We start from the raw sequence: 57,671 nt of genomic DNA on the forward strand, positions 1-57,671 counted from the left end.
CTTTATGAGAGCAGTGAAAAGACAGGCACTCTGAAAGCTGATGTGGCATGTGAGCTCGGCTTTCCTAAAGACTGCATAGTTGCAGCCGGGGCAGGAGATAATGCGGCTGCAGCTATAGGAACAGGTACGGTCGGAGCCGGAAAGTGTAACCTTTCTCTTGGAACAAGCGGCACACTTTTCATTACAAGTGATGAGTTCAGGGTGGATTCGCACAATGCGCTTCATTCGTTTGATCATGCTGACGGCGGCTATCATCTGATGGGCTGCATGCTCTCGGCTGCAAGCTGCAACAACTGGTGGATGAAGGATATCCTTCATTCCGATGACTTTGTGAATGAGCAGAAGCCTCTTGAGGAGGATGGCAGACTTGGTGAGAATCATGTGTATTTTCTGCCTTATCTGATGGGAGAGCGCTCTCCACACAATGATCCGTCTGCAAGGGCAGCGTTTATCGGGATGAGCATGGATACTGACAGAGCCGACATGCTGCAGGCTGTGTTTGAGGGTGTGGCATATGGTCTTCGCGATTCACTTGAGGTGGCAAAGAGCCTGGGTGTGGCACCAAAAAGCACAACAATCTGTGGTGGCGGTGCAAAGAGTATGCTTTGGAGAAAGATAGTTGCAAACGTCATGAATATGCAGGTTGACACGGTAGAGGTCGAGGAAGGACCGGCATACGGCGGTGCAATACTGGCTGCAGTTGCAAACGGCTGCTTTGAAAATGTGGAGGCTGCGGCAGCGGCTATTGTGAGAAAGAAGGATACGACCATGCCAAGTCCACAGCTTGTAGAAAAATACGAGAAGGGCTATGCAAAATTTAAGCAGTTTTATCCAGCATTAAAGGGTAAATATTAGTCAGGTTAATAGTTTAAAACTATAAAAAAGGCGTAGGATTAAATTCCTGCGCCTTTTTAATTGGGAATCAACAGCAGAAATTTTTGAAATGAAAGTAATGTTGCCTAATACTTGAACAATATCATGGGTTTGTCTATAATGTAAGAAAAAGAAAATGGAGCTTTATTAAATGAAAAGATTTACAGCAATATTACTTACAGGTATTATGATATTTTCTCTCGCGTCATGTGGTAAAAAAACACAGGAAGCAAAGGACACAGCAGCAGAAAAGGTTGAGGCGCATACACAAGCCACAGAGCAGATTGAGGAATCAGAAACAAAGCCACAGGAAACTGAGACCCAGGCAACTGAAGCAAAACAGCCCGAAACCCAGACTGCTGAGACTCAGACAGCAGAGCCACAACAGCCGGAAAATCAGGCTGATAACAGTGCACAGCAGTCAGACTATCAGTACACGGACAAGGCGTCATACGAAAATGGAGAATCAGTATCACTAAATCCTTCATGGCAGTATGCAGACCATTCAGCGATAAATTCAGGCTGTGCGGTCATGTACAAGGCTACAGCAAACCGCAAAAACATAGTAGTGGGTGTCAATGCTGGACACGGTACAAGCGGAGGAACTTCGGTGAAGACACTTTGTCATCCGGACGGCTCGGCAAAGACCACAGGTGGTACAACAGGCGCAGGTGCAACAAAAGCAGTAGCAGTTTCAGGTGGTATGTCCTTTAATGACGGTACACCGGAGAGCTCTGTCACACTCCGTATGGCGCAGATATTAAAGGACAAGCTGCTTGCGGCAGGCTATGATGTGCTTATGGTAAGAGACGGAAGCGATGTGCAGCTTGACAATGTGGCACGTACTGTCATCTGCAATAATGCGGCAGACTGTCATATTGCTCTGCACTGGGATGGCGACGGACTAAGCTACGATAAGGGCTGCTTTTACATATCAGTGCCGGGAGGCATAAAGGGAATGGAGCCGGTTGCATCACACTGGCAGCAGCATGATGCACTTGGGGCAAGCCTGATAGAAGGACTGCGCGCTCATGGAGCAAAGATAAACGGTAATGGCTCTATGGCAATAGACCTGACACAGACCTCATACAGCACGGTACCATCGGTGGATGTAGAGCTTGGCAACGCATGCTCTGACCACAGCGATGCAACACTTGAAAATCTGGCAGATGGACTGGTGCAGGGAGTCGAGGGATATTTCTAAAAGAGTGCTTTGAGGAGGTGCTGGAATTTAAGGTACATGATCCGGATGAGGAAAAGTCACTAAAGGAGACGGCGGCTTCAGCACTCGCACAGATAGAAGAAAAAATTATGATGCAGAACTGATGGCTAAAGGAATAACAAAGGATAGGATAAAGCATTATGGCTTTGCTTTTGAGGGCAAAAAGGTGCTTATAATGTAAGGATTATTACACTTATTAGTAGAGTGATGTTTATTTGAAAATTTTATTAAGAACACATATCATAATGAGTCGGAAAACTAAAGTTTGCAAAAACAACCGAATAATAGTAAAATGTCATACATGCGAGTATATTATTACGAAAACGAGCTTGAGGACGAGTTTTCCTCTGCTTCAATCAAGGCAAAAAAGATAGACGCAGACTATGACTACAGTATGGATAGTGCAGGAAGGCGATTTCTGCACTTCTTTTGGTATAAAATTATAGCAAAGCCTATAGCACGATTGTTTTTGCAGCTTAAATTCCGGCACAGGATAGTGGGGCTTGAGAAAATGGAGGCTGTAAGGAGAAAGGGCTTTTTCCTGTACGGCAATCATACCAACGCAGGTGCAGACGCACTTATTCCTACCATGGTGTCTCATCCGCAGGATACGTATGTGATAGTCCATCCTAACAATGTGTCGATGCCTGTTTTCGGGCATGTTACACCGTATCTTGGAGCGCTTCCGCTGCCGGATGACCGCGAGGCGATGAAGCATTTTCTTGACGAGATAGCAAAAAAGATAGAGCAGGACAAATGTGTGATGATATATCCGGAGGCGCATATATGGCCGTATTACACGAAGATACGTCCATTTACGGATGCATCGTTCCGCTATCCGGTGCAGCTTAAGTGTCCTGTAATGTGTTTTACGAATACCTACCAGAAGAGAAAACACGGACAAAAGCCACGCATCGTCACATATATTGACGGGCCTTTTTACCCGGATGAGAGTCTTAAGGGAAAGGCGCGCAAGGAGGCACTCAGAAATCAGGTATATGAAGCCATGGTGGAGCGGAGTAAGTTAAATACGATAGAGCTTGCGAAGTATATTAAGAAATAGGGGATTTTATGAGAAACATTTTATTTTCGGGAAATATAAAGGTATTTGATGGCATACTGACGTGTATGCTTTCGATATTCATGCGCACAAGGTCAGATGAGCCGTACCGCTTTTATATATTTACGATGGATGTGTCGCATCTGAGGGCTGATTTTGTTTCGGTTTCAGATGAGCAGATTACATTTTTGGATGATGTGGCAAAGAGCTATAATAAAGCCAATGAGGTCATAAAAATAGATGTGACTGATTTGTATATGAGTGAGTTTTCGGGGTGTCCGAACGAGGGAGCGTACTGCTCGCCGTATACGCTGCTTCGGCTTTTTGCAGACAAAATACCGCAGATACCGGACAAGCTGCTTTATCTGGACGCAGATATCCTGTTTAACAGGGAGCCGGAGCTTTTATATGACATAGATGTGACAGGCTTTGAATATGCGGCTGCGAGAGACCACTACGGCAAATATCTGCTGAATCCAAACTATATCAATGCGGGTGTATTGCTCCTAAATATGAAGCAGATAAAACAGACCGGGCTTTTTGAAAAGGCGAGGACACTCATAAGGACGAAAAAGCTTTTGTTTGCAGACCAGGATGCAATATATAAGAGCACCACACGCAAGAAAATGCTGCCACAGCGCTTCAACGATCAAAAATTTCTGCACGATCACACGATAGTCAGACATTTTTCAAAGAGGCTTTTCTGGCTGCCGTATCCGCATACTGCCAATATCAAGCAGTGGAATGTCAGCGCGGTTCACAGGATTTTTAAGTATGACCGGTTTGATGATATATTGTTTGAGTATATTTATCTGAAAAAGAAATACGCCGAATGCGGTAGTTTGGAATAGTTTTACAAAAAAGTACAATACTAACAGGGAGAATCGGACGAAATGGAAATAAAAGAATTTAATCTTAAAAGCTTAAGGGAAATACCAATATTTTTTGCATGCGATGAGGGCTTTGTGAAGTACACGATGGTGTCCATAAAGTCTATCATGGAAAATGCATCGAGAGACCGCAGATATCATATATATATACTACACATGGGAATTTTGGCGGCAACGCAGAGCCGCGTGACGGCAATGGCGGATGCTGATTTTGATATTGATTTTGTTGATGTGACAGAGAAGATGAATTCCATTGCAGGCAAGCTGCCAATCAGGGATTATTATTCGAATACGACATATTTCAGGCTTTTTATCCCTGATATGTTTCCACAGTACAGAAAGGCACTTTATATCGACAGTGACACTATAGTGGTCGGTGACATTTCACAGATGTATGACCACAGGCTTGGAAGGCTCTATGCGGGTGTGTGTCCTGACAGGGTAGTGGCGCAGAATGAAATACTCGGTGAATATGTGGAGAAGGTACTGGGTGTAAAGCGTGAGAAATACTTTAATGCCGGAGTAATGCTCATAAACTGCAGCCAGTTCAGGGAAAATCATCTGCTTGACGAATTTCTTGAGCTGCTGCATGTGTATCTGTTTGTTGTGGCACAGGATCAGGATTATCTGAATATTCTGTGCAAGGACCAGGTGCTTTACATGGAGCCGAAGTGGAATGCGCAGGTGTTTGGTGAGCTGGCATGTCCTGTCGAGGAGGTTGGGCTGTTCCATTTCAATATGGCGGCCAAGCCATGGCACTATAAGGATTGCCGGCTGGCAGAGTATTTCTGGAAATATGCAAAGTACACATCAAGCTATGGTGAGATAAAAGAGGGACTTGAAAGCTATACAGACGAGCAGCGATATGTGGACAGTGTTTCGGGAGAAAAGCTCGTTGAGCTTGCAGTATCGGAAATCAACAGGGAGGACAATTATCTGCGTCAGGTGACAAATACACACCGTTCAGAGGAAAAGCTTGAGCTTTTAAAGCACATTGAAGAGCTGGAAAAGGAAGGACGCTTTGCAGAGGATGCGCAGGCTAATCCACCGGCGCCGCCGCTTTTGCCGGAGGATATCAACTATCTGTCAAGGAGCTTAAAGAGCAAGACACAGACCAAGTATGCGTTTAAGCTTGCCAGATGGTTTGTAAATCTGCTGATCAAGAAAAAGCAGCTTATAATCAAGGAGTACAAGGGCGTTGAAAATCTTGAGAAAGTGGCTGACGGAGCTGTGATTACATGCAATCATTTCAATGCATTTGACAGCTTTGCTATCACACTTGCGTTTGAGCAGGGAAAGCTTAAAAAGAAAAAGCTGTATCGTGTCATAAGAGAGGGCAATTACACGGGCTTTCCGGGCTTTTACGGATTTTTGATGAGGCACTGTAACACGCTGCCTCTAAGCTCGAATTTCAAGACCATGGAGAAGTTTATTACGGCGGTGGACCGTGTGCTTCAGAAGAAACAGTTTGTGCTTGTCTATCCGGAGCAGGGCATGTGGTGGAATTACAGAAAGCCAAGACCGCTTCAGAAGGGAGCCTTTACATTTGCTGCAAGGAATAATAAGCCGGTGCTTCCGGTGTTTATCACTATGAGTGACAGCGATGTAATCGATGCAGATGGTTTTTACGTGCAGGAATACACAGTGCATTTCTGTGAGCCAATCTATCCGGATCCGTCAAAGAAGCAGGCGGTAAATGCAAGGGAGATGCTTGATAAGAACTACGAGGCATGGAAAGCGGTTTATGAAGAGACCTATAAGAAGAAGCTTACCTATACATGCGATGAGCAGGCGGATTCAAATGAATAGGACGCATAGTGAGATAAATGCGTCCGGCATGATTTTTTCAGTATAGAAGTGTTATTATAGAAGTGGTACAACAGATAGAGAAAGGGAATATTATGACAGACAACAAATCCGGGGAGATACTCATAATAGAGGATGACAAGGACATTAATGATCTGCTTGCGACAGCGCTCTCAAAAGCCGGATATAGAACAAGACAGCTTTATGTAGCTGATAATGCTGTTGACGGTATCACAAAGCAGGAGTTTGCCATACTCGAGCTTCTCATGGCGCATCCCAGACAGGTGTTTGCCAAGGAGGACATATTTGAATATGCCTGGGATGAGCCGTACATGGGTGAGACAAAGACTCTTGATGTGCACATCAGCAATATCAGAAAGAAGATAAAAAAGCTGACCGATGACGAGTACATAGAGACAGTGTGGGGCATCGGTTACAAAATGAAAGAGTAAAGGTAAACAAGCTTTACTCTTTTTTTACTTTTTGTTAGCGATGTATTAGGATTTTACATTTATATTATGATTAAAGGGTTGCTAAGGAATAAAAGAAAAGGAGATTTGATTGTGAGTGAAATATTATTGCAGACAAAGGCACTGACCAAGCAGTATGGGCACCAGAAGGCAGTTGACAATGTGGACATCCACATCAAAAAGGGTGCAATCTATGGATTTATCGGCAGAAACGGTGCCGGCAAGACTACCTGTATGAGAATGATCGGTGGTCTGGCAAAGCCGACAAGCGGAGAGATATCCATGTTTGGATACGCTGGAAAGGATTTGTCAAAGGTACGCTCAAGAGTGGGCTGCCTGATTGAGGCACCGGGTGTATATCCAAACATGACGGCGAAGGAAAATATCGAGATGAAGTGCCGTCTCTTCGGCATCAGTAAAAAGGGCTATGCAGAGTGCATACTGGATAAGGTAGGTCTGTTAAATGTGGGAAAGAAAAAGACAAAGAATTTTTCACTTGGTATGAAGCAGAGGCTTGGAATCGGCATGGCGCTGGTTGGAGAGCCTGACCTTTTAGTGCTTGATGAGCCTATCAACGGACTTGATCCACAGGGAATTGCAGAGGTGCGTGATACGATTCAGAATCTGTGTGCACAGCAGGATATGACTGTGTTTATCTCAAGCCATATATTGGAGGAGCTTTCAAAGCTTGCCACAGATTACGGCATTATAAATAATGGAGCCCTGCTTCAGGAAATTACCAGAGAGGAGCTGCTTTCCAAGTGCAGTGAGAAGATTACACTGACAGTGGACAATCCAAATAAAGCAGTGCCTGTGCTCGATAAGATGGGCTTTGTGCACTACATGATAGTGGACAAAAATCATATAGATGTCTATGAGCGCCTGAATGATAGCGCCGCCTTAAATACAGCGCTGGTCACATCAGGAGTTTCTGTGGCACAGCTAGCGGTCACAGGAATGGAGCTTGAGACATATTTCCTTAGTATCACAGGAGGTGCGACAAATGTTTAATGCGGTAAGAATGGATATTTACAGACTGATACATACGAAGTCAGCTTATGTTATACTGGTAATAGCTATGGCACTCGCAATAGCTATGAGCGGTATGACAGCTCTTGTCAGAAGCATGGCGGCAGAGAGCATCGTGGAAACAACTGATGAGGTCACTATGGTAAGTGAGTCAGACAGTGAGATAGCAGATGAATACGATACAGCATCAGTGGAATCGTCAAATGGACCAACGGCAACAGTCGGGCTTGAAGTGGACAACTCCGACATGTCAGATGAGGTACCGACCATAGCAGATATGGTTGAAAGCGATATAGCGGGTCTTGACCTGGCACTTTTACTTGCGATATTTACGGTGCTTTTCTCAACAGCTGACTTAAACAGCGGCTATATAAAGAGCGTAGGCGGACAGGTGAAGTGCCGTGGAGTGCTGCTGTTTTCAAAGATGATAGCGCTTTCGGTATTTACCTTTGTGGCCATGGCACTTGATGTGATCGTCCAGTGTATTGCGACACCGCTGTTTTTACATGGAGCAGAATTCGGAGATGCAGCAGACTTATTTAAGATGCTTGGCAGCCAGTATGTGGTCACACTTTTATTTGTATATTTTGTCATGGCAATGGCAATCATTATAAAAAACAATGTAATCAGCATGATTATCGCTGTGTGCATGTGTACAGGTATCTTTACACTCATTTTCAGTGGAATCAATATACTTATTGAAAAAATCGGAGTAAAGAACTTTGATATAAATGATTACCTTATTGTTAATCAGATTTCTGCGCTTGATCTGAGTGCGTCTGCAAAGACCGTAGGCGGTGCATTTGCGGTAGCCGCTGTGTGGGCAGTGGTGTCACTGATTGCAGTTTACGGTGTATTTAAACGCAGGGATATATAATGTGTTTTGAATGAGGAATAAAACATGATTTGGAAAATACTGACTGTAATACTTGCAGTTTCGGTAGCTGTCTTAATAGCTGTGCTCGTAAAAATAAGGGCACAGCTTCGTGACATTAATGAACAGCTTGATTTTTTATGCGAAAAGGATACAAATATGCTCCTTTTAACCGATACCAACATGGCTGATATCGGAAGGCTTAAGGAGCGCATAAACAGATTTTTAGAGCAATGGCACAGGCAGCGTGAGGCGGCGGCAAAAAAGGAGCAGATGATATCTGACACGTACACAAACCTGTCGCACGATATCCGCACTCCGCTTACCTCGCTGGACGGCTATTTTCAGCTACTTAGGGATGAGACTGACAAGAGCGCGCAGGAGCATTATATAGATATCATCCAGGAGCGTATCACAAGACTTAAGGATATGCTCGAGGAGCTTTTTATGTTCACAAAGCTTAAAAATGACAGCTTCAAGTTGGAGCTTTCTAATTGCTGTGTCAGCAGACTTTTAAAGCAGACAGTGTTTTCGTATTATGAGGAGTGGAAAAAGCAGGGCATTGAGCCGTCACTTGATATATGTGAGGACACGATATTTATCACTGCAAATGTGCAGGCGCTCAGGCGGGTGTTTCAGAATGTAATAAAAAATGCGCTGGTGCATGGGCAGAAGAGCATCTGCATACAGATGAGGCAGCAGGATTCGTGCAATTGCAGGGCTTCAGATGACGAGCGTACTTCAAAAAATAGGATTGTCCATATTTTGGTTTCAAATGATGTAAAAAATCCTGATGATATAGACGTGGACAAGGTGTTTGAGCGCTTTTACAAAGCCGATGAGGCGAGGAGCATATCATCGAGCGGGCTTGGGCTTTCGATTGCAAAGGAGCTTGTGGAGAGAATGGGCGGGAGTATTGAAGCAAGACTTGAGGGGAAACGGTTTGTTGTGGAAATACAGTTTGAAAGTGAATAAGGTACTGAACAAGTTACTTCAAGATTGATTATTGACAGAAATAAATGTATATCATATAATTAAAGTACAGAAAACTGTACGTATCGAGTGGGGGTGTTATTATGTTGGCTGTCAATTATACAAATTTGCGCGAGAATATGAAAACATATATGGATAAGGTGACGGATGACTATGAGACAATGATAGTTACGCGAAAGGATAATCGTAACGTAGTTATGATTTCGGAGGAGTCATACAATAATCTTATGGAAAATGTTTATGTGATGGGGAACAAGGCTAATTATGACTGGCTGCTGGAATCAAAAAAACAGCTCGAAAATGGTAATTTTAAGCAGCATAAACTGATTGAGGTATCAGGTGATGAATAATGTTTTTACGGAAAATGGCTGGAAGGATTATGTATATTGGCAGACCGAGGACAGAAAGACTTTACGGAAAATAAATAATCTGCTTGAAGATATTAAAAGGAATGGAAATGAGGGAATCGGAAAGCCGGAGGCATTAAGTGGAGATTTAGCCGGCTTTTGGAGCAGGAGAATAAATGACAAGGACAGATTAATCTATAAGATAGATGATGAAAATGTATATATACTTGCCTGCAGGTTTCATTATGGGGATAAATAGAAGCTTTTGGAAGCTGACTTGTAATGTGATAAATAATGTTGACACACCTGAAACAAAATGATATACTGTCAAAGTGTTTGCGGGCATGGCGGAATTGGCAGACGCGCTAGATTTAGGTTCTAGTGGGAGACCGTGCAGGTTCAAGTCCTGTTGCCCGTACTATTTACAAGGGTTTCAGAGGTTTTTATTACTTCTGAAATTCTTATTTTTTTATCATTTTTCCTATACGAAAGGATACCACAATGCAGGCTTACAAGGATTTAGCAAAAGCTCTTCCTGGCTTAAAAGAAGATATGCCACGCGCATTTTACATGCTCGCAGAGCTCTTTGATTACGGTTCATTTGATATATGCAGAAGTGATGACAAATATATAATCCCATATATCATGAATGATGCGGTGGAATGCTATCTGACTTTGGAAAATGCAGTGTTAAAGGGCGATTATCATAGCGAGGAAGAAATCATTTCGGCATCGTTGGTTTTAGGAAGTGAAAAAGGTTATGGACTCATTCTGCACCAGCAGGACAATGTGGTCACACTCTGGTTTGATAATTTGCATGTGCATGAGGCATGCTTTAAATACCATGAAATAGGACATTTCTGGGTAAAGGGACAGGAGCAGTGGCGTATGCTTGTATATATGGTAGGAACAATCGCTGATAAGTATATGTACATGGGAAAGGAATACTGCAACGAGACAGAATGCTTTATCCAGAGCCTTATTTACTTTGCACCGTTTCGCAGATGGACACCGGTACCTGGCGATTTGATGGAGTATCATTTTCCGGCGCGTGTAGAGGGAATCGACATTATGGAGGAGCTTTGCAGGAAGGTTTCGGACACTGATTATCTTAAGCTCATTGCACGCTACAGGGCAAATCCATGTGAGAAAACGGAAAAGCTTTTAAGCAGACATTTAGCCGATGCAAAAAGAGTACCGCTTTATCAGTATATTTATAAGCTTGTGATAAAGGCATCAAAGGATTATCCGGAGAGAAATTACGGAAATCAGATAAATGAACGTATAAAAGAAAAGCGTAAAGCGCTTGAAAAGGAGCTGCTTCAAAAGGGATACACCGGAAAATACCCTGTGTTTTCAAAGAAAAATACGACTGTGCGTGTATTGGAGGAACAGCCCTACGTCACAGCAATTCTCGAGTGGGATGATTACAAATATAAGCAACAGCTCATGGTTTCTGAGTGCAGTGCCAAAAAGTATGATGGAATAAATGCGGGATTTTTTAAAGGAATAGGCAGACACGGACGCATTGTGCAGGTGTAGATACGCATAAAACAAAAGCCACGGAGCAATCCGTGGCTTTCATAATACGCTTATTACAAGGATGGGCTTGAGAAGACTCGAACTTCCGACCTCACGCTTATCAGGCGTGCGCTCTAACCGGCTGAGCTACAAGCCCTTGTGTTTTGCACAAAACGTATAGTACAATATTTTTGGTGAGAAGTCAAGAGTTTTTTTAGAGGTTTTCTCCATCTGTTTTATTTTTCGGATATTCGTTTGAGTGTGCACTAATGACCTCATTAATCCAGTCTACACACTGTTTTTTTCCGTCATCTGTAAATGGGAAGGTATTGTCAGTTTTTTTGCTGTCGTCAGTCAGGTCAAAAATATACGGCCCCGGCCATATCCATGCATGAAATATTGGTTCACCCTTTTCCTCGGGTGTATCCTCGGTGGCTTCCTTAAGGACAGGCTCCTCACGCTTTATGAGAAAACGCATGCCGTTCATCCAGCCGGTAAAGGTTGTTTTTTTATAGTAGTTGAGGTTGAGTGCATCGTCGTATGTAAGCATAGGTGGCTCCTTGATATATAATGATAAGTAATTATACACCAAATATCCGTTTAATGCCAGAATAACGCCGGTACTTAACAATTCAAAGTAATCATGCGCTGAAAACTAATATTTTAATGCAAAAATAAAAATGAATAAAAATGTATAAATAATGCTTATAAACTGCATAAATTACCCTTATTAATGAGTATTATAAAAAAATGACTAATTTTTATACAGAAATGAAAATTATATAGGAAAATATATCCAATTGACAAATTATGATTTCTGTGTATAATAAAAAAGAATTGTTCGCGTCAGAACGACAGTTGTATCAGATAGCAAGATTTGGGAGTGTGTAATGACAATGACGTCATTCGCACTTTTTTGCGTATTAGACAAAATACTTTGACGTGGTACAGTGATAATGCTTTAAAAAAATAAAAATAATGCATTATCGATACAAATCCAAGAGGGAGAGAAAAATATGGGTAAGTACATTGTAAAGAGAGTTATTCTCGCGATTTTTACAATCTTCATTATCAGTCTTATTACATTCTTTGCCATGAATGCAATTCCGGGTGGTCCATTCAATTCGGAGAAGGCAAAGAGTCCGGCGGTAATGAAAGAGCTTGAGGCACGCTACGGACTGGATCAGCCACTTATAGTCCAGTACAAGAACTACATGGCAGGCGTGCTGCACGGAGATTTCGGTGTTAGTCTTAAGACAGACCGTCCAATCTCAGAAATCATTGGGGAGAGCTTCCCGATTTCAGCGAAGCTTGGACTTTTATCGGCGCTCACTGCGATAGTATTCGGAGTGGTGCTCGGTTCGATAGCAGCGCTGATGCGAAACAGGTGGCCGGATCGAGTTATAGTATTCTTCGTCACACTGATTACGTCGATGCCGTCATTTGTCATCGCTACGTTATTACTTTATTTCTTCTGTATAAAGCTTGGTGTGGTGCAGGCCTTCAACTCAGGAAGCAACATGGTATTACTTCCGGTGCTGTCACTGTCACTTTCACCGATGGCATATATTACAAGACTTACAAAGACTTCAATGCTTGATGCACTCGGACAGGATTACATCCGTACGGCAAAGGCCAAGGGTGTACATCAGTACAAGATTATATTTGTACATGCACTTCGTAATGCGCTTATTCCGGTCATCACATATGTGGGACCTATGATTGGTGGTATCCTCACAGGTTCAATGGTTATTGAGAGTATTTTCAATATCGGAGGACTCGGTTCCAAGTTCGTAAGCTGTATCACAAACCGTGATTACACAATGATTATGGCCACAACGCTTTTCCTTGCTGTCATCATGGTAGGCGCTAACCTCATTACAGATATTGTATACAAAGTGATTGATCCACGTATTAAGCTTGATTAAGGAGAGATAAAGATGAAAGATAATATGAAGAGAGCACCTTTCTCCACACAGATTGACCTTAGTAAGTTCGATATGAAGGATTTTGCCAAGGCATCAGATGAAGAAAAACGCCAGCAGGAGGTTATGGGTGAGTCTACTACCTTCTTTAAAGATGGTCTTAAGAGACTACGCAAAAATCCATTGGCTATGGGTTCTATTATAGTTTTGGTTTTACTTATTTTGGTTATTCTTCTGGCACCAAAGATTGTGCCTTACGGCTATGCAGATATCGTTAAGGGTGCACAGAACTTAGGACCTTTCCAGTACAGCGAGGATGAGCAGGCACAGATTGATGCAGGTGAGAAGCTGTTCCCGCACATTTTTGGTACAGATGAGCTCGGAAGAGACTATTTTATCCGTGTTGTTTACGGAGCTCGTGTATCGCTGGGGGTCGGTGTGTTTGCATCACTGCTTGTGCTTATAATCGGTATCATTTACGGTTCCGTATCGGGCTTCTGCGGTGGCAAGGTAGATATGATTATGATGAGAATAGTAGATATCATTTATTCATTGCCGGATATGCTGCTCATCATTTTACTCGCAGTTGTATTAAATGAGGTGCTGACACCTGTAATAAAGGGTACAGTGATTTCAAAGCTCGGTGTCAACATGATTGCACTTTTCCTAGTGTTTGGATTGCTTTACTGGGTAGGAATGGCAAGACTTATAAGAGGTCAGATTCTTACCATCAAGCAGAATGAGTACATTCTCGCAGCAAAGTGTATCGGAACATCATCAGCCCGCACTATCAGAAAACACATTTTACCGAACTGTCTGTCAGTAATCATCATTACTACAGCACTTCAGATACCATCAGCTATCTTTACTGAGAGTTATCTGTCATTTATCGGACTTGGTGTTTCTTCTCCTATGCCTTCACTTGGTTCGTTGGCAAATACAGCGCGTGGCGGACTCCAGAGCTACCCATTGCGTCTTATTTTTCCGGCGCTTACGATTTGTATCATTGTTCTTACATTGAATCTTATCGGTGACGGCTTAAGAGATGCATTTGACCCTAAATTATCGAAATAGTAAGGAGTGAGTAAGATGGAAGATAATAAGTTTGTTCTTGAAGTATCTGATCTGCACACTACCTTCAAGACCGATAACGGAGACGTATCAGCTGTAAACGGTGTCAGCTTTAAGCTTGAGCCGGGAAAGACCCTTGGAATCGTAGGAGAGTCAGGCTCAGGAAAGTCAGTTACAGCATATTCAATCATGCAGATTCTTGCTGAGAATGGTGCCATCACAGGCGGCTCAGTAAAATATAAGGGTGAGGATATCACCAAATGGAACAAAAAGAAAATGGCAGATTTCAGAGGAAAATGCTGTTCAATCATTTTCCAGGATCCTATGACATCGCTTAATCCGGTATTTACGGTAGGCTATCAGCTTGAGGAGGCAGTGCTTCTTCACACAGACCGTACAAAGAAGGAAGCAAAGGAGCGCGCTATAGAGATGCTCACACTTGTAGGAGTAAATGAGCCTGAGAAGCGTGTAAATCAGTACCCTCACGAGCTTTCTGGTGGTATGAGACAACGTGTCATGATAGCTATGGCATTGGCCTGTGAGCCGGATATCCTTATTGCAGATGAGCCGACAACAGCTCTTGATGTGACTATCCAGGCACAGATTCTTGAGCTTATGCAGTCACTGCAGGAAAAGCTTGGCATGGCAATCATCATGGTTACACATGATCTGGGTGTCATTGCTTCAATGTGTGATGAAATCATAGTTATGTACGGTGGCCGTGTGTGTGAGAGAGGAACAGCAGATGCCATATTCTACAGCCCGGCGCATGAGTACACAAAGGGACTGCTTCGTTCAATCCCTACAAAGACCAATTCAAAAACCAGGCTTGTTCCTATCGGAGGCACACCAATCAATATGCTAAACATGCCAAAGGGCTGTGCATTCTGCCCTCGCTGTGATGCCGCTATGAAGATATGTCTCACCGAAAAGCCGGAGGAAATCTGGGTTGGAGAGGATCATCTCGCATCATGCTGGATGAATATTAAGAATATGATGGAGGAGGGAAAATCAAATGAGTAATGAGACAAATAACAACGAGTACCTGCTCAAGGTAGACCATTTGAAGCAGTATTTCCCTGTTCATGACGGATTTAAAAAGATGGAATTAAAGGCAGTCGATGATGTGTCATTTGCCATAAAGCCGGGTGAGACGCTTGGACTTGTTGGCGAGTCAGGCTGTGGAAAGACAACCGTAGGACGTACTCTTTTACGTCTGTACCAGCCTACAGCAGGACGCATTGAGTTCGACGGCAATGTATTGTTTGACAGTGAGAAGAAGATAGATGTGAATATGCATCCTTACCGTAAGCAGATGCAGATGGTATTCCAGGATCCGTATTCATCACTCAACCCTCGTATGACGGTTGAGGATATCATCGGAGAGCCTCTCGATGTGCACAAGCTTTACAATAGCAGGAAAGAGCGCCATGAGATGATTATGGATCTCATGGAGACAGTTGGACTAAACGCAGACCATGCCACACGCTATGCACATGAGTTTTCGGGTGGACAGAGACAGCGTATCGGAATAGCAAGAGCGCTTGCAGTAGATCCGAAGTTTATCGTATGTGATGAGCCGGTATCGGCACTTGATGTTTCGATTCAGGCTCAGGTAGTCAACATGTTTGAGGATCTGCAGAAGGAGAGAGGGTTATCATACCTGTTTATAGCGCATGATCTGCTTGTAGTGCAGCATATCTCTGATAGAATAGCTGTTATGTACTTAGGTCATATGATGGAGCTTGCAGATGCTGATGAGCTGATGGACAATCCAATTCATCCGTACACACAGTCGCTGCTTTCAGCGGTTCCGATTCCGGATCCTGAGACTGCCAGACACAGCAAGCGAATCGTGCTTGAGGGAGATGTTCCTTCACCTCTTCGCATGCCTAGCGGCTGTCCGTTCCGTTCACGTTGTAAATATGCGACAGAACAGTGTGCAGCAGCACGTCCGGAGCTTACAGACAGAGGAAACGGACATATGGTTGCATGTTTCAACCGCTAATATAAGGTTTTTACCGGCATATAGCTTAAGCCACATGTGCCGGTTCTAACATAAATTTATTTTTCATATTAAATAATAGGAGGAAGAAAGATGAAAAAGAGATTAGTAGCACTTACTCTTGTTGCAGCTATGGCACTTGGCATGACTGCTTGTGGAAGCAAGAGCAACAACAAAACAACTACTAACGACACTCCTGATACTGCTGTATCAACAGCGGTAGACTGGACAAGCTATGACGAGTTAGTAGATTCTATCCGTACAGAAACAGATCTTGCAAAGCGTGCAGAGATGATGCACCAGGCAGAGGATATGCTTATGGATACATGGTGTGTTATTCCACTTTACTACTACAATGACCAGTATATGCTCAAGGATTATGTAACAGACATATACTCAACAGTAGAGGGTATGAAATACTTCTACAATGCAAAGAACACAAAGAATGCCGGAAAGTTAAACATTTTCATGGCATCAGAGCCTGATCATATCGATCCTGCATTAAACAGTACTGTTGACGGCGGATGTCTTGCAGTAAACAGCTTTGAGGGTCTTATGCGTTACAACGCTGAGGGCAAGCTTGAGCCTGCATGTGCAGAGAGCTATGAGGTTTCTGAGGATGGCCTCACATACACATTCACAATGCGTGACGGTCTTAAGTGGTCAAATGGTGATGAGCTTACTGCAAAGGATTTCGAGTGGTCTTGGAAGAGAGCTGCAGATCCTAAGACAGCTGCAGATTACAGCTACCTTTGCGCAGTATTCGCAGGATATGATGATACAAAGGGGCTTGCTGCTGATGATGTAGTTGCTTCTGATGATGGAAAGACTCTTACAGTCAAGCTTAAAGCAGTTACACCATACTTCCTTGACTTATGTGCATTCCCATTCTTCTTCCCTGTAAACCAGAACTCAGTAGAGGGAAATGATGACTGGGCAAACGATGCAGGCGACAAGTTCGTTACAAATGGTGCATTCACACTCAAGGAGTGGAAGCATGATTCAAGCATGACATATGTTAAGAATCCTAACTACTGGGATGCTGACAATGTAACAGTTGATGAGATGAACGTAATGCTTACATCTGATGATGTTTCAGCTTACACAGCTTACCAGAACGGTGACCTTGATTTTATTGATTCAGTTCCTACAGCAGAGATTGAGGCAGCTAAGAAGACAAGCGAGTTCTACACAGTAGACAACCTTGGAACATACTACGCAGGCTTCAACATCAACTCTAAGCTTTACTCAGATCTTGGATTAGATGCTGACCAGGCTAAGGTATTCAGACATGCAATCTGTCTTCTTATCGATCGTCAGTACATTATCGATACAATCGCCCAGGGCGGACAGAAGATTGCCACAACATTTATCCCAGAGGGTGTTACAGATGGTAACGGTGGCGAGTTCAAGAACAAAGATTACTACGGCACAGATTACGATAAGAACTTTGAGGAGGCTAAAGAGCTTCTTGCTTCTATCGGATTATTAGATGAGAGCACAGGCCAGGTAAACCAGACTATCGAGTTCTCATACCTTGTAAACAACTCAGAGGCAAATGTAAAGATTGGTGATGCTATTCAGGCTGATCTTTCAAAGGTAGGTATCAACTTAAAGGTTGAGCAGCAGGAGTGGAACGTATTCCTTAACAGCCGTAAGGACGGACAGTTTGATTTCGCCCGTGAGGGATGGCTTATGGATTACAACGATCCAATCAACATGCTTGAGATGTTCACAACAAAATCAGGTAACAACGATATGCAGTTCGGTCGTTAATCTGATTTTGCTATCATAACAAAGCCGCTCGAGCCATTCGCACGACGATGCGAATAACATTCAGAGTATATAGGAAGTCATACAGCTATTGTATGGCTTCCTTTTTTTGCGTTTAAAGTGGGCTTTTCAGAGAGCTTTTCAGAGAGAAAAAAGGCTCTTTAAAAAAATATGATAATGGTGTAGAATTGTTATTATATAGTTTTAGAATGATGTTTGAGGGTGTGTGATGATTTTAGGACTAAGTGATACGGAAAAGAAATTTAAGACAGCGATGGATACGGCAGGTGCCGACATGACAGTGGTCAACAGCTGGCTTAAGCTGTATGTCAAAACCAAAAAGAATTCATCAGGGGTTGCAAAGCGCTATTATGGCGTGAAGACAGGCTTAAGCAGCCTGCTTTCAGATTTAAAGGAGCTTGAGCAGCTTGTTATAGGGTATTGTGAGCTCACAGGAACCGACCGGAAGCACTTTGGAGAGCTGATAAAGGCTTGCAAAGCGAAAAGCGGCATGTTTGACGATGAATTTTTAATCAGCAAGGTGGACACGGATTTTCACACGACTCTGGACTCTGTTGTAAAGCAGGGGGAGAGATATCTGTCATCCTTTGACAACGGTATCATTTTACAGAGTGAGATAGAGAATCTGATACACTTGACAAATGAGGGGCTTGAAAGGAAAAAGCCTGATTTGTTTGCTCTGTCATATTTCTATCTGGGGCACAGCAACAAAGAGCTTGCAGAGCTAAATTTCACACAAAAGACTAAGAGAGTGCATGAGATATATTACGAGGAGTTCTGGAAGGATATATTAAAGCAGCTTGAGGCATGTGTGAAGCAGGCTGAGGCCATAAATGATAAGTATGAGGGCACGACAGACCGGCGCACGGCAAGGATACTGTCGGAGCTTAAGCCGCTGCTTGTGGGTGTTGCAAAGCAATGGGAGCCGGAACAGACAGCAGAGTACATACTGCGCGATATGTGCAGGATATTCAGGGATTGACATAGAAAATGCAGATTGATAAAGGAGCAGAATATGAATATTATAATTTGGGTTATTATATTAGGAGCAATTTTTTATATTAATAAAAAATCAAAGAACGCAGGCAGCAAAAATACGCAGCCCAACAAACCGAGATCGCAGCAGAAGCAGATGCAGCAGATATGGAACAGCATGCAGAATACAGTTCAGTCGGGTATGAATGCATTGAACCAGACATATCAGCAGAAACCACAGCCACAGATGCAGCAGAGAGTACAGCAACCTCAGAGACCACAGATGCAGCAGAGAGTACAGCCACAGCAGAGACCGCAGCAGAGCAATCCGGATATAGTGCAGAGGGCCGTGAAAAATAACGCACGCTTTGCGGATGATACGACACAAAAAGAGATTGAGACTATGCACGGACATAGCGAGGCGCAGCAGAGGCTGGCTCAGGAGCACTCAAGAAATTGCCAGACACTGCATACCAAAGCGGCAGACGGTGCAAAGATTATGGAAGCTGAGACACAGAGCATGTTTGGCAGTGTTGATGATCTGATTGCCATGGGATACAGCGGCAATCTGGAGTTTGAGAGAGATTTCCTTGGGGAAGGCTTAGACATGATTAACAACTTTTAAATAATAGGAAAAGAGGCAGAAATGATGGACAGAACACCAAAGCCCGGAGAGTTTTACAGGCACTTTAAGAATAAGCTGTATCAGATAGTTACAGTGGCAACACATTCAGAGACAGGGGAAAAGCTGGTAATTTATCAGGCTTTATATGATAATTTTGGAGTATATGCCAGACCACTTGACATGTTTGTAAGTGAGGTGGATCATGAGAAATATCCTGATGTGAAGCAGAAATACAGGTTTGAGAGGATTACGCCACAGACGAAGCAAACGGATACGCAGGTAAAGAGTGAGGCTGTCAGGCAGTCTGCAGCTAAGATGCCGGAAGCCGGAAGTGTACAAGTGCAGACAAGTAAAGCGCAGGTAGCAGATGCAGATGATGACCAGGCACCAAATCCGCAGCTTATAAAGTTTCTCGATGCGGATACCCTTGAGGAAAAATACAACATCCTTGTATCAATGAGTGATACTATTACAGACAGGCTGCTTGATGATATGGCTGTAGTGATGGATGTTGTACTTCCTGAGGCTCCTTTAATGGAGAGATATGAGGATTTGAAAAATATTATCAGAACCCGTCAGCATTATGAGTTTGCCAACCGGCTCAGATAGCTGTTGTGATATTTACCGGATTCGGTGACATCCTCGCCAAACCAGTCAGGGGCTGCGAATTCATTTGCTGCGTCAACAGAGTCGAATTCGACCTCCACAAGTGTAAGAGGAGCCAGATCACCCTCAAATACATCAAGCTCTGCGGTCAGGCCACCGTCAAGAGGTATGAGATAGCGTGTCTTTTCGATGAGTCGGCCGTCAATCTTTTGGACAAGATGGTCGTAGGCTTCTTTTGTGAGAGGAAGATTGTACTCCTCGCGCACCATAAGCCCGGCTCCCTTGTAGGTCATATAATAGCTGTCATTTGAGCGTCTGACCCTGACAACAGGAGAGGTGCACAGATAGCCCTGGGCGATTTTTTTGCTCGCGTAGCTGTCTAAATTGGAAGGAAGCTGTTTAAGTAAGTATTTTCTTTCGATTTCCATGGTATATCCTTTCGGGTTATGTGTGGGTTTATTGTTACACATATCTGATTATAATGACCGGTACTTAAAAATTCAAGCGGTGAATCCAGGCTTATGAGCAGTAACTTTTTATAGGTGTTACTGATATGCAGTAATTTCTATAGTATTATTAGAGAAAAAGAAGGAGAAAAATATGAGTAAAGTAGGAATTTTTATGGCAGACGGCTGTGAGGAGATTGAAGGACTTACAGTGGTCGATATAGTTAGAAGAGCAAAGCTTGAGATTGAGACCATATCAATCACAGAAAAAGCAGAGGTGACAAGCTCGCATCAGGTGACATTTAAGACAGATACCACAAAGGCGCAGGCTGACTTTGACAGCTATGATGCAATCGTACTGCCGGGAGGCATGCCGGGTACATTAAACCTGGGTGCGGATGAGATCGTGGTAAAGACTATTAAGAGCTTTGCCACTGAGGGAAAGCTTGTTGCAGCAATATGTGCAGCGCCTAGCGTGCTCGGTGAGAATCATATACTTGAGGGAAAAAAGGCTACATGCCATCCGGGCTTTGAGGAGAAGCTTCTCGGTGCACAGTGGCTTGAGCAGCCTGTAGTTGTGGACGGCAACGTGATTACAAGCCGTGGAATGGGAACAGCTATTGCGTTTGCACTCGAGATTGTCAGATACTTCACAGACGATGCCACAGTAGAGCATATTCGACAGGGACTGGTATACTAATACAACATTCAGCAAATAATCAGACCGGCATGATTAGTATGATTAAAGGGTCAAAAGGTATCATTAGTATTATAACAAAAGAGGTCACACACCAAACCCCATGGTGTGCGGCCTCTTTTTGTGCTTGTTATTGCAGAGTTTATTTCATCTGCTGCTCCTGCTTCATGATCATCTGCTTGACCATCTCGCCACCGATTGAACCGGCCTGCTTAGAAGTAAGGTCACCGTTGTAGCCCTCCTTTAAAGGAACTCCAAGCTCAGAAGCAACCTCTTCCTTGAAACGGTTCATAGCCTCTTTTGCCTCCGGTACAGAAGCTTTTTTACTACTTGATGCTGCCATAATACAATACCTCCTTTTAAAACGTTATACACAAGCTGTATGTGTATGGAAATATTATGCCGTAAAATGACAAAAATATGTTTTGGTATTGCTGACAATTTATGGAATTATACACAAAAGCAAATTTAATGTAAAAAACACTGGAAATAGTGGATTTGTTGTGTTATAATCATCCAATGACTGGGCTTAGCAGTTTAAAAAGCATGCCCACATTACATTTGATGTACATACCATTCATATATATTTTTAAGGAGGATAACGATTGACATGAGTGTACAGGTTGAGAATTTAGAGCATAATATGGCGAAGCTTACTATTGAGGTAGCAGCCGAGGAATTAGAGAAAGCATTGGATTCTGCATATCAGAAGCAGAAGAAACAGATTAGTGTACCTGGATTCCGTAAAGGAAAAGTGCCAAGAGCTATGATTGAGAAAATGTATGGAGCAGGTGTGTTCTACGAGGATGCAGCAAATATCCTTATGCAGCAGACATACGCAGGTGCGGTTGACGAGAGTGGTGTTGACATTGTTTCACGTCCTACAGTTGAGGTTACTCAGATTGAGAAGGGACAGCCTTTCATCTACACAGCAGAGGTTGCTGTAAGACCTGAGGTTACTCTTGGTAAGTACATGGGCGTTACAGTTACAAAGATTGACACATCAGTTTCTGATGAAGAGGTTGACGCTGAGCTTGAGAACCAGAGAAACAAAAATGCAAGAACAGTTACAGTTACAGATCGTCCTGTAGCAGAGGGAGATACAGCAGTTATCGACTTCGAGGGATTTGTTGACGGAGTAGCTTTCGATGGTGGAAAGGGTGAGAATCATCCATTAGAGATCGGTTCACACACATTCATTGATACATTCGAGGATCAGTTAGTAGGAAAGAACACAGGCGATGAGGTTGAGGTCAATGTAACATTCCCTGAGCAGTATCAGGCAGCAGACCTTGCAGGAAAGCCGGCAACATTCAAGGTTAAGATCAACGAGATCAAGGCTAAGGAGCTTCCTGAGCTTGATGATGAGTTTGCACAGGATGTAGCAGGTGTTGATACATTAGCTGAGTACAAAGAGGAAATCAAGAAGAACCTCACAGAGAAGAAAGAGACAGAAGCTAAGAAGACTAAAGAGGATGAGGCTATCCAGAAGATTATCGACAAGTCAAAGATGGATCTTCCTGAGGCAATGATTGAGACACAGTGTGAGACAATGGTTGAGGAGTTCGCTCAGAGAATCGCACAGAGCGGTCTTACAATGGAGCAGTACTTACAGTTCTCAGGCATGACAGTTGACCAGCTTAAAGATCAGGTTCGTCCGGAGGCTACAACACGTATCCAGAGCAGCCTTGTACTTGCGCAGATTGCCAAGGAGGAGAATATCGAGGTTACTGATGCAGATATCGATGCTGAGGTAGAGAAGATGGCTAAGGCATACGGCATGGAGGCTGATAAGCTTAAAGAGTACATGGGAGATGCTGAGAAAGAGTCTATGAAGAAAGACCTCGCTATCACAAAGGCTGTAGATCTTGTCATGGACAACGTTAAAGAGCGTGCAAAGGCAAAGAGAAAGGCTGATGCAGAGGAGTCTACAGAAGAATAAGATTTTTGAATCAAAATTTGATGGACTGGCTCAGAAGCCTATTTTCTGAGCCGGTCTTTTGAACTTTTATAAAGGAGGCATTTTATATGAGTTTAGTACCATATGTCATTGAACAGACCAGCAGAGGAGAGCGCAACTACGACATTTACTCCAGATTATTAAAAGACCGTATCATTTTCCTTGGTGAGGAAGTAAACGAGACAACAGCCAGCCTTGTTGTTGCCCAGCTTTTATTCCTTGAGTCTGAGGATCCAAATAAGGACATCCACCTTTACATCAATTCACCGGGTGGAATGGTTACAGCAGGACTTGCTATTTACGATACTATGCAGTACATCAAGTGTGATGTATCAACAATCTGTATAGGTCTTGCAGCCAGCATGGGCGCTTTCCTGCTTGCAGGTGGTGCAAAGGGCAAGAGATATGCTCTTCCAAATGCAGAGATTATGATTCATCAGCCATCGGGCGGTGCAAAGGGTCAGGCTACAGAGATTCAGATTGCAGCAGAGAATATCTTAAAGACAAAGAAGAGATTAAACGAAATTTTAGCAGCCAATACAGGCAAGCCATATGAGACAATCGCAGCAGATACAGAGCGTGACAACTATATGTCAGCACAGGAAGCAGCAGAGTATGGTCTCATAGACAGTGTAATAACAAACAGATAATCAGAAGTTAGATGAATTTAAGAGGGTACCCCGTATGGGATGCCCTCATGCAATAAAAGGAGTTAATAATGGCAGGAAAAAACGACGGAAAGATTCGCTGCTCATTTTGCGGTAAGACACAGGACCAGGTAAATCGTTTGATTTCCGGACCTAATGGAGCTTTTATCTGCGATGAGTGTATAGATATATGTGCCGAGATTCTTGAGGAGGAAGGCGTAGAAGGCCATGAGAGCAATGGCAGCGCTAAGGATGATATAAATCTCGTTACTCCGGAGGAGCTTAAGGCATTTCTGGATGATTATGTAATAGGACAGGACCAGGCCAAGAAGGTGCTTTCGGTTGCTGTTTACAATCACTACAAGAGAGTACTGGCTGGAGATACATCGGATGTTGAGCTGCAGAAGAGTAATATTCTCATGCTTGGACCTACAGGCTCAGGAAAGACACTTCTTGCGCAGACACTTGCCAGAGTGATAAATGTTCCGTTTGCCATCGCAGACGCTACAACACTCACAGAGGCAGGATATGTAGGTGAGGATGTGGAGAATATCCTCTTAAAGCTTATTCAGGCGGCAGATTATGATATCGGGCGTGCAGAGCATGGTATCATTTATATAGATGAGATAGACAAAATCACAAAGAAATCAGAGAATGTCTCAATCACCAGAGATGTGTCAGGTGAGGGTGTGCAGCAGGCTCTTTTAAAGATTCTTGAGGGTACAGTGGCATCTGTACCGCCACAGGGCGGCAGAAAGCATCCACAGCAGGAGCTTATCTCTATTGACACTACGAATATACTTTTTATCTGCGGTGGAGCATTTGACGGTCTGGAGAAAATCATCGACAGCCGTATGGATACATCATCTATAGGCTTCAATTCAGATGTAAAGTCAAAGACAGAGCTCAATGTGGGAGAGGCATTTAAGCATGCACTGCCACAGGATTTTGTGAAGTTTGGACTGATTCCAGAGTTTATAGGACGTGTACCTATCACAGTTTCACTTGAGGCACTCGACAGGGATGCACTTATCCGTATACTTAAGGAGCCTAAGAACTCACTTATCAAGCAGTACACAAAGCTCTTGGAGCTTGACGGAGTCGGCCTTGAGTTCACGGATGATGCAGTCAATGCCATCGCTGACAAGGCACTTGAGAGAAAGACAGGAGCCAGAGGTCTTCGTGCCATCATGGAGGCAGTTATGCTTGACCTTATGTATCGTATACCGTCAGACAAGAGCATCAGCAGGTGCGTGATCGACAAGGATACGGTGGAGAATAACTTAAAGCTCGATGGTGAGTGTGTGCCGGAGGCATATATCGAGGAAAAGGCAGCATCGTAAATACATGGTGGTATTTTACCAAAGATACAGCATCAGATAATATAAATTGCACAGCGGCTTGTTTTGCCCGCTGTGCAATAAATACAGGAGATACAAGTGGAAGAACAGATTATTAATATGCCTGCAGTAGCGCTGAGAGGGCTTACTATCCTGCCGGGAATGATTGCTCATTTCGACGTCAGCAGAGAGCGCTCACTTCGTGCTATCGAGGAGGCTATGGAGCAGGATCAAAGGATTTATCTTGTCACACAAAAGAATTTGGACAGGGAGGACCCGACTCAGGAAGACCTCTATCAGATGGGAATAGTGGCCGACATTAAGCAGGTTGTCAGACTTCAGAATGATGTTGTGAGAATACTTGTAGATGGAATAAGCCGGGCAAAGCTGCTTGGCTTTACCGGTTGTGAGAAGTACCTTGAGGCAGAAATCTGTTATTTTGACAGTAATAAAGACAGCCTGCCGGAGGATCTCAGGGAGGCTATGCTTCTCGGAGTCAGAGAGGCTTTTCACAGATATGCGGCAGTCATCGGCAAAATCAGCAAGGAGCTTATCAGACAGATAGATCAGAATGAGGATCTTGAAAAGCTCATAGACTATGTCACCAACAATCTGCCGGTGTCATATGAGCTGAAGCAGCAGGTGCTTGAGGCAGAGGATATCAATGACAGATATCAGGTTATAGTCTCATTACTTCTCTCCCAGGTGGAGGTTATTTCCATAAAGAATGAGCTTCAGAAAAAAGTAAAGGTTCGTGTGGATAAGCATCAGAAGGAGTATGTGCTTCGTGAACAGCTCGGCGTGATACGCGAGGAGCTGGGCGAGAATGCTGACTCGGAGGCTGATGAATATGAGAAAAAGCTATCTGAGTTAGATGTGCCTGACTACGTAAAGGAAAAGACGAAAAAAGAGATAAAGCGCTTTAGAAATATGAGCAGCAGCTCATCAGAGAGCACGGTTGAGAGAGGCTATATAGAGACTGTACTTGAGCTTCCATGGAACAAAATGTCTGTGGACAACAAGGATCTTGACCATGCAGCAAAGGTACTTGATGATGATCACTACGGATTAAAGGACGTCAAGGAGAGGATACTTGAGTTTCTGGCAGTCAGAAACCTGACTAGCAAGGGAGAGAGTCCTATAATTTGCCTTGTAGGTCCTCCGGGAACCGGAAAGACAAGCATAGCTCGCTCAATTGCGGCTGCACTGGAGAAAAAATACGTGCGTATTTCTCTTGGCGGTGTGCGCGATGAGGCAGAAATTCGTGGACACAGAAAGACATATATCGGTGCCATGCCGGGCCGTATAGTAAATGGCTTAAGACAGGCAGGCGTTTCAAATCCTCTCATGCTGTTGGATGAGATAGATAAGGTGTCAAGTGACTACAAGGGTGACACATCAGCCGCTCTTCTTGAGGTGCTTGACAGTGAGCAGAACTGCAAATTCAGGGATCATTACATTGAGATGCCTGTAGATTTGTCGGAGGTGCTTTTTATTGCAACTGCAAATGAGGTTTCAGGCATTCCAAAGCCGCTTCTTGACAGGATGGAGCTTATCGAGGTGTCAAGCTACACTGAAAATGAGAAGTTTCACATCGCAAAGGAGCACCTGGTTGAGAAGCAAAAGAGCAAAAACGGAATTAAAAAGGAACAGCTTACGATAACAGACGGTGCTTTAAAGGACATCATCAGGCTGTACACCAGAGAGGCCGGAGTCAGAAGCCTTGAGAGGACTATCGGCAAGCTGTGCCGCAAGGCTGCAAGAGAAATCTTTAAGGATAGCGAAGCGGCTATAAAGGTTACAAAGACCAATCTAAAGACATATCTGGGCAATCCGAAGTACAGCCCGGAGAAGAAAAATGATCACGCTGAGGTGGGAATCGTAAGAGGACTCGCATGGACCAGCGTGGGCGGTGTCACACTCGAGGTCGAGGTGAATGTGCTGCCGGGCAAGGGTGAGCTTGTTCTCACAGGTAAGCTTGGTGATGTGATGAAGGAGTCGGCACAGGCGGCACTTAGCTATGTGCGCTCAATAAGCGAAGGATATGGCATTGATGCAGAGTTTTATACGAAGCATGACATCCATATACATATTCCCGAGGGAGCAGTGCCGAAGGACGGTCCATCCGCAGGCATTACTATGGCGACAGCCATGCTCTCGGCTATTACAGACAGAGCTGTCAGGGCAGATGTAGCCATGACAGGCGAGATAACACTGCGCGGCAGGGTGCTTCCGATAGGAGGACTCAAGGAAAAGCTGCTTGCAGCCAAAGTAATCGGAATAAAAACAGTGTGTATTCCAAAGGATAATGAAAAGGACCTGGAGGAGATTTCAAAGGAAATAACAGACGGCATGGAAATAGTGCCGGTGGAGAAATTTTCACAGGTAGAGAAGATTGCATTTGTAAAATAAGAATGAGGAAGAGATTATGGTAATTAAAAGTGTTAATTTAGAGACAGTTTGCGGAATTACAAGCACAATCCCTGACAATGAGTATAATGAGGTGGCATTTGCCGGCAAATCCAATGTAGGCAAATCGTCGCTGATCAATGCGCTCATGAACAGAAAGTCACTTGCCAGAATCTCTTCACAGCCCGGCAAGACGCAGACCATCAATTTTTACAACGTCAATGACGCCATGTATCTGGTCGATCTGCCGGGCTATGGCTATGCCAACGCCAATATCGAGATAAAAGCCAAATGGGGACAGATGATAGAAAACTATCTGCACACCTCAAAAAAGCTTCAGGCAGTGTTTCTTTTAATAGATATAAGGCATGAGCCATCGGACAATGATATCATGATGTATGACTGGATGGTAAACCAGGGTTTTGCACCGATCATCATTGCAACCAAATCTGATAAATTGAAAAAAAGCCAGATTGCCGCACACATAAAGACCATCAAGGATGTGCTTCATGTGAAGCCGGGCACGGTAGTCATACCGTTTTCGTCCATGTCAAAGGATGGCAGGGATGAAATCTGGAAGCTCATAGATTCACTCGTATTTGACGAGGAGACCCTTCTTGCCATGAAGCAGGAGGAGGCAGCAAAGCGCGAGGCAAAATCGGCGGCAAAAAAAGCCGTTTCATCGGAGCCACACAAAAAGGAGCGCTGGAAGAAGACCGGAAAGCCGGTTGCGAAAAAGACGAAAGAGCGCAGAGATAAGGCCAAGAGCAAAAAAAGCGCTAATAATCATAAAAAGAAATAAAGCTATAGAAAGAAAGGCGAATATTTAATATATGAAGAATAAATGCAAATTTGTAGGCATTATGTTTTTGTGTATATTGATAGTGTGTACGCTTGCCGTAATGGCATACGAACACGCATATGAACACACATCAGGTAAAACAGGAGCTGCCGGTGAAATGTCAGATGCTTCGGACAGTGCAAAAAATACTGACGAAGCTGATGATATGCTTACTGTCGTGACATCCTTCTATCCTATGTACATTGCCACTTTAAACATAGTGGATGGTGTGAAAGGAGTGAGACTCGAAAATCTAAGCGAGCCACAGACCGGCTGTCTGCACGATTTCCAGCTCACACCGGAGGATATGAAGCTTTTATCCACAGCCGATGTTTTTGTAATAAACGGAGGCGGTATAGAGTCGTTTATGTCTGATGTGGCAAAGGCGTATCCGAAGCTTGATGTGGTTGAGGCTTGTGAGGATGTGGCACTTCTTTCTGATGATGAATCAGACAGTGACCACGACCATGATCACGATGCAGATGCAGAATCAGACAGTGACCACGACCATGACCACGAAGCAGACGCAGAATCAGATAGCGCGCACGATCATGACCACGGTGATGAGAATGCCCATGCATGGATGAGTGTGCCGCGTTACCGCACCATGGTCAAAACCATTGCCTCTCATCTGGCACAAAAGGATGAGGCACACGCTGAAGAATATTATGCGAATGCCGAAAAATATGACGCCAAACTTGCAAAGCTCGAAAAAGAGCAGGACAGCTTAAAAAGCTTAACAGATGGGCAGAATATCGTCATATTCCATGAGGCCTATGCGTATGTGGCTGATGATTATTCCATGAATGCATGCTACCTGTTAGACCTTGACGAGGAGCGCTCAGTCAGCGCAGGTGAGATAAAGCAGGTAATTAGTGCAATAAAGGATGACGGAGTGTCGGTAATACTCGCTGAGGAGCTCTACGGAAAGAGCATGGGAGATACCGTATCGCGTGAGACAGATGTGCATGTGGTTTATATCGATCCTCTCAACAGGGGAGAGTACGACAAGGACAGCTATCTTGACGGTATGGAGCAAAATATAGAGCTTATCAAAGATGCATTCACTAAATAAAATTGGAGGTGACTATTCGAGAATATATGCGGAAAATTATACAGCCATGTGGCTTTCATTGCATAAAAATAAATAACCTTGGAGTGAGCTTCGGAGAGCAGACGGTGCTTGAGGATGTAAATATGCACATACACTGTGGCTCCTTCAATGTCATAATAGGCCAGAACGGTGCCGGAAAATCCACACTCATAAAGGCGATATTGGGCGAGATACCTCACACCGGTACGATTGAGTTCAAGGATACGAAGGACGGACATATGGCAAAGCTCAAAATCGGCTATGTGCCGCAGTCTGTCAATATTGAGAAAAATACACCGGTCAGTGTGTATGACCTCATAGCAAGCTACCGGTACAATTATCCGGTTTTTCTGCCGAAGAGCAAAAAGATAGAGGCAAAAATAAAGGAGACACTTGAGGTATTTGAGGCTGAGGAGCTTATCGACAAGCAGGTGTGCAACCTCTCGGGAGGACAGTTGCAGAGAGTGCTTCTTTCCATGGCAATCATGGATGAGCCGAATCTGCTTCTTTTGGATGAGCCGGTGTCGGGAATAGACCAAAACGGCATGGAGCTTTTCTACAAGACCATGGATTATTTAAAGACACACTATGACCTTGCAATCATACTGATATCGCACGATTTGGACTATGTGGCAAAGTACGCAGACCATGTTGTACTGCTTGATAAGACAGTAGCAAAGCAGGGAACTGTGAAGGAAGTGTTTGAGAGCAGGGAATTTGAGAGAATTTTCTACACAGGAGAGGAATCCTGGGTGAGAGAGGAGGAGCACAAATGAATATAACCTCCTGGCTTCAATATGATTTCATGAGAAATGCCCTTATCGCTGTGCTCATCATCACACCGCTATTTGGCATAATGGGAACCATGATTGTAAACAAAAAAATGGCATACTTTTCAGACGCGCTCGGACATTCGGCACTTACCGGAATCGCTGTCGGTGTGGTATGCGGCATGGCTGATACCTCACTTGCCATGGTGATATTTGCGATAGTGTTTGCGCTTCTTTTAAACAAGATTGGCAGTCTGAACACAGCGTCAACAGATACCATTATATCTGTATTTTCATCGTGCTCTGTGGCTATAGGTCTTGCGATACTGTCAAAGGGCGGCAATTTCAGCAAATACTCAAGCATATTGGTGGGCGATGTGCTAAGCATCACAAAGACTGAGATAGTGTATCTCATCGTGATTTTTGTGGTCACGATAGTGTTCTGGGTGTTTTGCTTCAATAAGCTCAACGCCATCTGCATACACAGAAGCGTGGCAAAAAGCAAGGGCATACATGTGCGTCTTTTGGACAATATGTTTGCAGTGCTTGTCGCACTCATAGTTATGCTATCCATCAAGTGGATAGGCATACTTATCATAAATGCGCTGCTTATACTGCCGGCGGCTTCATCAAGGAATATTTCAGAAAATATGCGTGAGTATCATTTCTTTTCAGTGATATTTTCAGTATTTTCCGGTATAGTCGGCCTCGCAGTGTCATACTACACCAATGTGGCAACAGGTCCGATGATAGTGATTATCGCATCGGTAATATATTTTTCGACATTTATATTTGGCAGAAAATTGAAAAAATAACGGCTAAAGCTATAAGCAACAGACGCAAAACAGCCGATACACAATATAAGAGATAAACTGTTTAGCTATATCAGACGCTATACAGGGTGATAATAGTATAGTGGGAAAGGATTCCCGCACGCACATTACCAGGGAGGGATGAGAAATGTTAGATGCTATTTCAAGTGTAGTTTCAGCAGTAGCGGCGCAGAGTGTCACAGCAAAGGACGAGGCGCAGACAAAGAATACTAATACCGCTTCAAAGAAGCAGGATGCAAAGACGGATAAGTCGGATGCAAAGACTGCAGGCTTCAGCGAGGAGGCAGCTGTATATGAGAAATCAGACAGCAGGGATGATTCAAAGGATACTGCAAAGAGCACAGTAAACCAGAAGATGAGCAAGGCAGACAGAGATGCACTGGTACAGGCACTTAAGGATGATGCCAATGCCAGACAGCAGCAGCTTATCGAGATCGTCAGAAAGTCCATGACAGGACAGGCTTCAACCTGGGACAAGTCACAGGGCTTAAAGAGTCTGTTTGAGAATCTGACTGTAGATGCAGACACAATAGCGCAGGCCAAAAAAGACATCGCAGAGGATGGATACTGGGGAGTTGAGAAGACCTCAGACCGTATTCTTGACTTTGCAAAGGCACTGTCGGGAGGCGACAAGGACAAGGCTGATGAGCTTTTGAATGCATTCAAGAAAGGCTTTTCACAGGCAACAGGAGCCTGGGGAGACAAGCTGCCATCAATATGTCAGGATACATATGATGCAGTGCTCAAGAAGTTTGATGACTGGAAGAATGGCACAGAGGACGGTATTGATTCAGTTATTAAACTGTACTAAGACCGGGCTAAAAACAGAATATGATATATTAGAGGGACTGCGCGCAACGTGCAGTCCCTTTTTAGGTTAATTTAACAGATGAGATGTAAAAATTAACAATTAAATGAGAATATTTAAATTTGCTCTTTTTGGTAGGGTGTGTTATAATCTTTGTATACAAAAAACAGAGGTAATACAATATGGGTAGTAATAACGATATTTCATTAAAAGCATTAGCCAAGATTAATTTGGGGCTCGATGTTGTGAGGCGCAGAGAGGACGGATATCATGAGGTCCGTATGATTATGCAGACCATTTATCTGTATGACAGGCTTGATATCAAAAGGACAAAGGAGCCGGGCATACAGATACAGACAAATCTGTCTTTTCTCCCTGTAAATGAGAACAATCTCATATACAAGGCTGCGAAGCTTCTTATGGATGAGTTTTCTATAACTGACGGTGTATCAGTGAAGCTGGACAAGCGTATCCCTGTTGCGGCAGGAATGGCAGGGGGCAGTACTGATGCAGCAGCCATGCTTTTTGGCATGAACAGGCTTTTTTCACTGGGGCTGACAAAGAGGCAGCTTATGGAAAGAGGTGTGCAGATTGGCGCGGATGTGCCATACTGTATTATGAGAGGTACGGCGATGGCTGAGGGCATAGGAGAGGAGCTTAGTCCGCTTCCACCAATGGTAAAGTGTCCGGTGCTCATTGCAAAGCCGTCCATCTCAGTATCCACCAAGTTTGTGTACCAGAATCTGAAGCTTGATGATACGACAATTCATCCGGATATAGACCTACTGATAGAGGATATAAAGGCTGAGAATCTGCATGACATTGCAGCACACATGGGAAATGTCTTAGAGACCGTGACCATACCAAACTATCCGGTGATAGACGAGATAAAGAAGCATATGCTTTCCCATGGTGCAGTGGGAGCCATGATGAGTGGCAGTGGTCCGACAGTTTTTGGATTGTTTGACGATGAAGATACCGCAAAGAAAGCATATAAAGCCATGCGAAGCTCACATCTTGCCAGACAGGTGTATCTGACATCTGTATACAATAATCGCAAATGATATGATACCGTGACAGCATAGCAGGTGCTTTATAGTTACCTTATTTTCTTATAGATTAGAATGATAATACAAGAGATAGGAGAAGTTTGATGACTGATAATTTAACTTTAAATATGGATGCATATCTGCCACTGCGTGATGTGGTTTTTAACACACTTCGTGAGGCAATTTTAAAGGGAGAGCTCAAGCCGGGCGAGAGACTTATGGAGCTGCAGCTTGCGTCAAAGCTTGGAGTCAGCCGTACACCTATACGTGAAGCAATCAGAATGCTTGAGCAGGAGGGGCTTGCAGTTACGATGCCGCGAAAGGGCGCAGAGGTTGCCAAGATGACTCTCAAGGATATGGAGGATGTGCTTGAGGTGAGAGAGGCTCTCGATGAGCTCGCAGCCAAAATTGCATGTAAGAAAATCAGTGATGAGCAGCTCGCAAAGCTAAAGACAATAAAGGATGAATTCAAAAAGAGCATGGATTCGGGTGATGTGAAAAAGATAGCTGAGGAGGATGTGAAGTTTCACGATGCTATCTACGAGGCAACCGACAATGCGAAGCTTGTATCTATGATGAACAATATCCGTGAGCAGATGTACCGCTACAGAGTGGAGTATTTGAAGGACCCAAAGAATTATCCGATGCTTGTGAAGGAGCATGATGCCATCTACAGGGCGCTTGAGGCAAGAAATATGGATCTTGTGACTACAGAAATGCATACGCATGTGGCTAATCAGGCGGTTGCTGTGAAGGCTGTGATACAAAAGCAGGATGAAGAAAAGAAATAAAACAGAAATATAACAAAAGCAAGGGCTGCCGGTCACACTGACGTGTGAACGGTGCCCTTTTTTAGTGGCTTAGTTAGTGGCTTAGATAGTTACAAAATAAACAATCAGGGATATTTGCGAGCTTGTATGGTCATACTATATCAGGGATTTTAAATCTGACGGGATTTATTGGGTATATAGGAGAGTTAAAGATGACCACAAACATAGATGAGAACATAAAAAGCTTCAGGCAGATATATTCTGACTGTTCAGATATCAAGATGCAGGAGATGTATCTGGGGCGTGATGCGTCCATAAAGTGTTTTGTTGCATATATTGAGGTGACATGTGCAGGCTCCGGTATCAATAACAGTGCGTTTGGACGATTTACCTCATACCTTGAAGGGATAGACCGGGATCAGGTTAAGGAAGTACTTGACAAAAATCAGGCAGCTCTATCCGAATTTGCGCATCTTCATACGGTTAGAGAGGCAGCCCAGATGATGCTGACAGGAGACGTGATATTTTTTGTGGATGGCTATCCGGATGCCTTCAAGCTTCCCGACAAGGGATATCCCGCCATGTCAATTCAGGAGATTGATTCGGAAAAGGTCATAAGAGGCTCAAATGAGGGCTTTGCTGATTCCATAAAGATAAATACTGCACTTATCAGGCGCAGGCTAAGGAGTACACGCTTAAAGTGCAAGGAGGTGAAAAAGGGACTTCGAGGACACAGTAATGTGGACATACTATATGTGAGAGACCTCGTAAAACCGGGGCTTGTAGAGGAAGTAGAAAAGAATCTGGACAGCTATGTGATAGACCATGTGGGGGATTCGGGAGTTCTGGAACAGTTTGCTGAGGCAAAATGGTATTCACCGTTCCCACAGCTTCAGACCACAAAGCGGCCGGATGTGGCGGTAAATGCGCTCCTGGAGGGGAGGGTGGTGGTGCTGTGCGATAATTCACCGATAGCAATAATACTGCCAACCACCATGAACAATTTTTTAAAAACCGCAGATGATTACTATAACAGAACGATAGCGGCAAGCTTTGCCAGATTGATAAGGTACGTGGCAGCCTTCATGTCATTTACATTGCCGGGGCTTTATCTGGCGGTCACAAATTTTCATACACAGATACTGCCGACACCTCTCATACTGGCATTTTATGAAGCCAGACTCGGCTGCCCATTTCCGCAGCTCATAGAGGTGCTCATGATGGAGCTGTCCTTTGAACTGCTTCGCGAAGCCGGCATAAGACTTCCCGGAGCCATGGGAAATACGATAGGCATAGTCGGAGGCCTCATAATCGGACAGGCAGCAGTGGATGCAAATTTAGTAAGCCCTATAGTGGTCATCCTGGTTGCATTCACCGCACTCTGCTCGTTTGCCATACCGAGTGAGGAGTTTGCATTTTCATTTAGGATACTCAAATTCGCTGTAATAATTATGTCGGCATGGCTTGGATACTTTGGATTTTTAATAAGTCTGATGGTGATACTTTTGCATCTTGCAAAGCTCAAAAGCTGTGGTTATCCATACATGATGCCATTCGTGGGCAGCGAGCTGACAGGCAGCGAGGATGAAAAGGACAGTATCATACGATTTCCGCTTCGCAGACTGTGGAGACGTCCTGTGTTTGCAAGAGAAAAGGAGTGCAGAAAGCTGAAAGGAAATAAGTATGACTAAAAATATGGGTAAAAGAGATACATTTGCACAAAACGAAAGCATATCGCCCCGCCAGCTATACAGACTATACGTCTTTAATCTGCTTGGAGTAGGCACACTGGTGCTTCCAAACAATCTGGCGAAGCTGGGAAAGTATGGTTTTATCTCAATCGCACTCGGTGTTTTCATGGCATGGCTATTTATGTGGATAGTAAGCGAGGTACGAGAACAGAAGAAAAATATATATGACAGAAGCTTTGGTAAAACAGCACATGCAAAAATATTAATTTATGATTTAATTATTGCAATATACGAGCTGTCACAGGCCGCATTTCTTGCATGGATATTTGTAAAGCTGATACGTGACAGCCTTATACCGGATGAGTCATTTACAGTTGTACTTCTTGTGATAATGGCAGTGTGCGCTTATGCGCTAAGTGGCGGAGTGGAGTGCCGTGCCAGGGTATATGAGGTAGTATTTTTCTTTGTGCTGATACCGCTTGCTGCTATGCTTTTGTTTGCGATATCGGATGTGAGATTAGACTATCTGATGATTAAGGACAGAGTCGGTGTGGACTTTGGCATAGCGGATATATTTGCGGGCGCATACTATGTGTTTGCAGCATCCATTTCCGTGTTCAATATACTGTTTGTAAGGGAGCGCACTGCCTCACAGATACGATGGAGTGTGAGTAAAGCAATACTCACATATGCAGGCATTCTTTTTTTATTGTATGCAGTATTGCTTGGGAGCTTTGGAAAATATTCATTGTCAGAAATCGAGTTTCCGGCTGTGGTACTGATGAGTGATGTGCAGATAAAGGGAAGCTTTTTTAAGAGGGCAGATGCACTGATGCTGTCGGTGTGGTTTTTCACGCTGTTTTCAGTGCTCATTATGAGCCTTTATTATGCGGTTTTAAGATGTGAGAATTTTGCTAAAAATACGACAAAAGTTATATTTACATTTAATAAAAGCCGAGGCTTCAGTAACAATAAACAATTAAGCTGTGACAGACAGAAAAGCCATGACGAGGAAAATAGCAGTATGAGAAGCTGGTGCATCATATTTGTTATAGCAATCATAGTGACCTTAGCATATATTCTTGAAAGTGGAGATGAAATCGTGAAAAAATATCTTGGATTTTTATTGTGCATAGCGATACCGGTCATAGTAGTGCTGACGATAGGTCTCATGCTTACCGGCTGTAGTGCAGTGGAGCTTGAGGAGCGTTGCTTTCCGACACTTGCTGCGGTGGATGTTGTAGCTGTAGATACTGACGAAATAACCGATAAAGAAGTAACAGGTAAAGAGGTAACTGATTACAAAGAATATGTTAGCCACAGAGATGATTTGGCAAATGAAAGTAGCGGATATATAGAGTTTTATTATAACATGGACAAATCCTATGAGCCCGAATATGCAGAGGATATCAAAACAGCCGTGGACAGCTTCGAGGAGCGGCTGTCACAAAAAGCCGATACCAATCATCTAAAGGTGATATTAATAGGAAAAACGCTTAGAAATGATAAAGCAGCTTATGCAAGCTTCATGGAATACTGCAAGACATCCAAAAAATTTCCGAGAAACACATACGTGTGCATAGCAGATGATATAAACGATATCTTTGACAACATGGGTGATTATTATGAGCAGAAAATGAATAAGGAGAATCATGAGGATGGGGAACCGATAATTACACTTGGCACCTTACTGGATGACTATACGAATGAAATTCATGGAGCATGGTAAAAATTTCAAAAAGGATGAATAATCTTTTCAAATAAGGCAATACTTGTTTACATGAGAAAGAGAATAATAATAACAACCATAGCAATAATATCTCTTGCGGCAGTAATCGCTGTAAAAAATCATGCACCTGCGATAAGCACAAACAGTACAGCATGTACATCCGACATGCAAAAATCCATCGCCGGCAAAATCCTGCGTTTCCACGTGCTGGCAAACAGTGACAGTGAAGCAGACCAGAATGTGAAAAAGCAGGTGCGCGATGCAGTAGGGGCTTACATAGAGCCATATCTGCTGGAGTGCGAAAATATCGAAGAAACCAGAGCCACCGTAAATGACCATATGGACGAAATAATAGCGGTATCAAAGGAGACGCTTGTAGCAAATGGCTTTACATATGGCGCATCGGCAGAGCTTACACACACCGATTTCCCGGAAAAGACGTATGGGGACTATACATTTCCTGAGGGAAATTACGAGGCACTTGAAATAACACTGGGCGATGGAGCCGGTCATAACTGGTGGTGCGTGCTGTATCCAAACATGTGCTTCAGGGGCAGTGTGTACGAGGTGGTGGATGATGATGCAAAGGAAAATCTTAAGGAGGTGCTCACACCGGATGAGTATGAGAGCATATTTGACAGCGGAAAATATGAAATAAAACTAAAAATCCTTGATATTTTCAGATAAAACAGTTAGTATATTCATGCTGAAAATATGAAAATATGTAATGACTAATTATTAAAGAATGAATTGATGTAACTATTCAGAACAGAAATATGTGGCTTACAACTGTGAAGGTACTGACAGTTACGAATTAATTTAAATGTAGAAGAGGATAAGGAGAAAGAAATGACAAAGGATGTAGTAGTATCATTAAAGGGCCTGCAGCTCGCACCGGACCAGCAGTCTGATGCGGTAGAGGTGATTGCCCCGGGAGAGTATTATATAAGAAATAACAAGCACTATGTGCTTTTTGAGGAGATAATGGAGGGTGAGACCCAGACACTCAAAAATATGCTTAAATTCAATGAAAATTATCTTGAGTTCACCCGCAAGGGACCGATGAGCGTACATATGATATTTGAGAAGGGAAAGAAAAACCTGACATATTATTATACACCGTTTGGAAGTATCCAGATAGGTATTGATGCCACAAGCATAGAGGTAAAGGAGACTGAGGACGAGATAAGGGCGGAGGTAAAGTATGCACTTGATGTCAACTATGAATTTGTAGGTGACTGTCACATCAATATAACTGTGAAGAAAAAAGGCGCAGCAGTCAAAATTGCATAAAAGTCTGCCAGGCCTATGGGGTAAAAAAATATAAAGCATATAAAAAACAGAGCATGTGAGGATGAATGCCATCCCACATGCTCTGTTTATGTACATGAAAATTAAAATCATGATATTATTTCTTTTTTGCTTTTTTAGCAGCCTCTTTAGCAGCTTTTCTTTCAGCCTTAGCAGCCTCCTCAGCCTTGAGCTGTTCGTTGGCCTTGCTGTAGTTTTCTGCCATTCTTGCACGGAAGCCTTTTTTCTTCTTAGGCTTCTCAAGAGGTCCTCTGATACCGCGGACAGCTGTGATGTAGATACCGCTGATAGAAGCCTTAACCTCTTTCTTTAAAGGAATCTCATCAAAGATCTGCTCGTCGGCGATAAGAGACATGACTCTTGGTCCGACCTTGGCCTTGACTACAGGCAGCTTTGAGCGGCGCATAAGCTTTGGTGTCTGCTCAATAATCTGCTGTGGGAGACCGGCATCCTTTAGCTTCATACGCTTTTTGTCAATGATTAGCATGTTGACTGTCTGTGATGCAGCAGCTATCTGCTCGTCCTGCTCTTCCTTTCTTTTTTGTGCTTTTTTACCGAGGATTGTTAATACTATAAATGCTACCACAAGCACTACTGCGATAACAATAAGTACGATTAATGCTGGATTCAAAACGTATCCCTCCTAAAAATTTGCTTATTTAAATCGATTTTATCAAATAAGCTAAAAAAAATCAATCTTTATTGCAAGAATAGGTGAAATCGTAGTATAATAGAACTATATTTTTAAAAGATAACTATTCTGAATAGTTACAAAGATCTATATTAGAAGACATAAAGGAGTATATTTATAGATGAAGAAGATAGCTCTTCTGGCAGACGGCTGGAGAAGATATGTAACATATTCGTGGATTGAGGGTATCATGGGAGGCTCAAAAGAGCTGGGACTGGACTTGTGTCTGTATTTTTACAGCACGAATGGTACATGGAGTCATGATCCAAAGTTTAACAGCGGTGAGTACGCGCTGTACGATCTGCCTGATTTAAACAGCTTTGATGGTATTGTTTTTGATTGCTCAAACACGACAGACCAAAGCCAGGTATATAGGATGCTCAAAATGCTTTCAGAGGTAAAGGTACCTGTTGTGAGCATTGGGTATAAGATAGATGGTTTTTACTATGTTGGCAATGACAATAAAAAGCTGTTGCGCAAGGTGATGGATCATATGTATTACGAGCACAACTGCAGAAGCTTCGTATTTGCAGGAGGTCCGGCATATAATTATGAGAACAGGGTGCGTTTTGAGGCTTTTAAGGAAGCTCTGTGCGATTATGGGATACCGCTTACTGAGGATATGTACATGTTTGGCGAGTTTGACTATCAGACCGGTGTCAGATATATGAGTGAGTGGTATGAGAAAAAAAGAACGTTTCCGGATGTGTTTGTGTGTGCAAATGACAATATAGCGGCAGGACTGTGTGCGACTGCTGAAGCATTAGGCTACAGAGTGCCACAGGACTTTAAGGTCACAGGCTTTGACAACCTGGACAAGGCCGCATATTTTAATCCACAGATTACCACTGTCGAGAACAATAGAGGCAATATAGGAAGGGAGGCTTTTGAAATATTAAAGGAGCTTTGGAATGGCACGGGTAAGGCCGCAGACAAATTCCTTGATTCCGAGTTTATTCCGGCAGAGAGCTGCGGATGTCCAAACACCGGCAGAGTGGATTATCGTAATTATATGAAGGAAATAGTCAAGAACTCGGTGACAAAGGAACAGGAGGAGGATGCAGTAATGATCCTCCAGAATAAGCTTGAGGAATGCAATGATTTCTATGATCTGTTCAAAAAATATTCAGACTATATCCAGACTATGAAGTGTGATGGAGTCTACGCTGTTGTGGTACGTGACCTTTCAGAGGCGAGTACGAATGCACATTTCAGAAAAAAAGGCTATGATGCTGATGATGAAGTGGTATTGTTTGCTGAGGACAAGGAAAGCGGTCATCTTGAATTTCAAAGCGTACAGGAGCTTATGCAATATATGGAGAGTGCCGGGGAAAACACCTGCTTTATGCATTGTTCTCTGCATTTCAGGGATGATATAGTGGGATATGTGATACTCAGGAATCCCGAGTTCTTATACGATCATCCGGAGCAGTTTGATATTCAGTCTGCGCTTATAAAAAAGCTTGAGAACCTTTTCAAGCAAAAGGTGCTTGAGAACACAAATGAGGAGCTTAAAAATCTCTACAATCGTGATGCACTCACAGGACTCTACAATCGTGTAGCCTGCAATGAGATGGTTATTCCGCAGTTTGACTGGCTTGCATCCAATAATGTTGGCTGTACGATAATATTTTTGGATGTGGATGATTTCAAGGATATTAATGATACTTACGGACACAAGTATGGAGACAATCTGCTGAGAACCGTAGCAGGAGTGCTTGATGAGCAAAAGCCTTCAGGCAGCACGGTCTACAGATTTGGCGGTGATGAGTTTATCGTATTTATTCCGGGAGAGGATCATGTGCTCACAGAGAAGTATATTGAGCGTGTATACAATATTATGGAGCAGCACAATATGTATATCAGCCATGGCATTATCCATACAAAGCCCGGCAGCGGAAAGAGCTTTGATGATTATCTTGTCATTGCAGACAAGCAGATGTACAGCTTTAAGCAGCAGCACAAAAAGAAAAGAAAGAGCAGCTTTTTAAAGGGTGTGGATATATCATCAATTCCACAGCTTATAGACAATGGAATCCATATAAAGGATAAAGACGGTAATGAAAGCAGAGTATTTGACCTGTTAAAGGCCAATAACATAGACTCGGTAAGGCTTCGCATATGGAATGAGCCGGGAAATGTGCCGGAGTCCGGCGGATATTGTAGTCTGGCCTATGTTCTTGAGATGGCTCATGTAATAAAAAAATATAATATGAATTTTCTGCTGGATTTCCATTATTCGGATTATTGGGCTGACCCGGGACAGCAGAATAAGCCGAAAGCATGGAGTGAGCTTAGCTTTGAGGAACTTAAAGCTGCTGTATACAAGTATACCTATGATGTGCTTTATAGGTTAAAAATCATGGATTGTGCTCCAAATATGGTGCAGATTGGAAATGAGATAAGGAGCGGTATGCTGTTTCCGGATGGGGCAGTGCCGAATTTTAACAATCTGGCAGAGCTTGTGAACGAGGGAATACGCGCCACAAGGGAACTGCTTCCGGAAGCACAGGTGATGATACATTTGGATCAGGGAGGCAGGTTTGACTGCTTAAAGCTATGGTTTGATGCTATGTTTGAGGCAGGAATGCAGCCAATTGATGCGATAGGCATTTCATATTATCCTTTCTGGCATGGTACATACATGGATTTGAAGCACACGATGAGCAGGCTGATACAGACATACGACCTGCCGGTATATATTGTAGAGACCGCTTATCCGTGGAGACATTGTGAAGATGATCATATTTCGGTAGAGATGATGGAGAGTGCAGGACTTGCTGCCGGAAAAGCGGAGCAGAAAAAAGCTCTTGAGATAATCATGCAGATTGCGGCAGAAGCCTCAAAGGCAAATGGAAAGACCGGAGTATATTACTGGGAGCCTGTAGGTGTACCGGATTGTGGCTTTGGAAGCTGGTTTACAAATATGGGCATGTTAGATACGGACGGCAGGGCATTGTGCGGCTGGGAGGCATTCAGGGATTTTGATCCCAAAAAGCTTTCGATTGAGGATCTTGATAAATGTATTGAATCGCTTTATGAATTTGAGGAATCAGAGGAAGACAGGAGGATATCACAGCTTCTGGAAAAAGGTAACAATCTGCTGTCCAATTCGGATTTTGCAAACGGATGTGATGAATGGCAGATAGATATATCCTCGTCTGAGGTAAAATATAATAAAACAGAGGATGGATTATTTATTTCATCTGATGCCAACTTTGACTTTATCATCAGCCAGACCGTAGATATAGCACAGACAGGAAAATATATGGCAGCAGTGGATTACAGAGGCACAAACACTACAGGTGTCGAGGTGTCGCTTTTTGTGACAGTTTCCGATGAAAACGGAGTCAATACATATACCGTGGAAATTTTCCCGGCAGATGTCAGATTTGTGACACATGTGGTTGATAATATTGAAATAAAGAAAAATGCAAAGGTGACAGTAGGACTAAAGATGCATACTCCTCCGGTGTTTGCAAAGATAAAGAAATTTTCACTCGTTGTAATTTAATCTGATATGTGATATTGTAGACAGGTGTGGTGCTTTGTGAACGCGTTTTTTGCCGTGGCAGGGCATTAAACATATAAATAACATGACTTACATATTTCAGGAGGATTCCAATGAGTGAGAAAAAGAATACAGGTAAGAAGGCAGTCATAGCAGTGATTGTGATTGCACTTATCGTGGTAATTATTGCGCTTGTTGCTGTGATAAGCGGCAAGAGCAAAAAGGATGGCTCAAAGAGCGCAACAGAGGCAGGCACCGAGGCCGGCAGCGAGACGATGCGAAGTGGACAGTTTGACATAGACTACGCAAAGCAGGTTACAAAGCTTGCAGACTATTCAGGTATTGCAATTACAGTCTCAAACGATTATGAGATAAACGATACAGCAAAGCAGACATATCTGACCAATGTGCTTCAGTCATATGGTGCAGATGCGTACAAGCAGGTTACAGATCGTGATACAGTTGCAGATGGCGATTATGTCAAGGTTGATTACACAGGATATAAGGATGGCACGGCATTTGATGGTGGCTCTGCTACAGATGTGATGCTTGATGTGACAAACAACAGCCAGGTTGGTGGTTCATCCTTTATTGATGGATTTACAAAGCCTATAATCGGAGCCAAGGTGGGTGACAAGGTTAAGGGTGACGTGACATTCCCTGAGGATTATGGCAATGATGACTTAAACGGACAGACAGTTACATTTGAGTATACAGTAAAGGGCATTTACTCAGCAGATCCTGTTGCACTTGCTGATATGACAGACGAGCAGGTCAACACAGTGTTTGGAAAGGCCGGAGTGACAACAAATGCCCAGCTTAGCACACAGATTGAAAAGGATTTGAATAAGCAGCTCTACAGCGCTGAGGTCAATAAGGTCAAGAGCTACATGATTGAAAACAGCACAGTCGAGATTCCTGATGAGTATCTACAGGCGAGACTCAATGAGTATATTGCTTCATTTACCAAGGAAAATGTCAAGGATGGACAGACACTTAAGAAATATTTAAAGTCCAACTACAACATGACAGTGGATCAGGCCACAGAGAAGTGGAAGGAGAATCTGACAGACCAGATAAAGACAGAGTTCATCTTTGGGCTTATTGCTGAGAAGGAAAATATCAAGATGGATGATGATACCTTCAACAGCTATGTGGATTATATCGTATCAGCCAGCAATGGCCAGTTCAGCAAGGCTTCTGAGGTATACAAGTATTTTGGAAGCGGACACAAGGATGAGGGAAAGACATACCTTAAGAACCAGTATCTTGTAAACAAGGCTATCGATAAAGTCACAGAGAAAGCAAATGTGACATTTGAGGATGGCAGTGCAGCACCTGATACTTCAAGTGGCAGCGCGGATGCCGAATAATAACGATAAATATGCTGTCTGTGGTGATGCACAGGCAGCTTAAATGGAGGATTAGATAATGGAACTTACAAACATACGCGAGATTTTCCGCAACAAGGACAAATTCGCTGACAAAGAGGTGACTATCGGAGGATGGGTCAGAAGCAATCGTAATTCAAAGAATTTTGGATTTATCGTGGTAAACGACGGTACATTTTTTGAGCCAATCCAGGTTGTATACGGAAATGGCTTAGACAACTATGATGAGGTTGGCAAGATCAATGTCGGAGCTGCAATTATCGTAAGAGGTACACTTGTGCTTACTCCGGATGCAAAGCAGCCATTTGAGATTCAGGCCGTTTACGTGACTGTTGAGGGTGCATCCACACCGGATTATCCTCTGCAGAAGAAGAGACATACATTTGAGTATCTTCGTACAATCTCACACTTAAGACCTCGTACCAATACTTTTGAGGCAGTTTTCAGAGTGCGCTCACTTTGCGCATATGCTATTCACAAATTCTTCCAGGAGAGGGATTTTGTGTACGTGCACACACCGCTTATCACAGGAAGTGACTGTGAGGGTGCAGGAGAGATGTTCCAGGTGACCACACTTGATTTGAACAATCTCCCTATGACAGAGGATGGAAAGGTGGATTTCTCAAAGGATTTCTTTAGTAAACCTACAAACCTCACTGTTTCAGGACAGTTAAACGGCGAGACATATGCTATGGCATTCAAGAATATCTACACCTTCGGACCTACCTTCCGTGCGGAGAATTCAAACACCACACGTCATGCGGCAGAGTTCTGGATGATTGAGCCTGAGATTGCTTTTGCAGACCTTGAGGATGATATGATGCTTGCAGAGAGCATGCTCAAGTATGTTATCAACTATGTGCTTGAAAATGCACCTGAGGAGATGGCATTTTTCAACAATTTTGTGGACAAGGGACTCCTTGACAGATTAAGAAATGTTGTGGAAAATGATTTTGCCCGTGTGACATACACAGAGGCTATCGACATCCTTTCAAAGCACAATGACAAGTTTGATTACAAGGTATCATGGGGCTGTGATTTACAGACAGAGCATGAGAGATACCTTACAGAGCAGATTTACAAGCGCCCTGTATTTGTCACAGATTATCCGAAGGAGATAAAGGCCTTCTACATGAAGCTGAATGACGACGGAAAGACCGTTGCAGCAGTTGACTGTCTTGTACCGGGAATCGGAGAAATCATCGGTGGAAGCCAGAGAGAGGATGACTACGACAAGCTCCTAGCCAGAATAAATGAGCTTGGACTTTCAGAGGATGACTACAAGTTCTACCTTGACTTAAGAAAATACGGCTCTGCAAGACACGCAGGCTTTGGATTGGGCTTTGAGAGATGCGTAATGTATCTTACCGGCATGGGTAATATCCGTGACGTTATCCCATTCCCTAGAACAGTTAATAACTGTGAGCTGTAATCACGAATGAACTTCATACATGAATAATTACCGCCCTCTGCACATATATATGATGTGTGGAGGGCGTTTTTATGTGGAGAAAAATCAAAGGTCCTGTGATAACAATATGTATCATGCATCTTACGGCGCTTTTGTGCCTTATCATACTTTCCATAGTACAGTGCTTTGTCGACATGGCGGAGTGGATACAGTTTGCACTTGCCATGGCGGTCAATATAGTGGTGGGGCTTGTGTGTGGATTTTTGCTCAAATGCTGCTTTCACCGCAGACGTTTTATCAGGGTGACGGTCGCAGCATACTGGATAACGTATGTGATAGCAACAGTGGTCATAGATATAGGTGAATCAAAAAATATATTCGAGCTTTTGATAATACTCCTTCTGGTAATGTTTTCAGCGCTTGTTTTTCGCTAAAAAAGGACTTTTCATATTGATAATTCTGTGATATAATATTGAAAGCAAATATGATGTTTCAATCAGACATCGTTAAATGAAAAGGAGATAAAAATGAAACACGTAAAGACATTAAATACAAGAAAATTGCAGAACACAGTTAAAAAGGGCGGATGTGGCGAGTGCCAGACATCATGCCAGTCAGCTTGCAAGACATCTTGTACAGTTGGAAACCAGACTTGTGAGCAGTACAAATAGTCATAGGTGAAGCGGATTTAAAGAGTGTGCGCTGATAGGTGCACACTCTTTTCGCAGTGGTAATTTTAAAATGTGTATAGAAAGAGAGGAATATTGTAGTGGTTCATCAGTACAAGAACAACGGCTATAATATTGTCTTAGATGTCAACAGTGGCGCAATCCATGTGGTGGATGATGTCACATATGACGTTATTGAGCTGTTTGAGGACAACTCAGCTAAGGAGATTATTGAAAAGCTTGTGGACAGGTATCCACAGACGGAGATAGAAGAAGCAATACAGGAAGTAAATGAGCTTAAGGATAATGAAGAGCTCTTCACAGAAGATACATACAAAGAGCGTATCATAGATTTCAAGAAGCGCCAGACAGTTGTAAAGGCACTTTGCCTTCACATAGCGCACGACTGCAACCTTGCCTGCAGATATTGTTTTGCAGAGGAGGGCGAGTATCACGGCAGACGAGCTCTCATGAGCTACGAGACAGGAAAACAGGCACTTGATTTCCTGATTGCCAATTCAGGCAGCAGAAGAAACTTAGAGGTAGACTTCTTTGGAGGAGAGCCTCTCATGAACTGGGATGTGGTGAAGCAGCTTGTGGCATATGGAAGAGAGCAGGAGAAGCTTCATGACAAGCATTTCAGGTTCACACTCACCACAAACGGTGTGCTCTTAAATGACGAGATTATGGAGTTCGCCAACAAAGAGATGGACAATGTAGTTCTTAGTATAGACGGACGCAAGGAGGTTCATGACCGCATGAGGCCTTTCAGAAAGGGTGCCGGCAGCTATGACCTTATTGTTCCGAAATTCCAGAAGTTTGCAGAGAGCAGACATCAGGACAAGTACTATGTGAGAGGTACATACACACATTTCAATACTGATTTTTCAAAGGATGTGCTTCATCTGGCTGATTTAGGCTTCAAGCAGATTTCGGTTGAGCCTGTAGTGGCACAGCCTACAGATGAGTATGCACTTAAGGAATCAGATTTACCTGTGCTCTTTGATGAGTACGACAGACTTGCAGCAGAGATGGTAAAGAGAAATAAGGCAGGAAACGGCTTCAATTTCTTCCATTTTATGATAGATTTAGAGGGAGGACCTTGTGTATATAAGCGTCTTTCCGGCTGTGGCTCAGGAACAGAGTACCTGGCAGTGACTCCATGGGGAGATTTATATCCATGCCACCAGTTTGTGGGCAATGAGGACTTCCTTATGGGTAATGTCTGGGATGGCATCAAGGCCACTGACATCCAGGATGAGTTTAAGTGCTGTAATGTTTATGCCAAGGAAAAATGTCGCAACTGTTTTGCCAGATTCTATTGCAGCGGTGGCTGTGCCGCCAACTCATACAACTTCCACAGCACAATCACTGATGCCTATGATTTAGGCTGTGAGCTGCAGAAGAAGCGTATAGAGTGCGCTATCATGATTAAGGCAGCAGAGGCTGATATGGCAGATGATGCACAATAATTTGAATTTGTCACGGGAAACGGATAGCGGTATTTGTGACCCGTGTGCGAATATATTTGCCATCTGTATACCTATATGGATGGTAGCAAAATGACAGGAAGGTATAAGAAAATGAAAAAAGGAAAGAGTTGGGTGATTATCCTTGTGGCAGTCATTTGTATCGGCTTGCTGGGCTGGTATTCCACTGCAGTAATCACCGACACAAAGCAAAAGCAGGAGGCAACTGCTAATGGTGAGAGCACCAAGGATAAGGATTATCAGAATATCAAGCTTGGTCTCGACCTCTCAGGTGGTGTTTCAATCACCTACCATATCAAGGACAAGAATCCTTCAGACAAGGACGTAAATGATACTATCGCAAAGCTCGAGGAACGTGCAGAGAGCTACACAACAGAGTACTCTGTATACAAGAACGGGGATGACCGTATCACTGCAGAGATTCCGGGTGTTGACGACCCTAACAAGGTACTCGAGGATCTTGGAAGTCCGGGATCACTGTACTTCATCGCCCAGTATGACAGTGACGGAAATGCCAACTATACACAGGACGCATCGGTTGAGGGCGGCTACAAGCTCAACTATGATATTGACACCTTAAAGGCCAATGGTTCAGTCATCCTCGATGGTAACGATGTAAAGGATGCAAGCGCCCAGTATGACCAGTCATCATCTACATCAACCAAGGAGCCTGTTGTTTCATTAAAGCTCAAGGATGAGGCTATTGACACATGGGCAGATGCCACAAAGAAGGCAAAGGATGCAGGACAGTCAATCGGTATATACTATGATGATCATTTCATCAGCGTTCCTACAGTAAGCGCCGTTATCTCAGATGGTAACTGTGTAATCAACGGAATGAAGGATTTCGACGAGGCAACAAGCCTTGCAACATTTATCCGTGTCGGAGCCATCAACCTCCAGCTCGAGGAGTTAGAGTCAAATGTTGTTGGTGCACAGCTCGGTGGATCAGCGCTCACAAATGCAGTAAAGGCTGCAATTATCGGAATTATCTTAATCATGATATTCATGATTGTGCTCTATGGTATACTCGGTGTGGCTGCATCTATCGGACTTGCACTCTACTCAATGCTTACAGTACTGTTTATTTACTGGTTTGAGATTACACTTACACTGCCGGGTATCGCGGGTATCATCCTTGGTATCGGTATGGCAGTAGATGCAAATGTTATTGTATTTGCCCGTATCCGTGAGGAAATCGCAGGTGGCAAATCAGTGCTTGCTGCAGTAAATGAGGGCTACAAGAAGGCTCTTTCAGCCATCCTCGATGGACAGGTTACAACCTTTATCGCAGCACTTGTGCTTATGGTACTCGGTTCAGGTACAGTAAAGGGCTTTGCATACACACTTATGATTTCAATTATTCTGTCACTGTTTACAGCTCTTTTTATTGCAAAATACCTTACAAGAGCATTTTACGGTGTCGGTGTCAGAGCTGAGAAGTTCTACGGCAAGGCAAAGAAGAGAAAGGTTATCAGATTTGTACAGAACAGAGTCAAATACTTTGTTGTCTCAGGTGTAGTCATACTTGCAGGTATCGGCGGCATGATTTATTTCGGTGCTACAAGCGGCAATGCATTAAACTACAGCCTTGAGTTCGTAGGTGGTACATCAACCACTGCAGACTTTGGCAAGGATTATACAGCCGCAGAGGTTGAGAAGGACATCGTGCCTTCAGTATCAAAGCTCCTTGGCAATAGTGCAGTGCAGGTTACTACAGTCCAGGGCAGCCATGATGTCACATTAAAGACACGTACACTTTCACTTGATGAGAGACAGGATCTCGCAGCTCTTCTTGAGAAGGATTTCAAAGTTGATGCATCAACTATAGAGACTCAGAGTATCAGCTCAACAATCAGTGGAGAGATGAGAACAAACGCTGTAAAGGCAGTTATTATTTCATGTATTTTCATGCTGTTATATATCTGGTTCAGATTCAAGGATATCAGATTTGCTTCAAGTGCTATCCTTGCGCTGGTACATGATGTGCTTGTTGTTGTCACAGCATATGCACTTATCAGAATCTCAGTCGGCAGTACGTTTATCGCATGTATACTTACAATCGTAGGTTACTCGGTCAACGATACAATCGTTATCTTTGACCGTATCCGTGAGAACCTTCACGGTATCAAGAAGTACTCAGCAGATGAGCTTGCTGATATAGCAAACGAGTCCCTTACACAGACACTTTCACGAAGCATCAATACTTCGCTTACTACATTTCTTATGGTATTGTTACTCTTTATCTTTGGTCATACATCAATCAGAGAGTTCTCATTACCACTCATGGTAGGTGTGCTTTGCGGAACATATTCTTCAATCTGCATCGCTACAGAGCTGTGGTATGTGATGAAGCTTTATCTGGGCAAGAGCGCCATCAAAAAGCAGGCGGCTGCACCGGCTAAGGGTTCTAAAAAAGCCAAGAATTAATAATTAACTTATGGCCCGGCCTTTAAAGGCTGGGCTATTGTTTTTTGTGGACTTATTAACATATGCAGATATGTTTATATATTTATAAATTTATGTGCGGAGCAATAGAATGGAGCATTATTTATATGAAAATTTTTCTGATTTATCTGTTTCTTATGAATATAGCAGGCTTTGCTGCGATGGGAATTGACAAGTGTAAGGCCAAGGCACACGCATGGCGCATCCCGGAGAAGACATTATTTGGGCTCAGCCTGCTGGGCGGAAGCGCCGGTACCTGGGCTGGGATGTATGCCTTCAGGCACAAGACAAAGCATTGGTATTTTGTAAAGGGGATGCCGCTTATTTTCTTTATCCATGTGGTTATTGCATGTGTTATCTACAGGAATTTTTATTAGAGTTTCTTCAAATTAATTTTTAAAAATTAATGTAATAAAATTGATTTTATGACAGTGATATAGTACAATAGTACTTGTAAACAACTTAAAATTAAAAATAGGGAGGCTATATAATGGAAAATGATATGTCCAGACAGGAACGTCTTGATTATCTGCGAAATAAGATAGATGGCAGAAAATATAAGACAAAGGAACCAAAGATTTATCTAAACAATATGTTTTTACTGGGATTGCATGCATTACTTGAATTTGGGATATTTTGTAATTTTGCATTTATATCATTTTATAATGGAATGAGTGTACCCGGTATCCTGGGAATTGTATGGATAATACTGGGGGTATTGGTATGCGGAGCACTTTACTTTAAGGACAAGAGCTGCCCTTATCTAAACAAGGTCTGTCTTATTCAATTTATTATTTTGTATTTTCTTGCTATAATGGAAAATGGTAACAGTTGTATAAATGCAGCATTTATCCCGGTACTCATTGCTATAATGCCGTATATGGATATAAAGCTTATGGATCTGTCATGTATTGCATTAGCAGTATCTAACATAGCTCGATATCTGTTGATTTTTACCGGTGTTGTTTATTCGTATGATAGTGTAGGACATGAGGGGGTTGTGCTTGGTGTAAACCTTGTTACAATTCTGGCAGTTGCAATTGCTAACAGGATTTCATGGAGATTCAACCATGATGCAATGTATTCAATGAAGGACGAGCAGGAAATACAGAAAATTATTATGGATGATGTCCTTGATATTGCAAAGGGTGTACAGAATAAAACGGGTGAGGCGAATGAAGTGCTTGGACAGCTTTCAGCCTCAGCACAGAATATCAATGATGCAGTTTCAGAGATTACACAGGGAACCTACAATACAGCAGAAAATATTCAGAATCAGACTGTAATGACACAGAAGATACAGGATGCAATTGATGATGTTGCTGACAGAACTGAGAATGCGGCTGAAAAGGCAATGGCTTCTATGGATGTGATTAGAGAAAGTCTCTCAACAATGAATGAGCTGAGCAGACATTCAGATACAATTGCTGAAACAAATAACAAGGTTGTTAACTCTATGGAAAATCTCGGGAAAAAGACAGAGGATGTGCGAAATATTACAGATATGATTCTTGATATCTCAAACCAGACTAATCTGCTGGCACTAAATGCGTCTATTGAGGCGGCAAGAGCAGGTGAAGCCGGCAAAGGCTTTGCAGTAGTTGCAGACCAGATCAGACAGCTTGCAGAGCAGACCAAGAAATCAACGGAAAGCATTACTCAGATTGTGGAGCAGCTTAGTGACTATTCAAGGGGCGCATCAGAGGCAATTAAAGAATCTCTTGAAGCAACACAGCAGCAGTCTGCTTTGATAGGAACGGCATCTGATAATTTCACTTTGATTAATTCTGATATACAGGAGCTCACCGGTCAGATGAATGAAATTGATACGATGATAACAGGTCTCAAGGATTCAAATAATGCTATTGTTGACAGTATCAACCAGCTTTCAGCAACGAGTGAGGAGATAACCGCAAGCAGCTCAGAGGCATCTGATATTTCGGCGAACAACAGGGAAAGTTCAGATAATGCAAAGCAGATGCTTCAAAGTATACTTGAGTATTCGCATGGACTTGATAAATATTTTAATAACGATACCGAATATAATGAAACAAACGAATAAATAACTAAACTGACTATAGGGATAACTAACTATAGAAATAATCAGCTATATAACAAAAACCACTACACAACTATCAAGGAGGGCCAAATAATGTGGGCATATGAAAGTGTATTTTATCAGATTTATCCGTTAGGATTCTGTGGGGCACCATTTGAGAATGATGGTGTTTTGGAACACAGAATTTTGAAAGTAAATGACTGGATACCTCATATCAAAAAGCTTGGGGCAGATGCAATCTATTTTTCACCGGTGTTTGAATCTGATACACACGGATATAATACAAGGGATTATACAAAAATAGACACAAGGCTTGGCACAAACGAGGACTTCGCACAGGTCTGTGATAATCTGCACAAGGACGGCATAAGGGTGGTGCTGGATGGTGTGTTCAATCATGTGGGAAGAGGCTTCTGGGCATTTCAGGATGTGCTTAAAAACAGAGAAAGCTCACCATATGTGAACTGGTTTGGTCGTATAGCGTTCGATGGCAATTCAAACTATAATGATGGATTGTGGTACGAGGGCTGGGAAGGAAACTATGATCTGGTCAAGCTTAATCTGAGAAATGAGGATGTAATCCAGCATATCTTTTCAGCGATAAAGGTCTGGGTAGACGAGTTTGATATAGACGGGCTGAGACTTGATGTGGCATACTGCCTCGACCATGATTTCCTCAGAAGACTAAGGGAGTTCTGCGACTCACTAAAGCCGGATTTCTTCCTGGTGGGAGAGACATTGCACGGTGATTACAATCAGATCATGAACGATGCAATGCTTCATTCAGTGACGAACTACGAGTGCTATAAAGGACTTCACTCAAGCTTTAACTCTATGAACATGTTTGAGATAAATCATTCGCTGCTCAGACAGTTCGGACCTGAACAGTGGACTCTTTACAAGGGAAAACATCTGCTGTCGTTTGTGGACAATCATGATGTGACACGAGTTGCGAGCATATTGAATAATGAAAAACATCTGCCACTCATATATGCGCTTGCATTCGGCATGCCGGGTATTCCGTGCGTATATTATGGCAGTGAGTGGGGTGAGAAAGCCAGAAAAGAGGACGGAGATCCTGCGCTTAGAGCATGTTTTGAAAAGCCACAGTGGAATGAACTTTCAGACTGGATCTCTAAGCTGGCAGAGGCAAAAAAGAAATCAAAGGCACTCTGCTACGGCAATTTCTATTCTGTAGTGCTTACAAATGGACAGTGTGTTTTCGGACGTGAATGCGATGGTGAAAAAGTATTCGTGTGCATAAATGCCACAGACCAGCCATTTTTCGCAGGCTTTGACATGGGAAAAGGAAATGTTACTGATCTGATCACTGGAGAAGAGATCTCATTGAATGGTGGGCTGGAACTGCCACCGTACAGTGCATTTTTCCTAAGGTAGTAAGCATTTTGGCGTAGCTGAAATATAAATGCCGGATAGGATTAATGTAATTTTTGACAGAAATATAATTTCATATCAGACAAAAACCTACCGGGTGTGATCAATCACATCCGGTATTTTTGTGTAATATTGTTTGAATATTTTTGAAAAAATAAAGCTTAATAAGTATACCGATAAGAAAATAAAACTAAAAAGCAAGGCTAAATCAAATTAAGTAATTAAGCGTTTAATTATTTAATAAAGCAGTAGTACTTTCGATATTGGACAAGATTTATAAATAAAAAGGGCAAAATCAACTTAAAAAACAGGTTATTAAGTAAAAATTTACGAAAATAAAAATGAATCTTAGCTTAGAATTGACTTAATTCACAAGTGTAAATATAATTAAATTAACTCAAATATATAGTTGCGAAATGAAAGGGGGAGCAACGCAGCTTAGAGATTTGAAAATGTGAAAAGAAAAAGGAAAACTAAAAAACTAAACTACTAAAAAACTATAAAAAAGGAAAAAGAGGACAAGAAAATGAGAAGGCTAAGAAAACAGGGTGTTGCTATTGTCATGGCAGCCATGATGATGGCATCCGGAATGCAGGGAAGCACAGGTTTTATAGCTCCTGCAACGGTTATGGCTGCGACAGAGGAGTCGGTTTATGATAACAATACAGAACAGAAGTTAGATATTGATTTTTCAGCACTGGAGGGAGAACAGTGGAATGAGGTAGGTAAGAAATTACTGGACTACGCATACACTAATGAAGAGCCATTTCAGGTAGATAAGAATTTTAATATGACCGCAAAGATTAAAATTGATCAGCAGGCATATGAGTCAATAAGCACAGATGGTGCATATCTTAAAGTTAAAGGAGTAGTCAGCTTCAGGGATTGGGCTTATAAGGATGCCAATGTAAATAATTGCTTTTATTTAGATAAAAACAATTTTAATATTTCTGATGATGGAAATTACTACGCAGATATTGATTATGGATTTAAGGATACAAAAGGTGGTGAAATCTGGAAAGTTGGTTTTGAAGTTGTAGGAGCCAAATTCAAGGGAACTCTGAATTTTACTGATGTATCTGTTAAAAACGTAAAAGTCGATAGTAAGACAGAGACTAAGGAAACATTGGTTTATGAAAATAAAGGTACTGAGTACAGTAATGCCTGTGACTTTTCTGAGAATGCTGCAACAGATTGGGATCATCCTGTAAACAAAGAAATTGAGATTAAGGATTACAATGTTGCAACAAAGAAAAAAGTTGTAACAAAAATTTCTTTAGACAAGGATACGTATGAGTCACTTAATCAGGATGAACGCAGTATTACAATTAAAGTAGGATTAAGTTTAGGTGATAATTGGGATTGGAGTGAAGCAGGTTACAAAGAGTTAAAAGCTTCTGATTTCAGTGAAGAAAATGGTAAGTATTGCACGGAATTATCATTACAGGGTTCCGATGATAAATCAGGAACTTTACAGAAAATTACATATCAGATTATGGGAGTTGGATTTTCTGGTAACGTAACATTAAGTGATATTTCAATATACAATATTGAAGAAAGCGAGTCAAAACCAGAGCTTACACCAACAGATCCGTCAATCCTTGCTGATTTTGCAACAGATTCAGCTATGACAAACTGGGACGGTGAGGTAGGATATCAGTATTTCCATGGTGAAACTGACAACGCTAAGCCTGAAATAGCATATGACGCAGAAGGTCAGAGATTAAAAGTTTCATTAAATTATACAGCAAACAAAACAGCTGACTGGAGCGAGGCAAAGGTAAAATATTATAATGAGGAAGGTGTAGACATCAGCAATTACAATCAGGTAAGTGTTGACCTCATCTACTCAGATGAAAATCCTATCGGAAAGATGAAATTCTTCTCAAATGCGGGTATCAATAAGGATTGTACGGTTGACACAACAGATGCAGAAGATCTTGGAAATGGATTCCATAAAGTAACTGTTACAATGGGATTTTCACCGACAGATAAGAAACTGCAGGATTTTACAATAGGACTTATCGGTGTAAAGAGCAGCTTTGTTGGTGATGTATACTTAGATAACGTTATACTTTCACAAAAGAATGCAACATCTGATTTTGTAAAGATTACTGCAACACCGGGGGCAGGAGCAACAGCTGATATTTCAAAAGCAGCTACAGACCTCAAGGTTACTGACGCAAATCTTGATAATAGTGCACTCGCACTTCAGTCATATCTGAATGGATTAAAGAACAGTGCTCAGGTGCTTTTCGGACATCAGAATGATGTATCGAGATCAGTGAGTGCAAGAGATAATCTTGGAGATGTACATGATGTGACAGGATCTGTCAGTGGTGTATTCGGAATAGATACACTTTCACTTACAGGATCAGAGGGTGGCGGAGAGAATGCTAAAGATGCATTAGAAAAAGCTGTAGCTTCAAGCAAGACAGCTGCGGACAACGGTGCTATCGTCAGCTTATCAGCTCATATGCCAAACTTTACAAATGATAAGATAAAGAAGAATGATGATGGAACATATGATTTCTATAAATGTGATTTCAGCGAGTCAAAGGATCTCAGCAATGACTCATTAAAGACAATTCTTCCGGGGGGAGAAAATAATGAGGTATACAATGCGTACCTCGATATAATTGCAGATTATGCTAATCAGTTAGCAAAGGCTGATATCCCTGTAATGTTCAGACCTTTACATGAGAACACAGGTTCATGGTTCTGGTGGGGATCAACAAACTCAGAGGAGAGCTACAAGAGTCTTTACAGATATACAAGAGATTACTTAGAGAGCAAAGGTGTACACAATATGCTCTATGTATACTCTCCATGTGGACCAATCTCATCAGAGGATGAGTTCATGAGCAGATATCCGGGAGATGAGTATGTAGATGTATTAGGTTTCGATTACTATGCAGACTATACTTATGGACAGGATGCAGATGAATCATACTTTGAGAATCTTGACAGCACATGTAAGGTAGTATCAAAGATCGCAGAGGATCATGGCAAGATCGCAGGCATTTCTGAGTGTGGAGTGCGTGTTACAAGAGCAGACGGCTCAAGTGATGGACTTATGGTAAAAGGAAATCCTGTTGCAGAGGCAAAATCAGGATATAACTGGTATCAGAAGGTAAATGATGTTGCTAAGAAGAATGATATGCCATATTACCTCGTATGGGCAAACTTCAGCGATACAAACTTCTATGTACCATATAAGTATGATGATACATATGGTCAGGAGATGATCAATGAGTTTATCGATTACTACAATGATGGCAACTCAATATTTGGAAATGGAACTAATTTCTATAACAATATTGATACATTAGCAACAGCAGCAAAGGCAAATACATATGACAATACATATGGTTATATCACAGAGCCGTTTGATATGGATGAGCTGACAGAGGATACAACACTCAGCGCATATGTAAAGAATGCCGGCAAAGTAAGCTTTATAGTAAAGGATACAGCAACAGACAAATCTATCACTTTAGACGGAAAAGCACAGAAAGCAGCAGTTGCAGCACAGAGCCTTGATACTACAGCATCTGTGGCAGGATCAACCCAGTACACAGCAACACTTACAGCAGCTGATATGGAGAAACTCGGAAAGACAGATGTTGCTACAATTACGGTGGTGGCTGATGGAACAGAAATCTCTACTATCAAGAACTTAAGTATAGGTAAGAAAAAAGATGTGGCACCTGCAAATGTATTTGAGGATTTCGATTATTATTCAGGAAGTAACGGATTGCTTGAGGCAGCATATACACAGAACTCAGCAGCAGGATGTTCTTCATCATTTAAGTTGAATAAAGATAACAAAGCTGATGGAACATATGGTGGAGCATTTACTTACACATTAAAGACAAAAGGCTCAGAGGTCTGGACAGGAAATATCAAATCAAGCCTTACGAACAAAGATTTTTCTGATTACAATGCACTCCAGATGTGGGTTAAACCTGACGGACAGGGACAGAAGCTTGTAGTACAGGTAACAGATGGCTCAGGAGAAGAGTTTGAAGCATACCTTACAGATTTTGTAAAGGGAACAGAAGCTAAATATGTTTCAATACCATTCAGCAAATTTAAGGGTAAACAGGGTGGAACACTTGATCCTT

The 57,671-nt window shown here is 42.7% G+C and carries 49 protein-coding genes, 2 tRNA genes and 2 pseudogenes (2 of these 53 cut by a window edge); 48 read left to right on the plus strand and 5 right to left on the minus strand.

Annotation, left to right across the window (positions count from 1 at the left end):
* The 13 genes and pseudogenes from xylB to ACTQ1L_RS04100 all read left to right on the plus strand — a co-directional run.
* Nucleotides 1–855 carry the 3' portion of a xylulokinase gene (xylB, locus tag ACTQ1L_RS04040; RefSeq protein WP_441365522.1) on the plus strand. Its footprint begins 612 nt before the window's first position, so only the last 855 of its 1,467 coding nucleotides appear in the window; its start codon lies beyond the left edge, outside the window; it ends in the stop codon at nt 853–855.
* A gap of 169 nt (nt 856–1,024) precedes the next feature.
* Nucleotides 1,025–2,077, plus strand: coding sequence for an N-acetylmuramoyl-L-alanine amidase (locus ACTQ1L_RS04045; protein ID WP_441365523.1), 1,053 nt, complete (start codon nt 1,025–1,027; stop codon nt 2,075–2,077).
* A gap of 310 nt (nt 2,078–2,387) precedes the next feature.
* A complete protein-coding gene (locus tag ACTQ1L_RS04050; RefSeq protein WP_441365524.1) occupies nt 2,388–3,158 on the plus strand; it encodes a lysophospholipid acyltransferase family protein in 771 nt (256 codons plus the stop codon).
* A gap of 8 nt (nt 3,159–3,166) precedes the next feature.
* Entirely contained in the window at nt 3,167–4,006 is an 840-nt protein-coding gene (locus ACTQ1L_RS04055) for a glycosyltransferase (RefSeq protein WP_441365525.1), read from the plus strand.
* Between the two features lie 42 nt (nt 4,007–4,048).
* On the plus strand, nt 4,049–5,854 hold the full coding sequence (locus ACTQ1L_RS04060; RefSeq protein ID WP_441365526.1) for a glycosyltransferase: 1,806 nt from the start codon (nt 4,049–4,051) through the stop codon (nt 5,852–5,854).
* A 224-nt stretch (nt 5,855–6,078) separates the two neighbouring features.
* Nucleotides 6,079–6,303, plus strand: a pseudogene (locus tag ACTQ1L_RS04065) (winged helix-turn-helix domain-containing protein); the annotation flags it as partial.
* 111 nt (nt 6,304–6,414) lie between these two features.
* The gene (locus ACTQ1L_RS04070) at nt 6,415–7,332 is read left to right on the plus strand and encodes an ABC transporter ATP-binding protein (protein WP_441365527.1); all 918 of its coding nucleotides are present in this window, start codon (nt 6,415–6,417) and stop codon (nt 7,330–7,332) included.
* On the plus strand, nt 7,325–8,227 hold the full coding sequence (locus ACTQ1L_RS04075; RefSeq protein WP_441365528.1) for an ABC transporter permease: 903 nt from the start codon (nt 7,325–7,327) through the stop codon (nt 8,225–8,227). The genes ACTQ1L_RS04070 and ACTQ1L_RS04075 overlap by 8 nt, the downstream gene beginning before the upstream one ends.
* Nucleotides 8,228–8,251: 24 nt before the next feature.
* A complete protein-coding gene (locus ACTQ1L_RS04080; protein WP_441365529.1) occupies nt 8,252–9,199 on the plus strand; it encodes a sensor histidine kinase in 948 nt (315 codons plus the stop codon).
* Between the two features lie 101 nt (nt 9,200–9,300).
* Complete coding sequence (locus ACTQ1L_RS04085; RefSeq protein WP_308500030.1) at nt 9,301–9,567, plus strand: type II toxin-antitoxin system Phd/YefM family antitoxin; 267 nt, start codon at nt 9,301–9,303, stop codon at nt 9,565–9,567.
* On the plus strand, nt 9,560–9,823 hold the full coding sequence (locus ACTQ1L_RS04090; protein ID WP_321111077.1) for a Txe/YoeB family addiction module toxin: 264 nt from the start codon (nt 9,560–9,562) through the stop codon (nt 9,821–9,823). The genes ACTQ1L_RS04085 and ACTQ1L_RS04090 overlap by 8 nt, the downstream gene beginning before the upstream one ends.
* Before the next feature lie 79 nt (nt 9,824–9,902).
* Nucleotides 9,903–9,982: transfer RNA gene (locus ACTQ1L_RS04095), tRNA-Leu, on the plus strand.
* A gap of 83 nt (nt 9,983–10,065) precedes the next feature.
* Nucleotides 10,066–11,106 carry a DUF3878 family protein gene (locus ACTQ1L_RS04100; protein ID WP_441365530.1) on the plus strand — a complete coding sequence of 347 codons (1,041 nt, stop codon included), beginning with the start codon at nt 10,066–10,068 and terminating at the stop codon, nt 11,104–11,106.
* 62 nt (nt 11,107–11,168) lie between these two features.
* On the opposite strand, the gene ACTQ1L_RS04105 is transcribed toward ACTQ1L_RS04100, so the two are convergent.
* Both ACTQ1L_RS04105 and ACTQ1L_RS04110 read right to left on the minus strand, forming a co-directional pair.
* Nucleotides 11,169–11,242, minus strand: a tRNA-Ile gene (locus ACTQ1L_RS04105).
* A 57-nt stretch (nt 11,243–11,299) separates the two neighbouring features.
* Nucleotides 11,300–11,635 carry a GNAT family acetyltransferase gene (locus ACTQ1L_RS04110; protein ID WP_117714728.1) on the minus strand — a complete coding sequence of 112 codons (336 nt, stop codon included), beginning with the start codon at nt 11,633–11,635 and terminating at the stop codon, nt 11,300–11,302.
* Nucleotides 11,636–12,101: 466 nt separating this feature from the next.
* Between ACTQ1L_RS04110 and ACTQ1L_RS04115 the strand changes: the two genes are divergently transcribed.
* The 8 genes from ACTQ1L_RS04115 (at nt 12,102) to ACTQ1L_RS04150 (ending at nt 20,089) form a co-directional block, all read left to right on the plus strand.
* Nucleotides 12,102–13,013 carry an ABC transporter permease gene (locus ACTQ1L_RS04115; protein WP_441365531.1) on the plus strand — a complete coding sequence of 304 codons (912 nt, stop codon included), beginning with the start codon at nt 12,102–12,104 and terminating at the stop codon, nt 13,011–13,013.
* Between the two features lie 12 nt (nt 13,014–13,025).
* Nucleotides 13,026–14,084 carry an ABC transporter permease gene (locus ACTQ1L_RS04120; protein WP_441365532.1) on the plus strand — a complete coding sequence of 353 codons (1,059 nt, stop codon included), beginning with the start codon at nt 13,026–13,028 and terminating at the stop codon, nt 14,082–14,084.
* 15 nt (nt 14,085–14,099) lie between these two features.
* Nucleotides 14,100–15,104: an ABC transporter ATP-binding protein gene (locus tag ACTQ1L_RS04125; RefSeq protein WP_015568957.1), complete on the plus strand. Its 1,005-nt coding sequence runs from the start codon at nt 14,100–14,102 to the stop codon at nt 15,102–15,104.
* A complete protein-coding gene (locus ACTQ1L_RS04130; protein ID WP_441365533.1) occupies nt 15,097–16,089 on the plus strand; it encodes an ABC transporter ATP-binding protein in 993 nt (330 codons plus the stop codon). The genes ACTQ1L_RS04125 and ACTQ1L_RS04130 overlap by 8 nt, the downstream gene beginning before the upstream one ends.
* Before the next feature lie 90 nt (nt 16,090–16,179).
* Nucleotides 16,180–17,862, plus strand: coding sequence for an ABC transporter substrate-binding protein (locus ACTQ1L_RS04135; protein ID WP_441365534.1), 1,683 nt, complete (start codon nt 16,180–16,182; stop codon nt 17,860–17,862).
* A gap of 226 nt (nt 17,863–18,088) precedes the next feature.
* A complete protein-coding gene (locus ACTQ1L_RS04140) occupies nt 18,089–18,862 on the plus strand; it encodes a hypothetical protein (protein ID WP_441365535.1) in 774 nt (257 codons plus the stop codon).
* 33 nt (nt 18,863–18,895) lie between these two features.
* Nucleotides 18,896–19,480 (plus strand): hypothetical protein, encoded by a 585-nt coding sequence (locus tag ACTQ1L_RS04145; protein WP_441365537.1) that lies wholly within the window; start codon nt 18,896–18,898, stop codon nt 19,478–19,480.
* 21 nt (nt 19,481–19,501) lie between these two features.
* Nucleotides 19,502–20,089: a DUF1653 domain-containing protein gene (locus ACTQ1L_RS04150; protein ID WP_331675668.1), complete on the plus strand. Its 588-nt coding sequence runs from the start codon at nt 19,502–19,504 to the stop codon at nt 20,087–20,089.
* Here ACTQ1L_RS04150 and ACTQ1L_RS04155 read toward each other — a convergent pair.
* Nucleotides 20,062–20,514 carry a CYTH domain-containing protein gene (locus tag ACTQ1L_RS04155; protein ID WP_308656451.1) on the minus strand — a complete coding sequence of 151 codons (453 nt, stop codon included), beginning with the start codon at nt 20,512–20,514 and terminating at the stop codon, nt 20,062–20,064. The two genes, ACTQ1L_RS04150 and ACTQ1L_RS04155, sit on opposite strands and share 28 nt — an antisense overlap.
* A gap of 172 nt (nt 20,515–20,686) precedes the next feature.
* On the opposite strand from ACTQ1L_RS04155, the gene ACTQ1L_RS04160 reads away from it, so the two are divergent.
* Nucleotides 20,687–21,232, plus strand: a complete 546-nt coding sequence (locus ACTQ1L_RS04160) for a DJ-1 family glyoxalase III (protein ID WP_321111094.1) — start codon at nt 20,687–20,689, stop codon at nt 21,230–21,232.
* Nucleotides 21,233–21,371: 139 nt separating this feature from the next.
* Here the strand turns inward: ACTQ1L_RS04160 and ACTQ1L_RS04165 are convergent, their stop codons facing one another.
* On the minus strand, nt 21,372–21,572 hold the full coding sequence (locus ACTQ1L_RS04165) for an alpha/beta-type small acid-soluble spore protein (RefSeq protein WP_055273200.1): 201 nt from the start codon (nt 21,570–21,572) through the stop codon (nt 21,372–21,374).
* Nucleotides 21,573–21,839: 267 nt separating this feature from the next.
* Between ACTQ1L_RS04165 and tig the strand changes: the two genes are divergently transcribed.
* From tig to ACTQ1L_RS04240, 15 genes and pseudogenes are all read left to right on the plus strand, one after another.
* On the plus strand, nt 21,840–23,171 hold the full coding sequence (tig, locus tag ACTQ1L_RS04170) for a trigger factor (protein WP_441365539.1): 1,332 nt from the start codon (nt 21,840–21,842) through the stop codon (nt 23,169–23,171).
* A gap of 86 nt (nt 23,172–23,257) precedes the next feature.
* Nucleotides 23,258–23,839 (plus strand): ATP-dependent Clp endopeptidase proteolytic subunit ClpP, encoded by a 582-nt coding sequence (gene clpP / locus ACTQ1L_RS04175; protein WP_012741852.1) that lies wholly within the window; start codon nt 23,258–23,260, stop codon nt 23,837–23,839.
* A gap of 68 nt (nt 23,840–23,907) precedes the next feature.
* Nucleotides 23,908–25,179: an ATP-dependent Clp protease ATP-binding subunit ClpX gene (gene clpX / locus ACTQ1L_RS04180; RefSeq protein ID WP_321111100.1), complete on the plus strand. Its 1,272-nt coding sequence runs from the start codon at nt 23,908–23,910 to the stop codon at nt 25,177–25,179.
* A 96-nt stretch (nt 25,180–25,275) separates the two neighbouring features.
* Nucleotides 25,276–27,588, plus strand: coding sequence for an endopeptidase La (lon, locus tag ACTQ1L_RS04185; protein ID WP_441365542.1), 2,313 nt, complete (start codon nt 25,276–25,278; stop codon nt 27,586–27,588).
* Between the two features lie 16 nt (nt 27,589–27,604).
* Nucleotides 27,605–28,195, plus strand: a pseudogene (gene yihA / locus ACTQ1L_RS04190) (ribosome biogenesis GTP-binding protein YihA/YsxC); the annotation flags it as partial.
* A gap of 223 nt (nt 28,196–28,418) precedes the next feature.
* The gene (locus ACTQ1L_RS04195) at nt 28,419–29,501 is read left to right on the plus strand and encodes a metal ABC transporter substrate-binding protein (RefSeq protein WP_441365543.1); all 1,083 of its coding nucleotides are present in this window, start codon (nt 28,419–28,421) and stop codon (nt 29,499–29,501) included.
* Nucleotides 29,502–29,527: 26 nt separating this feature from the next.
* Nucleotides 29,528–30,295: a metal ABC transporter ATP-binding protein gene (locus ACTQ1L_RS04200; protein ID WP_321111106.1), complete on the plus strand. Its 768-nt coding sequence runs from the start codon at nt 29,528–29,530 to the stop codon at nt 30,293–30,295.
* Nucleotides 30,292–31,104, plus strand: coding sequence for a metal ABC transporter permease (locus tag ACTQ1L_RS04205; RefSeq protein WP_321111108.1), 813 nt, complete (start codon nt 30,292–30,294; stop codon nt 31,102–31,104). Before ACTQ1L_RS04200 ends, ACTQ1L_RS04205 begins: the two co-directional genes overlap by 4 nt.
* A gap of 145 nt (nt 31,105–31,249) precedes the next feature.
* On the plus strand, nt 31,250–31,933 hold the full coding sequence (locus ACTQ1L_RS04210) for a hypothetical protein (RefSeq protein WP_441365545.1): 684 nt from the start codon (nt 31,250–31,252) through the stop codon (nt 31,931–31,933).
* A gap of 179 nt (nt 31,934–32,112) precedes the next feature.
* A complete protein-coding gene (gene ispE, locus ACTQ1L_RS04215; protein ID WP_441365547.1) occupies nt 32,113–32,994 on the plus strand; it encodes a 4-(cytidine 5'-diphospho)-2-C-methyl-D-erythritol kinase in 882 nt (293 codons plus the stop codon).
* An 89-nt stretch (nt 32,995–33,083) separates the two neighbouring features.
* The gene (locus tag ACTQ1L_RS04220; RefSeq protein WP_321110722.1) at nt 33,084–33,770 is read left to right on the plus strand and encodes a GntR family transcriptional regulator; all 687 of its coding nucleotides are present in this window, start codon (nt 33,084–33,086) and stop codon (nt 33,768–33,770) included.
* A gap of 191 nt (nt 33,771–33,961) precedes the next feature.
* Nucleotides 33,962–35,440, plus strand: coding sequence for a spore germination protein (locus ACTQ1L_RS04225; protein WP_441365548.1), 1,479 nt, complete (start codon nt 33,962–33,964; stop codon nt 35,438–35,440).
* Entirely contained in the window at nt 35,433–37,169 is a 1,737-nt protein-coding gene (locus ACTQ1L_RS04230) for a GerAB/ArcD/ProY family transporter (RefSeq protein WP_441365550.1), read from the plus strand. The genes ACTQ1L_RS04225 and ACTQ1L_RS04230 overlap by 8 nt, the downstream gene beginning before the upstream one ends.
* Before the next feature lie 51 nt (nt 37,170–37,220).
* Nucleotides 37,221–37,856 (plus strand): stage II sporulation protein R, encoded by a 636-nt coding sequence (spoIIR, locus tag ACTQ1L_RS04235; RefSeq protein WP_441365551.1) that lies wholly within the window; start codon nt 37,221–37,223, stop codon nt 37,854–37,856.
* Between the two features lie 162 nt (nt 37,857–38,018).
* The gene (locus ACTQ1L_RS04240) at nt 38,019–38,462 is read left to right on the plus strand and encodes a DUF1934 domain-containing protein (RefSeq protein ID WP_321110715.1); all 444 of its coding nucleotides are present in this window, start codon (nt 38,019–38,021) and stop codon (nt 38,460–38,462) included.
* A 115-nt stretch (nt 38,463–38,577) separates the two neighbouring features.
* Here ACTQ1L_RS04240 and ACTQ1L_RS04245 read toward each other — a convergent pair whose 3' ends face one another.
* On the minus strand, nt 38,578–39,111 hold the full coding sequence (locus ACTQ1L_RS04245) for a hypothetical protein (protein ID WP_441365553.1): 534 nt from the start codon (nt 39,109–39,111) through the stop codon (nt 38,578–38,580).
* A gap of 181 nt (nt 39,112–39,292) precedes the next feature.
* Here ACTQ1L_RS04245 and ACTQ1L_RS04250 point away from each other — a divergent pair, with 181 nt between their 5' ends.
* The 11 genes from ACTQ1L_RS04250 to ACTQ1L_RS04300 all read left to right on the plus strand — a co-directional run.
* A complete protein-coding gene (locus ACTQ1L_RS04250) occupies nt 39,293–42,685 on the plus strand; it encodes a glycosyl hydrolase 53 family protein (RefSeq protein WP_441365554.1) in 3,393 nt (1,130 codons plus the stop codon).
* Between the two features lie 110 nt (nt 42,686–42,795).
* Complete coding sequence (locus tag ACTQ1L_RS04255) at nt 42,796–44,055, plus strand: trigger factor (protein ID WP_441365557.1); 1,260 nt, start codon at nt 42,796–42,798, stop codon at nt 44,053–44,055.
* Between the two features lie 58 nt (nt 44,056–44,113).
* A complete protein-coding gene (gene asnS / locus ACTQ1L_RS04260) occupies nt 44,114–45,505 on the plus strand; it encodes an asparagine--tRNA ligase (protein ID WP_321112122.1) in 1,392 nt (463 codons plus the stop codon).
* A gap of 71 nt (nt 45,506–45,576) precedes the next feature.
* Complete coding sequence (locus ACTQ1L_RS04265; RefSeq protein WP_321112121.1) at nt 45,577–45,918, plus strand: hypothetical protein; 342 nt, start codon at nt 45,577–45,579, stop codon at nt 45,916–45,918.
* 93 nt (nt 45,919–46,011) lie between these two features.
* A complete protein-coding gene (gene scfA / locus ACTQ1L_RS04270) occupies nt 46,012–46,155 on the plus strand; it encodes a six-cysteine ranthipeptide SCIFF (RefSeq protein ID WP_012741873.1) in 144 nt (47 codons plus the stop codon).
* Nucleotides 46,156–46,253: 98 nt separating this feature from the next.
* Nucleotides 46,254–47,624 carry a thioether cross-link-forming SCIFF peptide maturase gene (scfB, locus tag ACTQ1L_RS04275; RefSeq protein ID WP_441365559.1) on the plus strand — a complete coding sequence of 457 codons (1,371 nt, stop codon included), beginning with the start codon at nt 46,254–46,256 and terminating at the stop codon, nt 47,622–47,624.
* 111 nt (nt 47,625–47,735) lie between these two features.
* Nucleotides 47,736–50,072 (plus strand): protein translocase subunit SecD, encoded by a 2,337-nt coding sequence (secD, locus tag ACTQ1L_RS04280; protein ID WP_441365560.1) that lies wholly within the window; start codon nt 47,736–47,738, stop codon nt 50,070–50,072.
* 125 nt (nt 50,073–50,197) lie between these two features.
* Entirely contained in the window at nt 50,198–50,467 is a 270-nt protein-coding gene (locus ACTQ1L_RS04285; RefSeq protein WP_321112119.1) for a DUF1294 domain-containing protein, read from the plus strand.
* A 113-nt stretch (nt 50,468–50,580) separates the two neighbouring features.
* Nucleotides 50,581–52,152, plus strand: coding sequence for a methyl-accepting chemotaxis protein (locus ACTQ1L_RS04290; RefSeq protein ID WP_441365562.1), 1,572 nt, complete (start codon nt 50,581–50,583; stop codon nt 52,150–52,152).
* A gap of 90 nt (nt 52,153–52,242) precedes the next feature.
* A complete protein-coding gene (locus ACTQ1L_RS04295) occupies nt 52,243–53,547 on the plus strand; it encodes an alpha-amylase family glycosyl hydrolase (protein WP_441365564.1) in 1,305 nt (434 codons plus the stop codon).
* A 523-nt stretch (nt 53,548–54,070) separates the two neighbouring features.
* A protein-coding gene (locus ACTQ1L_RS04300) for a glycosyl hydrolase (protein WP_441365566.1) crosses the window boundary here: on the plus strand, nt 54,071–57,671 show its 5' portion. 476 nt of this gene lie beyond the right edge of the window; 3,601 of the gene's 4,077 nt are visible here — the first part of the coding sequence; its start codon is at nt 54,071–54,073; its stop codon lies off the right edge, out of view.

The organism is Agathobacter sp. LCP21S3_B2, from assembly GCF_052118705.1.
In the GTDB taxonomy this organism is placed as follows: domain Bacteria; phylum Bacillota; class Clostridia; order Lachnospirales; family Lachnospiraceae; genus Roseburia.

Excerpts from the sequence above, each read along its gene's own strand:
- ACTQ1L_RS04115 (WP_441365531.1), top strand. The coding sequence starts at position 12,102 with ATGGGTAAGTACATTGTAAAGAGAGTTATTCTCGCGATTTTTACAATC.
- ispE (WP_441365547.1), top strand. The coding sequence starts at position 32,113 with ATGGGTAGTAATAACGATATTTCATTAAAAGCATTAGCCAAGATTAAT.
- ACTQ1L_RS04160 (WP_321111094.1), top strand. The coding sequence starts at position 20,687 with ATGAGTAAAGTAGGAATTTTTATGGCAGACGGCTGTGAGGAGATTGAA.
- ACTQ1L_RS04155 (WP_308656451.1), bottom strand. The coding sequence starts at position 20,514 with ATGGAAATCGAAAGAAAATACTTACTTAAACAGCTTCCTTCCAATTTA.
- ACTQ1L_RS04135 (WP_441365534.1), top strand. The coding sequence starts at position 16,180 with ATGAAAAAGAGATTAGTAGCACTTACTCTTGTTGCAGCTATGGCACTT.
- ACTQ1L_RS04210 (WP_441365545.1), top strand. The coding sequence starts at position 31,250 with ATGTTAGATGCTATTTCAAGTGTAGTTTCAGCAGTAGCGGCGCAGAGT.
- ACTQ1L_RS04195 (WP_441365543.1), top strand. The coding sequence starts at position 28,419 with ATGAAGAATAAATGCAAATTTGTAGGCATTATGTTTTTGTGTATATTG.
- ACTQ1L_RS04240 (WP_321110715.1), top strand. The coding sequence starts at position 38,019 with ATGACAAAGGATGTAGTAGTATCATTAAAGGGCCTGCAGCTCGCACCG.
- ACTQ1L_RS04165 (WP_055273200.1), bottom strand. The coding sequence starts at position 21,572 with ATGGCAGCATCAAGTAGTAAAAAAGCTTCTGTACCGGAGGCAAAAGAG.
- ACTQ1L_RS04075 (WP_441365528.1), top strand. The coding sequence starts at position 7,325 with ATGTTTAATGCGGTAAGAATGGATATTTACAGACTGATACATACGAAG.
- ACTQ1L_RS04080 (WP_441365529.1), top strand. The coding sequence starts at position 8,252 with ATGATTTGGAAAATACTGACTGTAATACTTGCAGTTTCGGTAGCTGTC.
- spoIIR (WP_441365551.1), top strand. The coding sequence starts at position 37,221 with ATGAGAAAGAGAATAATAATAACAACCATAGCAATAATATCTCTTGCG.
- ACTQ1L_RS04050 (WP_441365524.1), top strand. The coding sequence starts at position 2,388 with ATGTCATACATGCGAGTATATTATTACGAAAACGAGCTTGAGGACGAG.
- ACTQ1L_RS04225 (WP_441365548.1), top strand. The coding sequence starts at position 33,962 with ATGACCACAAACATAGATGAGAACATAAAAAGCTTCAGGCAGATATAT.
- ACTQ1L_RS04220 (WP_321110722.1), top strand. The coding sequence starts at position 33,084 with ATGACTGATAATTTAACTTTAAATATGGATGCATATCTGCCACTGCGT.
- ACTQ1L_RS04295 (WP_441365564.1), top strand. The coding sequence starts at position 52,243 with ATGTGGGCATATGAAAGTGTATTTTATCAGATTTATCCGTTAGGATTC.
- ACTQ1L_RS04230 (WP_441365550.1), top strand. The coding sequence starts at position 35,433 with ATGACTAAAAATATGGGTAAAAGAGATACATTTGCACAAAACGAAAGC.
- ACTQ1L_RS04200 (WP_321111106.1), top strand. The coding sequence starts at position 29,528 with ATGCGGAAAATTATACAGCCATGTGGCTTTCATTGCATAAAAATAAAT.
- clpX (WP_321111100.1), top strand. The coding sequence starts at position 23,908 with ATGGCAGGAAAAAACGACGGAAAGATTCGCTGCTCATTTTGCGGTAAG.
- ACTQ1L_RS04085 (WP_308500030.1), top strand. The coding sequence starts at position 9,301 with ATGTTGGCTGTCAATTATACAAATTTGCGCGAGAATATGAAAACATAT.
- ACTQ1L_RS04205 (WP_321111108.1), top strand. The coding sequence starts at position 30,292 with ATGAATATAACCTCCTGGCTTCAATATGATTTCATGAGAAATGCCCTT.
- tig (WP_441365539.1), top strand. The coding sequence starts at position 21,840 with ATGAGTGTACAGGTTGAGAATTTAGAGCATAATATGGCGAAGCTTACT.
- ACTQ1L_RS04100 (WP_441365530.1), top strand. The coding sequence starts at position 10,066 with ATGCAGGCTTACAAGGATTTAGCAAAAGCTCTTCCTGGCTTAAAAGAA.
- ACTQ1L_RS04090 (WP_321111077.1), top strand. The coding sequence starts at position 9,560 with ATGAATAATGTTTTTACGGAAAATGGCTGGAAGGATTATGTATATTGG.
- scfA (WP_012741873.1), top strand. The coding sequence starts at position 46,012 with ATGAAACACGTAAAGACATTAAATACAAGAAAATTGCAGAACACAGTT.
- asnS (WP_321112122.1), top strand. The coding sequence starts at position 44,114 with ATGGAACTTACAAACATACGCGAGATTTTCCGCAACAAGGACAAATTC.
- ACTQ1L_RS04110 (WP_117714728.1), bottom strand. The coding sequence starts at position 11,635 with ATGCTTACATACGACGATGCACTCAACCTCAACTACTATAAAAAAACA.
- ACTQ1L_RS04045 (WP_441365523.1), top strand. The coding sequence starts at position 1,025 with ATGAAAAGATTTACAGCAATATTACTTACAGGTATTATGATATTTTCT.
- ACTQ1L_RS04285 (WP_321112119.1), top strand. The coding sequence starts at position 50,198 with ATGAAAATTTTTCTGATTTATCTGTTTCTTATGAATATAGCAGGCTTT.
- secD (WP_441365560.1), top strand. The coding sequence starts at position 47,736 with ATGAAAAAAGGAAAGAGTTGGGTGATTATCCTTGTGGCAGTCATTTGT.
- ACTQ1L_RS04150 (WP_331675668.1), top strand. The coding sequence starts at position 19,502 with ATGATGGACAGAACACCAAAGCCCGGAGAGTTTTACAGGCACTTTAAG.
- ACTQ1L_RS04060 (WP_441365526.1), top strand. The coding sequence starts at position 4,049 with ATGGAAATAAAAGAATTTAATCTTAAAAGCTTAAGGGAAATACCAATA.
- ACTQ1L_RS04145 (WP_441365537.1), top strand. The coding sequence starts at position 18,896 with ATGAATATTATAATTTGGGTTATTATATTAGGAGCAATTTTTTATATT.
- ACTQ1L_RS04265 (WP_321112121.1), top strand. The coding sequence starts at position 45,577 with ATGTGGAGAAAAATCAAAGGTCCTGTGATAACAATATGTATCATGCAT.
- ACTQ1L_RS04140 (WP_441365535.1), top strand. The coding sequence starts at position 18,089 with ATGATTTTAGGACTAAGTGATACGGAAAAGAAATTTAAGACAGCGATG.
- ACTQ1L_RS04055 (WP_441365525.1), top strand. The coding sequence starts at position 3,167 with ATGAGAAACATTTTATTTTCGGGAAATATAAAGGTATTTGATGGCATA.
- ACTQ1L_RS04255 (WP_441365557.1), top strand. The coding sequence starts at position 42,796 with ATGAGTGAGAAAAAGAATACAGGTAAGAAGGCAGTCATAGCAGTGATT.
- ACTQ1L_RS04290 (WP_441365562.1), top strand. The coding sequence starts at position 50,581 with ATGGAAAATGATATGTCCAGACAGGAACGTCTTGATTATCTGCGAAAT.
- ACTQ1L_RS04120 (WP_441365532.1), top strand. The coding sequence starts at position 13,026 with ATGAAAGATAATATGAAGAGAGCACCTTTCTCCACACAGATTGACCTT.
- ACTQ1L_RS04125 (WP_015568957.1), top strand. The coding sequence starts at position 14,100 with ATGGAAGATAATAAGTTTGTTCTTGAAGTATCTGATCTGCACACTACC.
- clpP (WP_012741852.1), top strand. The coding sequence starts at position 23,258 with ATGAGTTTAGTACCATATGTCATTGAACAGACCAGCAGAGGAGAGCGC.
- ACTQ1L_RS04250 (WP_441365554.1), top strand. The coding sequence starts at position 39,293 with ATGAAGAAGATAGCTCTTCTGGCAGACGGCTGGAGAAGATATGTAACA.
- ACTQ1L_RS04130 (WP_441365533.1), top strand. The coding sequence starts at position 15,097 with ATGAGTAATGAGACAAATAACAACGAGTACCTGCTCAAGGTAGACCAT.